The organism is Morganella sp. GD04133 (assembly GCF_029835375.1).
GTDB classification, from domain to species: domain Bacteria; phylum Pseudomonadota; class Gammaproteobacteria; order Enterobacterales; family Enterobacteriaceae; genus Morganella; species Morganella morganii_B.
Genome location: NZ_JAODZS010000026.1, coordinates 1 through 57,671 on the forward strand (window position 1 = coordinate 1; position 57,671 = coordinate 57,671).

Here is a 57,671-nt window from a genome sequence, read left to right on the forward strand (position 1 = left end):
CTCGCTTTCTGTTAGGTAAGTGTTACGAAATAAAATACGTTATGACTAAGGCATGATAATGATCACCTTTTTAGCTGTAAGTTATAGCCGGACAGCATTACTGTGGTTTTCCAGAGTATCAATGTAGTCTGCATACCACTGCATCATTTCCCTGCGTCCGTCCATATACTGAGCATGATTATATGTTCCCCGAATTGAGTTTTTATCGGCGTGAGCAAGCTGCGTCTCAATCCATGCTGAGTTATATCCTTTTTCATGCAGAATTGTACTCATCGTGTGACGGAAGCCATGTCCTGTTGCTTTACCGTCATACCCAAGCCGTTTCAGTACCATATTGATACTGGCCTCACTCATCGGTTGATTTATGTTACAGCGCCCCGGAAAAACCAGTTGATACTGGCCTGTAAAAGCATATAGCTCTTTCAGCATTTCAATCACTTGTTTGGAAAGCGGAACGGAATGCGGACGGCGCATTTTCATTCTTTCTTCAGGGATTAACCAAATTGCATTATTGAAATCAAACTCACTCCAGTGGGCTGCCCGGAGTTCGATTGTTCTGACTCCGGTTAATAACAGGAGTTTGGTGGCTAAGCGGGTAACAGGGCTTCCTGAATACGCTGAAAGCTTCTGTAATAGTTCGGGAAGCTCCTGAGCGGTTAGGTGAGGGAAATGTTTTGTTTTAGGCGCTTTAAGCGTCCCTGTGAGCTCTGCGGCAGGATTTATCGTTGCACGGCCTGTAGCAATGGCATAACGGAAAATCTGATTACAGAACTGCCTGACCTTACGCATTTTTTCTAAAGCACCACGCTTTTCAATCATTCGTAAGATTTCTAACATTTCTAATGGAAGGATCTCGGCGACAGGGCGTCTGGCTAAATAAGGAAAGATATCTTTATCTAACGCATCAAGAACACTTTCAGCATAGCTTTCGGACCATTCAGACGATTTATGGGTATGCCATTCAAGCGCAATCGCTTTAAACGTATTTTCAACAGTTATTTTTTTCGCGAGTTTTTCCAGCTTCTTTTGTTCCGCCGGGTCGTTACCTTCAGCTAACAGTTTTCTCGCGTCATCACGTTTTATCCGTGCATCGGCAAGAGAGATATCGGGATAAACACCAATAGATAATTTTTTCTCTTTACCCGCAAAGCGATATTTCATTCGCCAGTAACGAGCACCATTAGGTTTGATGAGAAGATAAAGTCCACGCTCATCAGAGAGCTTATACTCTTTGTCTTTAGGTTTGGCAGCCTGTATCTGCCGGGCGCTGAGTGCCATAATGGGGGCCCCTAAATTACATTGAACACGATGAGCCCCCAAAAAAGCCCCCAACAGACACTTGATTCAGGTTGAGTCGTGTTGAGTTCGGTGGAGCTCGATGAGTGATAATACAAGGTAATTCAATGAATACAAAGGGGTTTACTTGACTTGAGGAGACCACTGTAGAAGTGAAAGTGGTGCCCGGACTCGGAATCGAACCAAGGACACGGGGATTTTCAATCCCCTGCTCTACCGACTGAGCTATCCGGGCAACGAGGCGTATTAAACCCGATTCCGTTCCGGGCGTCAATCTTATTTCCTTCAAATTTAATCAAGTGACGATTTTTTCTGCAATTTACTGAAATTTTAAGCAGTAACATTCATTTTTACGGCATAACACGTAAAATTACCGGCGGACAATTGCAGATCCTGTCCGCCGGAAAACTTAACGGCGGTAGCCTTTTTGCAGATCGTTGACTTTGCGCAGGTAATTACGGGATTCACCGGACGGGTGTTTCGTCGTCAGGGTTTCATACACTTTACCCGGCTCCATACCGCTGATAATGCGGGCGGCCTGCTTTTTATCATTGTGGAAGACACGCAGCACACTGCCCGCACCGCCGTTGTAGGCGGTGATAACCGCATAGCGCCGTGATGTCGGGTTGCTGATCTCACCGAGGTAGGTATTCTGCAGAATGGCCAGATATGCCGTACCTGTGTCGATATTACTGGCCGGGTCAAACAGATAGCTGCGGCTTGGCACACCGGAGCGGCCCTGTGATTTAAACACATCACGTCCGGCGGTGTTCGGCATAATCTGCATCAGCCCCAGAGCATCAGAGCGGCTGACCGCATACGGGTTAAAGCTGGATTCTGTCTGCATAATCGCAAGGATCAGCGATTCTTCCACGCCGTATTTGGCGGATGCCTGACGAACCAGCGGCAGGTATTTGTGAGCGCGCTGGTCCAGATGGTTCGGTACCAGTTTCAGGGTGATATAGGTGATCATCTGTGAGCCGGACTGACGGCGCTGTAAGCGGTTGGTTACCAGATAATCCGCGAATTTGGTGGCTCGCCACTCCCAGCGGACGGGTTGTCCGGTATGATCCAGCACCTGGCCGAACAGGAACGGCTCTTTACTGATGGTGACATCGTTGGCATCGGAATAGAGGTCAACTGAGCCCGGATCATCCCCCATCAGCAGGGTATTGATAATCGCCTGACGCAGATGGGCTTCCGGCTCAACCCCTGCCAGAGTCTCAATGGTAACGGTACCGGCATCAAAGTTGATATGGGAGCGGGTGTAGTACTGATCGGTGTATTTGACATAATCTTTCGGACCGGCAATCAGTACTTCTTTTATACCCCAGATATTTTCAATGTTATGGGCAAACTGGCCCATCAGAATATCAAATCCGTTGGTATCCTTAACATATTCCGGACGGTAATCCGTCTGTTTCTGTGAACCGGTACAGGACGCCAGCAGCGGCGCAAGAATGATCAGTGCAGCAAGTTTTTTCATGGGTATAAATACGGTGTGATCCGGGTTCAGATACAACATCAGAGCCGGGAAAGGGCTCTGATGACAGGATTATTTTTCAGGCGGTGTATAGCCTTCAATGTGGATATCGTGGCCTTCAAACAGGAATTTGACCATCTCCTGTTCCAGCAGTTTACGATCGTCCGGGTTCATGGTGCTGAGTTTTTTCTCGTTGATCAGCATGGTCTGTTTGGACATCCACTGCTGCCAGGCTTCTTTGGAAATCTCATTAAAAATACGTTTGCCTAATTCGCCCGGATAGAGCTGAAAATCCTGGCCGTCAGCCTCACGCTGAAGAAAGGTGCAAAAAATCGTTCTGCTCATGTAACATCCTCAAAAATGGGGTTCTTTACCGATTTGCTTAAGCAAGGTTTCCACCGGGGCGGCCAGGCCGATTACCGGGGGATTTTGGCTGTTATACCAAATCCCGTCGCTGTCGTCATGGACTGCGGTGCGATCGGTGACGTTTGCGGCAACGGGGACAATATCCAGATGAAAATGGCTGAATGTGTGGCGGAAAGCAATCAGCTGCTGTAACGGTGAGTGGCTGATACGGCGCTGTGCCAGCCAGCCGTACATGTCCTCTTCCGTTGCAAACTGCGGAAAACTGTATAATCCGCCCCAGATCCCTTTCGCCGGACGCTTTTCCAGCCAGATTTCATTATCATGCTGAATGATAAGAAAGTAAGCTGTTTTTTCCGGAATCGATTGTTTCGGTTTTTTGCCGGGATACGCTGCCGGGTTGTGCTCTGCATACGCAATACAGCCGGATTGCAGCGGGCACAGCTCGCACTTAGGTTTGCTGCGTGTGCAGACCATCGCGCCCAGATCCATCATCGCCTGATTAAAATATTGCACGCCGTCAGCCGGGGTGACATCTTCGGCGATCGCCCAGAGGCGGTTTTCCACCTCTTTTTTACCGGGCCAGCCGCTGACGGCATAACAGCGTGCCAGCACCCGTTTGACATTACCGTCCAGAATCGGGAAGTGCTGATTCTGAGAAAGTGACAGAATCGCGCCTGCGGTTGATCGCCCGACGCCGGGCAGGGCAACCACGTCCTCAAACGTGACCGGAAACCTGCCGCCGAATTCTGAGGCAATAGTCTGTGCCGCTTTGTGCAGATTGCGGGCACGGGCGTAATAGCCGAGCCCGGTCCACAAATGCAGCACTTCATCAAGCGGAGCGGCGGCGAGATCAGTAACCGCCGGAAACCGTTCAATAAAACGGTTAAAATAAGGAATAACCGTTGCCACCTGGGTCTGCTGTAACATCACTTCAGAAAGCCAGACGTGGTAAGGGGTCTTTTCCTGCTGCCAGGGCAGATTTTTTCTGCCGCAGCGGTGATACCACGTCAGAACCGACTGCGAAAATTGCTGTGCTTCCATGAGAATTAAATAATCATTGAATAGTTTTAATTGACGGGAATTCCAGCACACTGTTTTGCGACTGTAAACCAACTTTTACCCGAAATTGTGCGAAAGAGGGTGATTAACCGGTGCGAAGTCGGTTGTCTCTTGCTAAACTTGCCGCACTTTGCGTGTGTCAGCGCAGCGCAGCCCGTTGTGCCGGACACATTATGATTTATTTTTGCCGGGATACTGACAGCAAACCTTATGATCAACAATGTAATTTCGCCGGAATTTAATGAAGACGGCAGAGCCCTGCGCCGTGTCCGCAGTTTTGTGCGCCGTCAGGGACGGCTGACCAAACGTCAGGAAGATGCCCTGACTGACCTGTGGCCGTCAGCGGGTGTGGATTTTACCCCGGAACTGCTGGATTTTACCGCGCTGTTCGGGCGTGATGCACCGGTCACGCTGGAGATCGGTTTCGGCATGGGTACTTCTCTGGTGGAGATGGCGAAACAGAATCCGGATAAAAATTATCTGGGGATTGAAGTGCATGCCCCGGGGGTCGGTGCCTGTCTGGCAGATGCTCAGGAGGCCGGGGTAACGAACCTGCGCGTGATGTGCCATGATGCCATCGAAGTGCTGGATAAAATGATCCCGGATAACAGCCTGCATATGGTACAGCTGTTTTTCCCCGATCCGTGGCATAAGGCCCGTCACAATAAGCGGCGTATTGTTCAGTTGCCGTTTGCAGAAAAAGTGCGGACAAAACTGGCACCGGGCGGTATCTTCCATATGGCGACGGACTGGCAGCCGTATGCGGAGCACATGCTTGAGGTAATGACTCAGGCACCGGGTTACCGCAATCTGTCAGCCACACAGGATTATGTACCGCGCCCGGATACCCGGCCGGTCACGAAGTTTGAAAAACGCGGCCATCGCTTAGGCCATGGCGTCTGGGATCTGATGTTTGAGAGGATGAAATAATGGCAACACAACGTAGTCGTCGTTTACGGAAAAAAATGCGTATCGATGAGTTCCGCGAACTCGGTTTTTCCTTCAAATGGGATTTCCCGGAAGGCACTGATGTCGATACTATCGACCGCACGGTTGATCAGCTGGTTGACGAAGTGATCGAGCCGAACGGCCTGGCGCTGGATGCCAGCGGTTACCTGAGCTGGGAAGCCATGGTCTGTTTACAGAAAATCGGCGAGTGTACCGATGAACACCGTAAGCTGGTGGGTGACTGGCTGAAAGCCAAAGGGATGCAGAACATTCAGATGTCTGAACTGTTCGATATCTGGTGGGACTGAGATAAATTTCTTACCACGCTAATTATTAATAAGGGCACCTGAATGGGTGCCCTTATCTGTCTCCGGCCTCCGGATTTGCGGCATACCGTGTTTTGGAGTAACAATTTTGACCACACACTTTAGTAATGAACTGCTGGACGATATTTTGCACCGTGTCCGGCCGCTGATTGGCTCCGGTAAGGTGGCGGATTATATTCCGGCGCTGGCGGAAGTCTCACCAGACAGGCTGGGGATCGCGGTGTGTACCGTGGACGGAGAAATTTTTTCCGCCGGTGATGCTTATCAGCGCTTTTCGGTGCAGTCCATTTCCAAAGTGCTGAGTCTGACACTCGCGATGACGCGTTATAAGGAGTCTGAGATCTGGTCACGGGTTGGTAAAGAGCCGTCCGGTCTGCCGTTTAACTCGCTGGTGCTGCTGGAGATGGAAAAGGGTATTCCGCGCAATCCGTTTATTAATGCCGGGGCGATTATTATTGCGGATATGCTGCAGTCCCGCCTCAGTGCGCCGCGTCAGCGGATGCTGGAGTTTGTCCGCAAACTGACCGGCAGTCAGGATATTACCTATGATTTGCAGGTGGCGCGTTCTGAACTGGAACACGGCAGCCGCAATGCCGCTATCGCTTTTCTGATGAAATCTTTCGGCAATTTTGAAAATAATGTACTGACTGTGCTGGAGAACTATTTTCACTATTGCGCACTCTCAATGAACTGTGCTGAACTGGCAATCTGTTTTGCCTATCTGGCCAACGGCGGCGTACCGCTGGGTGGCAGCGAGCCGGTGATCACACCGTTGCAGTCACGGCAGATAAATGCCCTGATGCTGACCTGCGGGATGTATGACGGCTCGGGGGAGTTTGCTTACCGGATAGGCATGCCCGGTAAATCCGGGGTCGGCGGCGGGATCGTCTGTGTGGTGCCCGGCGAGTTTTCGGTGGTGGTCTGGTCACCGGAACTGGATGATTCCGGGAACTCTTTGGCTGGTTGTGCTGCCTTAGAAATGTTATCTGCAAAAATCGGGCGCTCTATTTTCTGAACCCGCCGGGTTCAGCGTCCGCTGTCTGAGAATCAGGAGTGTTTATGTTACGTAAATGGATTGCCGTTCTGAGTCTGGGTGCCGCGTCGCTGGCATCGGCGGAAGGGTATCAGTGCAGTGTCACCCCGCAGGATGATTTGGTTATCACACCGGCCTATGTACAGGTGATCGGGAAAAGCGGGGAAATGAAGATCACCCCTGACGGGCAGATCACCCGTGACGGCAAATCCCTGACACTCAGCGCCGCACAAAGTGCGGATGCAAAACGCTATCAGTCAGGTGTGCGTCAGGATGTGCCGTGGATAAAACAGCAGGCGGTGAACCGGATCGGTAAATCCCGTCAGGCGGTGGACAAGGTGCTGATCAAAGAGATGGGGCAGGACAGCAAACTGCGCGGCCATCTGACAACCCTGGAAGCGGATCTGAATAAACAGGTTGATCGGATTATTGAAACCCGTCCGGATGGTTATGCTTTCCATCATCAGGCGATTAAGCAGGTAGAGCAGGACGGACGTGCGCAAATTCAGCAGCGTCTCGGCGGTATGCTTCAGGATGCGATCAATGAGATCGGCCGCAAACAGCTGCTTGCCGGGCTGACCGGTGACAAAAACGCCGCCGGTGCGGCACTGAGCGGGCTGGACGGGTTACAGAAATCCTTACAGCAGGCCGTGCGTGAACAGGAAGGTGATTTTAAACAGTTCAGTAAACAGGTGTGTGGTAAAGTCACCACGCTGGAACAGCAGCGTATTCAGCTGATGAATTCCCTTAAGTAATATAAGGTTACCGGTACATTTTGTACCGGTAACTGCTTTTTTAGCTGATCAGGTTCAAATAAATAATAATTGTTATGATAATGATTCTTATTTGATTGACATGTTTCGGCTTCTGCCTAGAATGAACTGCAACGTTAAACGCATTTAATCAGGCAGGAACATGAAAAAGATCATTCCGTTAGTGTTAATTCCGTTTTTAGGCTTTGCCTCCGCTTCCGCGCTGGCTGACTCCGCGCCGAAATACACCCCGAATCATATCGCCGCTGTGGCGGATAAAAGCCCGCTGCTGACCATCGAACATCAGTCCGGCTCTGCAAAAGTGGCACAGAAACCATCCCGCGTGGTGCTGTTTGACTTTGGTGTGTACGACACCATGAATAAGCTGGGGCTGGCTGACAATGTTGTCGCGCTGCCGCTGGGTAATCTGCCGTCATACCTGAAAGGTCAGGTGAACAGCAAAGTCGCGGATGCAGGCGGAATGAAGACGCCGGACCTGGCAAAAATCGCGGAACTGAAGCCGGATCTGATTGTGATCACCGGTCGTCAGGGCAAATCATTCGATGAACTGAATAAAATCGCACCGACAGTGAACCTCGGTACCGGCGGTGATGATTATCTGGCAGCGGCAGAGGCGAATATTGCTCTGATCGGTCAGCTTTATGATATTGAGAAGAAAACCGCAGAAGAACTGACTGCACTGAATAAAACCATTGCTCAGGCTCAGGAAAAAGCCGCCAAATCCGGTAAAAAAGTACTGGTGATGCTGCACAATGACGGCAAATTATTCCCGAATAAACAGCCGGTTGTCTATCAGGTGGTGAAAGCGGCTGCTGTTGATATCCCGGTTGACCCGAAAGCAGAGAAAGATAAGCGTCCGCTGGTGACACCGGACATGGTGGCGGAGCTGAACCCGGATGTGATTCTGGTGATTGACCGCAGCGCGGCGATTGGCGCAGGGCAATGGGATAAAGCGGCCTTTGAAACTGATGGCGTGAAAAAGACCAATGCCTTTAAGAATGATAAAATTATCGTGTTACAGCCGGATCTCTGGTATCTCTCCGGCGGCGGACTGGATAGTCTGAGCCGTCAGGTGCAGGCCGTGGAAAGCGCGCTGTAATCAGCTGGATTGATATAACTAATAAAACCCGGGCGTGAAAGCGACCGGGTTTTTGTTTTATAAAAACCGTTCCAGCAACGTATTGAGGAATAACTTGCCGTGTTCGGTTATCTGCCAGTGAGTTGCGGTTTCGGAAATCTCACCGGCATTCAGTGCCGCCTCAATCTGCGGACGAACCACGGATTCCGGCAGTCCGGTGTAATCGGTGAAATCCCGGCGCGGCATCGCTTCCAGCAGGCGGAACCGGTTCATAAAGAACTCAAACGGCCGGTCTTCTGTTGCCACCTCATTTTGCTGATCAAGATAGCGCCCTTCCATATAACCGCGCGGATGTTTGGTTTTGACTGTCCGCAGAATGCGTCCGTCAGCAAACGAAATTTTGCCGTGCGCACCACAGCCGATCCCGAGGTAATCCCCGAAACGCCAGTAGTTGAGGTTATGCTGACACTGAAATCCCGGTTTTGCATACGCGGAGGTTTCATACTGCACATAACCGGCCTGTGTCAGTAGCTGATGCCCCTGAGAGAAAATATCCCACAAAAGATCGTCATCCGGCAGTACCGGCGGGCGGGAGCCGAAGCTGGTGTTCGGTTCAATCGTCAGCTGATACCAGGACAGGTGCGGCGGGGCAAGCTCAATCGCCTGGCGCAGGTCACTGAGCGCCTCGCCGAGATGCTGCTCCGGCAGCCCGTGCATCAGGTCGAGGTTAAAACTGCGCAGTCCGAGTGTCGCCGCGAGCCGGGCCGCCCGTTTGGCTTCTCCGGCATCGTGAATACGCCCGAGGCGGATCAGTTTGTCATCACCGAAGCTCTGCACACCAATGGAAATGCGGTTGATACCGGCTTTCTGGTAGCCACTGAAACGGTCGGCTTCTACGGTGCCCGGGTTGGCTTCCATGGTCACTTCCGCATCCTCCGCGACAGGGATCCGGGCACGTACGCCGTCCATCAGTGTCTGCATGGCTTCCGCACTCAGCAGGCTGGGGGTGCCGCCGCCGATAAAGATGGTCCGGATTTCGCGACCGGCCACCAGCGGCAGATCGGCATCCAGATCAGCCAGCAGATGTGCCACATAATCATCATGCGGCACTTCACCTTTCAGCGCGTGAGAGTTGAAATCACAGTAAGGGCACTTCTGAACACACCACGGAATATGAATATACAGACTGAGCGGGGGAAGCTTACCCATTACGCAGGGCTTCCGACAGCAGTGCCAGCGCTTTGCCGCGGTGAGACATAGCCTGTTTTTCTTCCGGACGCAGCTGTGCGGCGGTTTTATTCAGTTCAGGTAACCAGAAGACCGGATCATAACCGAAACCGCCTTCGCCCTGCGCCTGCTCTGCGATCACACCGGCCCAGCGGCCATGACAGATGATCGGCGTCGGGTCGTTTTCGTGGCGCATATAGACCAGTACACAGTTGAAGTGCGCCTGACGCTGTTCCGCCGGGACGCCGTCAAGGGCAGCCAGCAGTTTTACAATATTGGCACCGTCGTTGCCATCCGTTCCGGCATAACGGGCGGAGTAGATCCCCGGTGCGCCGCCGAGGTAATCGACAGAAATCCCGGAGTCATCCGCAATAGCCGGTAAACCGGTGACTTTTGCTGCGTGACGCGCTTTGATAATGGCATTTTCAACAAAGGTCAGGCCGGTTTCCTCAACGGAGCCGACACCCAGTTCCGTCTGTGCCACCACATCCATACCGGCATCTGCCAGCAGTGAGGCCATTTCACGGACTTTTCCGGCATTGCCGGTAGCTAAAACAATTTTGCGGGTCATATCAGCGCCTGATTATAAAAATATCCACTGAACAATATCGTTATAGAGATAGCCCAGCGCGTACAGAATAAAAATAACAATCATTGCAGAGAAATCAATGCCGCCCATCGGCGGAATGATACGGCGGAACGGTGACATCAGCGGCTCGGTCAGCTGCATCAGTACATAATCCACCGGGTTGCGGCCCTGACTGAACCAGCTCAGCAGCGCACGGGCGAGGATCACCCAGAATACCGTCATACCTGCAAGATAAAGAAGATTAAAGAAAGCGACTAACAGCATCAGCCCGCCGAGCTGGCCCTGAAAACCGGCCAGAAACCACGGAAAAAGCAGTTTCAGCAGGACGGCAACATAGGCCACCAGCACAGAGGCCGTATCAATCGGGCCGATAGCCGGAATAATACGGCGCAGCGGACGGACAACCGGCTGTGTGGCTTTCACGACAAACTGGGCAAACGGATTATAAAAGTCCGCGCGCGCCCATTGCATCCAGACACGCAGCAGTAAAATCGTGGCATAGGCATGCAGGAGCGTGGTGACAACAAAATTCAGTGTTTGCATCGGTGAAATCCTTAACAGAAAACAAATTAACCGGTTTGTGATAACGCACTAAGGTACAGGAAGGTCATGATACAGAATGATCAGGATACAGAATAGTTACGCGCACCGAAAATTGCGGTACCAATGCGCACCATGGTCGAACCGCAGGTAATCGCGGCATCCATATCATCGGTCATACCCATCGATAACGTATCCGCCTGCGGGTATTTTCCCTGCAGTTCACGGAAAGCGGTTTCCATCTGACGGAAAACCGCACACTGACGTTCCGGGTCTGTTTCCGGTGCCGGGATTGCCATCAGGCCGCGCAGACAGACATTCGGCAGGGCCGCAACCTGTTGTGCCAGTGCCGGTAATTCCGCAAGGGTGATACCGGATTTACTGTTCTCATCGCTGATATTGATCTGGATAAGCACATTCAGCGGTGCTTTGTCTGCCGGGCGCTGATCACTCAGGCGCTGGGCGATTTTCAGCCGGTCGATGGTGTGGCACCAGTCAAAATGCTCCGCAACCAGACGGCTTTTATTAGACTGCAGCGGGCCGATAAAGTGCCATTCCAGGTGTTGATTCGCGGAGAAATACTGAATTTTTTCAACGCCTTCCTGGACGTAGTTTTCACCAAAGCGGGTTTGCCCGGCAGCTATTGCTTCTTCGAGCGCGCTCACAGGTTTGGTTTTACTGACGGCAAGTAAGGTCACTGTGTGTGGATCGCGGCCGCATTTTTGCGCCGCAGCGGTTATACGTTCTCTGATTTCTGTCAGATTGTCTTTTATTGGTTTCATGATGATCCGGGAGATAACCTAATGAATATGGATAATTTAATCGCCCTTAGTGTAAAGCATAATGCATCCGATCTGCACCTTTGTGTTGGTCAGGTGCCGGTATTACGGGTGGATGGAGAGCTTTTTTCGCAGACACACTGTGCGGCGGTAACGGATGACGCACTGCGCGGCTGGGTAAAGACGATCCTCGACCAGGCAAATTACCACAGATTGATGACAAAAGGGCAGGCGGATCTTGCGTTGTTTATCCGCGATCAACCTTTGCGGGTGAATATTTTCATGGCAGGGGGATTGCTGAACGCCGCACTGCGGCTGATAAGCCCGGTGGTTCCCTCTCTGGAGGATATCCTGGCACCGCCGGTGTTTGCCGGGCTGCTGTCAGAAACGCAAAGCGGCCTGATTCTGGTCACCGGGGCGACCGGCAGCGGAAAATCAAGCACGCTGGCGGCGCTGCTCAGTTATATCAATCAGCACTTCCGGCGGCATGTGATTACCCTGGAAGACCCGGTGGAGTTCCGTCACCGCAGCAGGCAGTCGCTGATCCGCCAGCGGGAAATCGGCCGTGATTGTGAGGATTATCAGCAGGGGCTGACAGCCGCACTGCGCCAGGATCCGGACGTCATTATGCTGGGGGAACTGCGGGATGAGGCGGCTATCCGTCTTGCGCTGACGGCGGCGGAAACCGGACATCTGGTGCTGAGTACCCTTCATACCAGAGGCGCGATTGCGGCGATTGAGCGGCTGACGGATGTGTTCAGCGGCGCAGAAAAAAACAGGGTATGCAGCCAGCTGGCAGGCAGTCTGGTGGCGGTGCTGAGTCAGTATCTGGTGGCAAAACAGGGCGGCGGGCGCTGTGCCGTGTTTGATGTGCTGATCAATACCCCGGCGGTGGCGAGCCTTATCCGGGATAACAAAGCATATCAGATTGCCTCTCATCAGCAGTCAGGCGCACAGTCCGGGATGATGACGGAGGAGCAGTGCCTGCAATGGCGGCGCGGCAGAGGAGAGATTGCAGGGGAGGCGGACGCGGTACCGGCATGGTAAACAGTACCGCGCGCCGGGGCAGAATTGTCAGCGGTAAAGCTGTTCAAACCAGCTTTCAAGGATAATCACGGCAGAGGCGGAGTCTACTTTGTCTTTGCCGAGAGCGCGGTAGCCGCCGTCTGCAAACAGATTGGCGCGGGCTTCCACCGTGCTGAGGCGCTCGTCATGGAGTTCAGCGCGGATCCCGAAACGCCCGTGCAGGCGGTTGGCGAATTTTTTCGCCTGATTCGTGACCAGCTGCGGTGTGCCGTCCATATTGAGCGGCAGGCCGACAACCACATAATCCGGCTGCCATTCACGGAACACGGCGGCGATCAGCTCCCAGTCCGGGATTCCTTCACGGGCTTTCAGTGCCGCCAGCGGGCGGGCGGTGCCGGTGATGGTCTGACCGACAGCCACGCCAATGCTTTTGGTGCCGAAATCAAAGGCAATCACAGTATTACTGCTCATTATGCGTGTCCGGCCTGTTGTGCAATGGTGTAAATATTGACGCCGATACCGGCGGCAGCTTCGCGCCAGCGGTCGGGCATCGGGGTACGGAACAGCAGGCGCTCACTGACATCGGCCACCAGCCAGCTGTTCTCCATGATTTCCCGCTCCAGCTGACCGGCTGTCCAGCTTGAGTAGCCGAGCGTCATCAGATAGTGCGCCGGCTGCTCTGCGGTTCCCAGGGTTTCCAGCACATCTTTCGAGGTGGTCAGAAACAGATCATCGGTCAGGCGGGTACTGGCGGCGTACTCTTTATCACCTGAGTGCAGCACGAAGCCGTGCTCTTCAGAAACCGGTCCGCCGAGCAGAACCGGTTTTTCCAGCGACAGGTTTTCATCATGGATATCCGGGGTGATTTTCAGCTTTTGCAGAATTTTACTGACAGACAGCTGTTCGATTGGTTTGTTGATCACCAGTCCCATTGCCCCGTTTTCATTGTGCTCACACAGATACACAACTGAACGCGCAAAATACGGGTCATCCAGTGAGGGCATAGCAATGAGAATATGATGTTGTAAGTTCATAACCTTCTTTTCAGTCTGCCCGCAGACCGGAAAGAACGGCCTGCGGATATGGGTGTGCGGGGGGAGAGCCCCGGCGGTTACCGGGCGAGACGTTTTTCAATGGCATCCATCAGCATGCCGGTGACAGAAACGTCCGGTTGTGCGGCTTCAATTTCGCGGGCACAGGTCGGGCTGGTTACGTTGATTTCCGTCAGGCGGTCGCCGATCACATCGAGGCCGACAAAAATCAGACCTTTTTCTTTGAGGACCGGTGCCACGCTGCGGGCAATGGCCCAATCACCTTCACTCAGCGGACGCACTTCACCGTGCCCACCTGCCGCGAGGTTACCGCGTGTTTCACCTTTGGCCGGGATGCGTGCCAGGCAATAAGGAACCGGTTCGCCGTCCACCACCAGGATACGTTTGTCACCGTCTTTGATGGCAGGCAGGAAGTTTTGCGCCATGCAGAAAGTATGACCGTGATTGGTCAGGGTTTCGATAATCACACCGACGTTCGGGTCATCCTGTTTCAGACGGAAAATAGACGCACCGCCCATGCCGTCGAGCGGTTTAAAAATCACATCACCGTGTTTTTGATGGAATTCACGCAGACGCTGTGCACTGCGGGTGACCAGGGTGTCCGGGGTCAGATCGGCAAACCAGGCGGTGAATAGTTTTTCGTTACAGTCGCGCAGGCTCTGCGGTTTGTTGACGATCAGGGAACCGGCACTTTCCGCACGCTCCAGGATATAGGTGGCGTAAATGAATTCAGTATCAAACGGCGGATCTTTGCGCATCAGAATGACATTCAGGGTGCCCAGCGCGATATCCTGCTCGCTGCCGAACTGATACCAGCCTGCCGGGTCTTCTTTCACCGTCAGGGTGCGGGTACGGGCACGGGCAACGCCCTGATGCAGATAAAGGTCATTCATCTCCATATAATGGATTTCATAACCACGGCGCTGTGCTTCGAGCAGCATCGCGAAACTGGTGTCTTTCCTGATTTTGATGGAATCGATAGGATCCATCACAATACCGAGCTTGATCATTTTTTCTCCTTAACCCAGATCGCCGAAACGCACCTGCAATGCGGTGATTGCAGTGAGCGCGGTGGTTTCTGTGCGTAATACACGCGGCCCTAATAAGATGTCGGTAAACTGATGACCGGCGGTCATCGCGATTTCCTCTGCTGACAGCCCGCCTTCCGGGCCAATCAGCAATCGCACTTTAGCGGTTTCTGCGGGCAGTGTATTGATACTTTGTGATGCGCGCGGATGTAAATTTATCTTCAGGGCATCATCATTTTCCGCACACCATGCTTCCAGGGTCTGCACCGGGCGGATCTCCGGAATCACGTTGCGTCCGCACTGCTCGCAGGCGGCGATGGCAATTTTCTGCCACTGCTGCTGTTTTTTGTCCAGCCGTTCACCATCCAGTTTAACACCACAGCGTTCAGAGATCAGGGGGGTAATAATCTGAACACCCAGTTCAACCGATTTCTGAATGGTGAATTCCATTTTTTCGCCGCGTGACATCACCTGTCCGAGGTGGATAGACAGCGGGGATTCGCGGTTGTCGTCCTGCTCATCAGCGATACGGACAGTCACACTTTTTTTGCTGATATCTGTAATTTCAGCATTAAAAATCCGGTTGGTGCCGTTAAACAGGATCAGGGAATAGCCGGTTTTCATCCGGAGCACACGGGCAACATGGTTGGCACCGTCGTCTGTCAGTTCTGTCACCATGCCGGGGGTTAAAGTGCCGGGGTGATAAATGCGCGGGATCCGCATGAAAATATCCTTTACGTTCTGCCGGCACGCTGCCGGTTGATACACATTGCCCTCATGATAATAGAGGGGGGATCCTCACTGCAAGCATCAGCCGGGATCATTACATGCCGGGGTAACAGCCAATATTGCGTGATGACCCGAAAAAAAATGTAATTCAGCGGTAATCAGGGAAAAAAAGATGTCTTTCCCGGGGCGGTCAGGCAGGCTGCGGATATCGCAACAGGGAAAGACGCGGAGAAAACATGGACTGGCTGATTATGATTATCTGGGGAGTATTTTTGCCGCTGCCGCTAAAAGCCGGGACGGAATATATTCTGCGCCATTACTATCAGTATCCGCAGCGGTTGCCGGGCGGGTGGTTATATCTGCACTGCCTGTTATCCGGCGTGCTGATCGTGTTCTGGTCAGACGGACAGGGCGTGTATGTCCTGTTTCTGACTCTGCTGTTTTTGTGTCTGGTGATGCTGTTTCATATTGATAACGCAGTATTTTATTTGCCGGATAAACTGGTGTTCCCGGTGCTGTGGGCCGGATTGCTGTTTCAGAATGAGGTCCGGCTGGTGACGCTCTCTTCCGCGCTGTACGGGGTGATCGGCGGTTTTTTTCTGCTCTGGTGTGTGGCGGAAGGTTATGCCTGGTGCCGGAAAAAAAGCGGCCTGGGCGGCGGGGATATCAAACTGTTTTCTGCCTCCGGGGCCTGGGTGGGGGCGGAACAACTCGCGCTGTTGCTGATGCTGGCCTGTGTGTCAGCGCTGGTGGTGTCCGGGATGCACTATTTCCGTCATCGCGGTTATCATCACCCGCAGTGCGGCCCGCGTATTATTGCCTTCGGGCCGCATTTAATTGCGGGGATGATTATGGTGATGGGAATGATGTCAGGCAGTCGTTTTCAGTAACGGGATCAGCCTTTCCCAATGAGATTCTGCACCCAGTACCGCCTGGTTCGGGATGTGCTGAAATTGGCCGTCCTCTTCCAGCAGCAGAGTCGGGAAGCCGCCGGTCGGGTTATGCACAAATAACTGACGGCTCTCATTAATATGCTGCTCAGTATTATCAGACTGAATATCGCTGATACCCAGTTTATCCGCCAGCCTGCGCAAAGTATCGCGGTTAAGCGGCAGCCCGTCCTGATAATAGGCTTTCTGGCAGGCTTCCAGCATGTCAATGCCTTTACCTGACTGTGCCTGCGCACTGAGAATGGCGGCAATCGGCGGCACGGAATCCATCACCCACTCCTGATTTTTCAGCAGGGTGTAAAAAGCATCGGTAAACGCTTGTCCGGTCAGCTGAGTGATGCGCTGATTGTGGTTGCGGATCATCTCCCGCATGCTGTCATCTGCCGGGCGGCGCTGTGAGCCGGTAATCATCCCGCCGCCGTGCAGGGCGATCGTCACGCCCTGTTTATGTGCGGCCTGAATAAACGGCGCAATACCATAACACCAGCCGCAGAGCGGATCATAAATATAGTGCAGCGTTTTTACTGACATTCTGTTTTCCTTAAATCAGATTACTGCGGCCAGCGCATTTCACCTTTGAGCACTTTGGCGCTCAGTTCGAGGCTTGATTCATCCGCTAGGGCCGGGTAAGCGGCTTTCAGTGTGCTGATCATCTGTTGTGAGTCCTTACTTTCTTTCAGGGCTGCTTCCGCACGGGTCAGATAATCCGCGGTAAAGGTAATGGCCACCGGTGAGAAATGGCTGTTACCGACATAATGGCCGGGCACCACGGTGGCCGGATGTTTGTCCTGCATACTTTTCAGCGACTGCTGCCAGTACTGACGGGATTCCGGGGTCTGGGTATCCGCCAGCCAGACATGGATATTCTCTGATACCAGCACACCGCCCATTACCGCAGACAGTGACGGCACCCATACATAACTGCGCTCCGGTGCCGGGCTGTCCAGCCCTTCAATCAGAATACTTTCCCCTTCCAGCATAATGCGGTTGCCCTCTAACGGCTCCGGCACAACGATACTCTGCGGGGCATTTTCTTTCAGAACCGGTCCCCAGTAAGCCAGTTTACCGTCTTTACTTTCTTTAATCAGTGCCACGGTCTGCGGAGTGGCGACAATCTTAGCCTGCGGGAAGGCTTTTTTCAGTTCATCCAGTCCGAAATAGAAATCCGGATCCGAATGGCTGATATAAATGGTGGTCAGCGTTTTGCCGGTCGCACGGATTTTATCCGCCAGTACCTGAGCATCATCTTTCTGAAACTGAGCATCAATCAGAACCACCTCATTTTTGCCGCTGATGATTTCCGAGGAAACCGGAAAGATACTTTTTTCGCCGGGGTTATACACTTCCAGCGACAGCGGTGCGGCGGCAGTGACAAAAGAGGCACCCATCAGGGCGCTGAATACCAGTGAGGTACGGATTGCAGAAGTCATGGTGTTATCCTTTTTGCAGGTGAGTCGTTAAGATGACGCTATAATAAGTTGCATAATCCGCCGGAAAAACCCCATAATCCGGTCTTCATTGTTGCATAAACCGGACAAATAAAATGGACAGGATCACCGCCGCTCAGGTTTTTATTGCCATTACCGAACAGCGCAGCATGAGCAAAGCCGCAGATATGCTGGGTATGTCCCGGGCGATGGTCACACGTTATCTGGCTGAAATGGAGAACTGGGCCGGTGTGCGGTTACTGAACCGGACAACCCGCAGCCTGACGCTGACCTCTGCCGGTGAAGCGGTGCTGACGCAAAGCCGGGAATTACTGTCGCTGGCAACGGCGATTGCCCGTCCGGTGGTGACAGAAGATGAGGCCGTCAGCGGCCTGGTGCGGATCACCTGTGCCCAGTCACTGGCGATGGTGGCACTGTCAAAGGCGCTTGTGCAGTTCCGGGCCCGTTATCCGGCTGTTGCTGTTGATGTGCAGGTTACAAATAAAGCGATCAGCCTGGTGGAGGAACGGATTGATCTGGGGATCCGCATCACCAACAACCTTGAGCCGAACCTGATCGCGAAGCCGCTTTCCCGCTGTGATTCTGTGGTTTGTGCGGCACCGGCGTATCTGGAAAAACACGGGTATCCGCTATCGCCTGAGGCACTCAGTGAATTGACCTGTCTGACCTATAATTTCTACGGTCGCAGCCTGTGGTTATTTGAACGGAATGATGAGGTGATTTCTGTCCCGGTAAGCGGGGCGCTCAGTGCCAATGAATCCACGTTTCTGCTGGAAGCAACGCTGAACGGGGAAGGTATTGCATTGCAGCCTTACTGTTCGGTGTATGAGCATCTGAAAACCGGGCGCCTGGTGCGTCTGTTTCCGGAATACCGGCTGCCTGCGCTCGGCATTTACGGCATTTATACCAGCCGCGAACATATGGCGCGGCCGCTGCGTCTGCTGCTGGATTTTCTGGCAGAGTGGTTTGCACATTCGCCGGACTGGCTGCCGTATCTGCTGGATGAAAAAACTAACCGGTAACCCGTTTTAACTGCCGCAAAACAGCCTGCATATGCTGACGGAGATGGGTAATAAAAATATCTGTCAGTACAGAATGCGGCCTGTGCAGCGGGCGGATCAGGCTCACGGTGAACGGAATGTCTTCACTGAACGGACGGACACAAATCCCGCTGCAATCCATGGCGGTCAGTGGGTTAACGACAGATACCCCCAGCCCCTCCCTGACCATGGCACATACCGAGGCCGCACTGTGTGTTTCCATTATCATCCGACGCGGGATCTGCTTTTCACTGAACAATGCATCAATCCTCTGCCGGTAACTGTCCGCAACGGACAGGCTGATAAAATTTTGCTGTGCAAAATCAGCGGGGGTCAGTACTGATTTGCTGCACAGTGGATGCGATGACGGCAGCACACAGACTTCACTGAGCGTGAGCAGGGTTTCCTGCAGGGTGCCGGGCGGCGTCAGCTGATGTTCGGTGATCCCAAGGTCATAACGCTGGGCGGAGAGCCACTCTTCCAGCAGCGGTGACTCCTGCGGGGCGATTTCAAAATTCACATCCGGATACTGCGCATGAAATGTGCGGCAGACAGCAGGCAGCAATGACTGAGCAAAGGCGGGCAGGCAGGTGATTGCCAGCTGGGCATGCTGAAACTGGCGGATGCTCTCCGCCGCCCGGCTGATACGCTCAAGGCCGTAATAGGATCGTTCCACTTCCTCGAATAACCGCAGCCCCTGTTCAGTCGGGTGCAGGCGGCCTTTGATGCGGTCGAACACACGGAACCCGAGGATTTTCTCGAAACGGGCAAGCTCCCGGCTGACCGTCGGCTGAGAGGTATGCAGCAGTTGTGCGGCATCCGTCAGGCTCTTTGTTGTCATAACCGCGTGGAAAATATCAATGTGACGCCAGGAGTAGTGTTCCATTATTCATCGAATCCATATCAGTAATGAATAGACATTAGCAAATCAGATATTTTAAATCGCGCAGAATTTTTGTCACGATGGAAAAAAATGAGATCACGATCAAAAAGAGCACAACATCATGACTATCGCAACCAAAACACTCCGCGCCCCGTTTACCCCGGATGCCCTGCGCAGCCTGGCTCAGCAGTACGGTACCCCGCTATGGCTGTATGACAGTGAGGTGATTATCAGCCGTATTGCCCGTCTGAAGCGCTTTGATGTGATCCGTTTTGCGCAGAAAGCCAATTCCAATATTCATATTCTGCGTCTGATACATGAGCATGGTGTCAAGGTCGATTCCGTCTCTGCCGGGGAAATCGAACGGGCACTGAAAGCCGGTTACCGTCCGGATGAGATTGTTTTCACCGCCGATATGATTACAGAAGAAACGCTGGATCGCGTGCTGGAACTCGGCATTGCGGTAAATACCGGCTCGGTGGATATGCTGCGCCAGATTGGTGCCCGCCGTCCGGGGCATCCGGTGTGGTTGCGCATTAATCCGGGGTTTGGTCACGGGCACAGCCAGAAAACCAATACCGGCGGCGAGAACAGCAAGCACGGGATCTGGTTTGCGGATCTCGGAGAAGCACTGGCAGAAATCAGCCATTATCAGCTGACATTAACCGGCATCCATATGCATATCGGTTCCGGAGTGGATTATGAGCACCTGGCAACGGTCTGTGATGCCATGGCTGAACTGGTGATCACCAATAATCTGGATATCCGCGCGATTTCTGCCGGCGGCGGATTATCGACCCCTTACCGTGAAGGGGATGAAGTTATTGATATCGACAATTATTTTTCACTCTGGGATGCCGCCCGGGATCGTATTGCCCGTCATCTCGGTCGTGAGATCACTCTGGAAATTGAACCGGGTCGTTATCTGGTGGCGGAATCCGGTATTCTGCTGGCACAGGTACGGGCGGTCAAAGGGATGGGGAGCCGCCACTATGTGCTGGTGGACAGTGGTTTTAATGATCTGATGCGTCCGGCCATGTATGGCAGTTATCACCATATTTCAGTGTTACCGGCAGCGGGAGAACCGCAAAACAGTGCTGTGCGGGAAACAATTGTCGCCGGGCCGTTATGTGAATCCGGGGATGTGTTTACCCAGCTGGAAGGCGGGATGGTGGTGCCGCGTGCATTACCGGAAGCCGCTGTGAATGATTTTCTGGTATTTCACGATACCGGGGCATACGGCGCATCGATGTCATCAAATTACAACAGCCGTCCGTTATTACCGGAAATTTTATTTACTGACGGAAAGGCGAAACTGATCCGCCGCCGTCAGACCATTGATGAACTGATGGCGCTGGAAATTACAGAATAATATATGTGTCTGACCAATATTGAAAATACCCGGGAATAACATCCCGGGTATTTTATTATTGATACTCCCCGGGAGTATGTTAATGTTATTTTTACTTACATAAAAATAACAACAGAATGATAACTTTTAACGCAATAATCCCATCCGGAGGCCATATTCCGGCAGAGTGTGACTGGTGTTATAAAACCGATTGCCTGTCATAGAGTCCCCGCACTGTTACCTCTATTATCACTTCAGTCACTTTATTATTTATTATCGGTACAGTTTTTATATAACAGTGCCGGTCAGCTTTTTCCGGGGACGTGTGTATTATGAATTTAATGCAGCCATTTGTATCAGAAAAATTAACACTTAAAAATAAATTAGTTTATCCGCCGGTCAGAATAAAACGTGCCACTGACGGCTACGCGGATTACTTTCATCTGGCGCATTATATGTCTTTTGCTGTCGGTCAGGTCGGGCTGATTATTATGGAAGAGTGCGCGGTTACCGTTGACGGCCGTCTGGGCAGTGGTGCGCTGGGTTTATATGAGGACGGACATGTTGCGATGCTGGCGCAGATTGTGGCAATGCTGCAAAATGAAGGCAGTAAAGTGGCGATCCAGCTTAATCATGCAGGCAGTAAGTCACGGCTGGAATCCGGCAATATTATTCAGGATATTAATGCATTAACAGCGCAGGATATTACTGCATTGTTTGACTGCTATACACGCGCGGCGGCACGGGCAGATAAAGCCGGATTCGATGCCCTGGAAATTATGGCATCCCATGAGTTTTTAATTTCTCAGTTTATTGATCGGCGGACAAATCAGCGCAGCGATAAATATGCTGATCCGGTTATTTTTCTGACAGAATTACTGACCGCAGTCCGCAAATCCTGGCCGGAAGATAAAGCGATTATTTTGCGTATCGGCACCCGTTACTGCGAAGAAGACAGTATTTCATTTACACAAAAAATTCTGCGTAATATTAATCTGCTTATTGATATTGTGCATATATCCAATGGCGGCAGTCAGATGCACGGAACCAATAAAGGGGTGGCATATCAGCTGGAAGATACCAAAGGGGTAAAAAAAGGCTGTGAGAAACCGGTTATTGTTGTCGGGGGTATTCGTGATCACCAACTGGCCGATGATATATTAGAACACCAATATGCGGATTTAATTGCCGTTGGTCGCGGGTTATTGCGCAATCCTAACTGGTATCTGAAATATGATCGTAAATTAATTCCCCGTCCGTATATCCGGGCATTTCGCTGATAACAGTAAATACAATGACAGGAAGATAACATGGCAATATCAGTCTTAAAACGTATTTTCAGTGCCTGTGTATTACTGCTGTTTTTCAATTGTGCCGGGGCAAAAGAAATTACTGATCTCGCCGGAAACCGGGTCACTATTCCGGATACGGTAGAGCGGATTGCGGTTGTACCTATTCCGTGGATGTCGATGATTTATGTGGTGGATGGTTCAGACGCAAAAATTGCGGGGATGCATCCGTCAGCAAAAGAGGCTTACCGTAACAGTATTTTAAATACACTGGCACCCGGTATTGAGAAAGTGAACAGCACCTTTGTGAATAAAGATTTCACGATTAACGGCGAAGAACTGGTCAGGTTAAATCCGGATCTGGTGATTATCTGGGATTACCAGAAAGAAGAAAAAGAGAAACTGGATAAACTCGGTATCCCGGCGGTGGCAATCAGATACGGTGATTTGGATGATGTGAAAAACGGGATCAGGTTGTTGGGCGACATTCTGGGCAAAGAAAAGCGGGCCGCAGATTTACTGGCTTTTTTTGATCATCAGATTCAGTCAGTGAACACGGTGACAAGAGACTCAACCCCGGTGACCATTCGTGAGATGCCGTACGGAAAGCCGGGTATTCTGTATGTCAGAGATAAAAATTTGACGGTGGCCGGTAAGACCTCGGTAAACAGCCTGATGATCAACCGGGCCGGGGGCATTAATCTGACAGATGATATGCGGGTTAAACCAAACTGGATCACGGTGTCGGCAGAGCAGGTGATTAACCTGGATCCGGACATTATTATTCTGAGCCAGTTTGATTCATTCGTGCCGGAAGATGTGTACCGGAATACGGTCGGCTGGCAGGGCGCAGAAACGATTTCTGCTGTGAAGAACAGACGTGTTTATAAAGCCCCTATCGGTATTTACCGCTGGGATGCACCGGGGATCGAAACACCGCTGATGATGAATGGATTGAAGCGCGGGTTAAACGTAAACCGGCAGATGACACGGCAATACAGCAGGATATCCGTCAGTTCTTTAAGCAGTTCTTTGATACCGATCTGACAGACGCACAAATGCGGGAAATCCTCAGCCTGGATGCCAATATGACCGGTAACAGCAGCACAGGACGGTAATACAGAGGTAATACAGAGTGCAGTAATGGCGGAGCAGAGAACGGCTCCGCCATGTTATTTATGCGCCGGGATTTTCACCTTTACGGTAACGGTGAGAATTAGCGTGTGATTTTAAGCCGATAATCTCCGGTGCAAACTCATCCACATTGATTGAACGCAGACGGCTGGCTTCCGCTTTGCGCAGGATATCCGCCTCTTCTGGTGTGACTTTTCCGCTTTCCAGGGCAATATCCGCCAGTTTATCCAGCCGGGTGAAATCAATATGTTTTTCAGCCATACGACTGAGGCGATCTACCAGCGGCTCGGCGGCGAGAATATCACTGAGTGCGGCATTGAGCAGCCCGTGCGGGTTGTTGGGCTCAGGAGCCAGGTATTGCCCGCGTCCGATTCTGTCGCGGGTCTCTGACGGTTCCTGCAGCAGACGGGCGAGTTTGCTGTCCAGTTTATCTGACGGCGGACGGTGATGGCGGCCTGACGGGAAGACGGTCAGACGCAGCAGCGCAGCCACTTTGCGGTCAGGGAAGTTGGTCAGCAGTTCATCCATCGCTTTTTCGGCTTCATACAGACAATCCTGTACTGCCCAGTGTACCAGCGGTAAGTCAGCCTGCGGGCGGCCATCCTCATCAAACCGTTTTAAAGTGGCAGATGCGAGGTAAAGCTGGCTGAGTATATCGCCGAGTCTGGCAGAAATCCGCTCACGGCGCTTCAGACTGCCGCCGAGTGTCGCCATCGCGATGTCTGACAGCAGCGCCAGGTTGGCACTCAGCCGGTTAAGGTGCTGATAATAGCGGCGGGTGGCATCCCGGAACGGTGACGGACTGAAATACCCGCGCGATAACCCGAGCCAGAAACTGCGGGTGGCGGCGGTTAATACATGGCCGATATGGGCAAACAGCGCGTTATCGAAGTCATTCAGCTGATTGTCTGCCGCTGCGGCCATCTCAGTCAATACATACGGATGACAGCGGATAGCGCCCTGACCGAAGATAATCATACTGCGGGTCAGGATATTGGCACCTTCGACGGTGATCGCGATAGGCGCTCCCTGATAGTTACGGGCCAGGAAGTTGGACGGCCCGAGGCAGATACCTTTACCCCCCGCAATATCCATGGCATCAATAATGGCGCGCTGTCCCCGGTGGGTACAGTGATATTTCACAATCGCGGACAGAACCGCCGGTTTCTCACCGAGCATAATACCGGTGGTGATCAGTGTGGCGGCGGCATCCATCAGATAGGCATTTCCGGCAATCCGCGCCAGCGGCTCCTCAATCCCTTCCATTTTGCCGATCGGCATCCGGAATTGACGGCGGATATAAGAATAAGCGCCAATTGCCATGGCCGCACTTTTCAGCCCGCCGGTGGCATTGGACGGCAGGGTGATACCACGCCCGACCGACAGACACTCCACCAGCATGCGCCAGCCCTGTCCGGCCATTGCCGGGCCGCCGATAATATAATCCAGCGGCACAAAGACATCTTTACCGCGTGTCGGGCCGTTCTGGAACGGGACATTAAGCGGGAAATGGCGGGTACCGGTTTCAACCCCCGGGGTATTTACCGGGATCAGTGCGCAGGTGATCCCCAGCGAGGTTTTTTCACCGAGCAGTTTATCCGGATCATACAGTTTAAAGGCGAGACCCAGCACGGTGGCGACCGGTGCCAGGGTGATATAGCGTTTATTCCAGTTCAGGCGCATGCCGAGCACCTGTTCACCCTGCCATTCGCCGGTGCAGATAACCCCGGTATCCGGAATGGCACCGGCATCAGAACCGGCTTCCGGGCTGGTCAGGGCAAAGCAGGGGATTTCTTCCCCGGAGGCCAGTCCCGGCAGCCAGCGTTTTTTCTGCTCATCTGTGCCGTAGTGCTGTAACAGCTCTCCCGGCCCCAGTGAATTGGGAACGCCGACGGTAATCGCCAGAATACCGGAAACCCCGGCGAGTTTTTGCAGCACCCGCGCCTGGGCATAGGGAGAGAATGCCAGTCCGCCGTATTCTTTGCGGATGATCATGGCGAAGAATTTATGTTCGCGCAGGAACTGCCATAATGCCGGCGGCAGATCCGCCAGTTCGTGGGTAATTTCAAAATCGTTGGCCATCCGGCAGGCTTCTTCTGCCGGGCCGTCGAGGAAAGCCTGCTCTTCTGCGGTCAGCTGCGGGGCAGGGTAGCTGTGCAGCTTCTGCCAGTCGGGCTGACCACGGAACAGATCGCCCTCCCACCAGGTGGTGCCTGCATCAATCGCTTCTTTTTCTGTCTGTGACATCGGCGGCATCACTTTGCGGAACAGCAGCATCAGACGGCTGCTGAACAGGGCTTTACGCACGGACGTGATCACAAACGGCAGGAAAATCAGTGCCAGAAGAACGGTGACAGCAAACGGCCATAAACGGAAGACATTCATGATGAGACTGAACAGTATCAGTGCTGTTGCACTGAACTTCAGACTGACCCGGTGAAAAGCGAGCAGCCCGGTGACGGCGATAAACAAGATAATACTGAGTAGTAACATGATGAACCTCCGTAAGGGGTATCCGTGTCAGCACATGTGACGTGTCAGTACACTGTGACATCAGAGGTCTGACCTGTTGTGTTCAGATTTAGCGCAACGGCGGAATAATTTCAACGATTTCACATTTTATTTACAACTCAGCTCACAAAATTAGCAGAATAAAATGTGTCTTATTTGCAGATGCCACGGATTGTGACTTCTTTCACCGGGGCAGATCCGTTACACTCAGGACAGACAAATCCGATTCATTTTCAGGAGCCTATCTCTATGTACCAGGAACTTATCCGCGGTGAACTGACCGAAGCAGCGGCAACCCTCGATAACTTTTTGAAAGATGAGAATAATATTGATGCTATCCGCCGGGCTGCTGTCATGCTGGCTGATTCTTTTAAAGCGGGCGGCAAAGTGATGTCATGCGGCAACGGCGGTTCACACTGTGATGCGATGCATTTTGCGGAAGAACTGACCGGACGCTACCGTGAAAACCGTCCGGGTTATCCGGCGATTGCCATTTCAGATGTCAGCCACTTATCCTGCGTCAGCAATGATTTCGGTTATGAATATGTTTTCTCGCGTTTTGTGGAATCTGTCGGTCGTGAAGGGGATGTGTTACTCGGTATCTCCACATCCGGTAATTCAGGTAACATTATTAAAGCCATTGAAGCGGCGCGTGCCAAAGGCATGAAAGTGATCACGCTGACCGGCAAAGACGGTGGCAAGATGGCAGGCAGCGCGGATATTGAAATCCGTGTCCCGCATTTTGGTTACGCGGATCGCATTCAGGAAATTCATATTAAGGTTATTCATATTCTGATCATGCTGATCGAAAAAGAAATGGTCAAATAACCGGATATAAGCCGGATCTCCTGAAAAAGCACTCTGCCGCCGGTTGAGTGCTTTTCTATGGCACAATGCCTGTCTTATTCACCATAAGCATAAATCACCTTATATATAACCAAATCATCTAAAAGAATGATATTTTCGCGATTGTGAAACTATCGGATTGCGGGTAACAATAGTCCTCAGTCATCACAAAAACGGGTAAGGGAGAAAGGCGATGTGTGAATTGCTGGGGATGAGTGCAAATGTCCCGACTGATATTCATTTCAGTCTCAGTGGCCTGATCCCGCGCGGCGGCGAAACCGGGCCGCACAAAGACGGGTGGGGAATTACGTTTTATGAAGGAATGGGCTGCCGGACATTCAAAGACGCCCGTGCCTGCTGCAACTCTCCTGTTGCCCGTTTTGTCCGTGACTATCCCGTCAAATCCGAAGCGGTGATTGCCCATATCCGTCAGGCAAACAGAGGGGTGGTATCACTGGAAAATACCCATCCCTTTACCCGCGAACTGTGGGGACGGAACTGGACATATGCCCACAACGGACAGCTCAGCGGCTATGAACATCTGCCGACCGGTTTTTTTACCCCAGTCGGCCAGACGGACAGCGAGCATGCATTCTGCTGGCTGCTGAATCAGCTGAAAGAAAAATACCCGCAGCCGCCGCAGGATCTGCAAACAGTGTTCCGTGAAATTAAACGGCTGGCGGATGTGCTGCGGCAGTTTGGTGTCTTTAATATGTTGTTGTCAGACGGCAGCTATGTGCTGGCGTACTGTTCGACGAATCTGCACTGGATCACCCGCCGCGCGCCTTTCGGTAAAGCGCGGCTGGTGGACAGTGATGTGGAGATTGATTTTTCGCAGCATACCCGGCAGGACGATGTGGTGTCTGTGATTGCCACACAGCCGCTGACCGGTAATGAGCAGTGGCAGAAAATCGGGCCCGGCGAAGCCGTTCTCTTTTATTACGGCGAACGGGATCAATCCGTGTTCTGAGTCAGTAAACCGGTGTCCGCTGCCGGTGCCGGTACCGCTGTGTGTGCGGCGGTCACATAACGGCCGTTAACAACCGCAACTACTGCAGGTATCTGATTATCCGCGAAATACTGATAAGCAGGCTGTAACTGCTGCCAGAACGCCAGATGTGAGGAGTTCCGGTGGCGGTTCAGGTTTTCCGGCGTCATCCGGAAAGGATAAATCGCGATATTCAGATCCGTCTGTCCGCTCAGCAGGGCGCTTTCCACGTAGCGGTAAATCTCATCAATATAAGCATCCGTCATGGCGTAACAGCCGACGGATTTGCAGTCTCCGTGAACCATCAGATAATCCCCGCTATAGCCATGCGCCCGGTCGAATTCATTGGGAAAACCAAGGTTAATAGCTCGGTAAAACCGACTGCTTGGATTGAGCTGTGACAGACTGATACGGTAAAATCCCTCCGGGCTTTTTAAATCGCCGGTCAGTTGCTTTGGCCCGAGCCCGCCGGAAAACTGACAAACCGGGTAGCGTTTCACCAGTTTAAAACGTCCGTTATTTTCCCGCTGATAAAGCTCCAGTTCTTTTTCTTCTTTAAATATCTGTATAAATACCCGGCTGTTACGGGCATCACTCACCGGCGTTGTAAGCCATAATGACGCGGATTTTTCTGTGGTTGCTGATGATTGCCCTGCAAAAAACAGCAGGCCGATCATCATAAAAATGATATGTCGCATTCTCAGTATTCAGGGTAACAATAGATTGGTGAAAAAAGTAACAACAGATTGCCATGATGCAGATAATTTGTGAATGGTTTCCTGTGAGAATAAAATCATTTGTTACGAATATTATTGTGGTTAAAAAAGAGACAGGAGTCGGTAAAGGTGACTTAATTACTCGGTAAAGGCGAGTTATTGAGCTTTTTCTGATCACAATAATCCTATTTGCTTGAGCCAGGTCACTCGTTTCGCCGGACAGAATTGTTGTGAAGTGGTAAAATAATGCGGATCGGGTTTACGCAAAACCGTGACATATGTCGGAAAAAACAGCCCGGGGCGATAATAACGGCCCGGAGTGTTTTTATTGTTGAGTTGTCATACGCTGCTGCGGCAGTGATGACGTGGGTTTAACAAAAACTTGTGCAAATTTTATGATTAAAATTAAAAAAGGACTCGACCTGCCGATCGCAGGAGCACCTGCTCAAGTCACAGAAGATGGCCCTTCAGTCCGCCACGCAGCGCTGCTGGGTGAGGAATACATCGGGATGCGTCCGTCGATGCTGGTTCAGGAAGGTGAATCAGTAAAGAAAGGACAGGCTCTTTTTGAAGATAAAAAGAACCCCGGTGTGATTTTTACCAGCCCCGCCTGCGGAGTGGTAAAAGCCATCAATCGTGGTGAGCGTCGTGTATTACAATCTGTGGTGATTGAGATACAGGGAGACGAGCAATTAACGTTTGACAGTTATGACCGCCGGGATCTGTCGTCACTGACCCGTGAACAGGCAGAGAAAAACCTGGTGGCCTCCGGATTGTGGACCGCGCTGCGGACACGTCCGTTCAGTCATACCCCGAAATTAGGTTCCGTGCCTGCCGCTATTTTTGTCACTGCTATGGACACCAATCCGCTGTCCGCTGATCCGCAGGTGATTATCCGTCAGGAACAGGCGTCGTTTGATGACGGCTTACAGGTATTGAGCTGCCTGACGGAAGGGAAGATTCATGTCTGCCACGGCACAGATGACTTCGCAAAAGTTACCGATAACAATCGTGTCAGTTACACACAATTTACCGGGCCGCATCCGGCAGGCCTTGCCGGTACGCACATCCATTTCCTGGAACCGGTCAGTGCAACGAAAACCGTCTGGTCACTGAATTACCAGGATGTCATCGCCATCGGTAAACTGTTCACGACCGGCTTTTTATATACCGACCGTATTGTGGCGCTCGGTGGTCCGCAGGTGGAGAACCCGCGCCTGCTGAAAACCCGCCTCGGCGCAGATCTGTATGAACTGACCGAAGGGCAGCTGAAGGCCGGTGAAAACCGTATTATTTCCGGTTCTGTCCTGTGGGGCGTGGCCAGTGATGATGCTCATCACTATCTGGGCCGTTTTACCAATCAGGTCTCCGTTCTGGAAGAAGGCCGTGAGAAAGAGCTGTTCGGCTGGATTATGCCGGGCACAGACAAATACACGGTTACCCGCACCACACTGGGTCATTTCTTTAAGAAGAAACTGTTTTCATTTACTACATCAATGAATGGCGGCGAACGTTCCATGGTGCCGATCGGCAGTTATGAACGTGTGATGCCGCTCGACATTATGGCGACACATTTCCTGCGCGATCTGCTGGCGGGTGATACTGACAGTGCCCAGGCACTGGGTGCGCTGGAGCTGGATGAGGAAGATCTGGGGCTGTGTACCTATGTCTGTCAGAGTAAATATGAGTACGGCCCGGTGCTGCGTGACGTACTGACCAGGATTGAGCAGGAAGGATAATCATGGGTCTGAAAAAATTTCTCGAAAAAATTGAGCCGCATTTTGAACCGGGCGGCAAATTACAGAAATGGTATGCACTGTATGAAGCAGCCGCCACCATCTTCTATACCCCGGGGACAGTTACCCGCGGGCGTTCGCATGTCCGTGACTCCATCGACCTTAAACGTCTGATGATCCTGGTCTGGTTATCCGTTTTCCCGGCCATGTTCTGGGGGATGTATAACGTTGGTAACCAGGCAATACCGGTACTGCTGGATATGTACAGCGGTGCGGAGCTTCAGCAGGTGATTGCCGGTGACTGGCATTATCGTCTGGCGGAGCTTATCGGGGTCTCCTTCACACAGGATGCGGGCTGGGTCAGTAAAATGCTGTTCGGTGCCGTCTATTTCCTGCCGATTTATGCGGTGATTTTTATCGTCGGCGGCTTCTGGGAAGTCCTGTTTGCGATGATCCGCGGGCATGAAATCAACGAAGGCTTCTTTATTACCTCCATTCTGCTGGCACTGATTGTGCCGCCGACGCTGCCGTTATGGCAGGCTGCGCTGGCTGTCACCTTCGGTGTGGTGGTCGCGAAGGAAATCTTCGGCGGTACAGGACGCAACTTCCTGAACCCGGCGCTGGCCGGTCGTGCTTTCCTGTTCTTTGCTTATCCGGCTCAGATTTCCGGTGACACGGTCTGGACTGCCGCTGACGGCTTCTCCGGCGCAACGCCGCTGTCGCAGTGGGCGGTCGGTGGTGAGCATCAGCTGGTTAATACCATAACCAATCAGCCGATCTCCTGGATGGATGCCTTTATCGGTAACATCCCTGGCTCGATTGGTGAAGTCTCCACGCTGATGATTCTGATCGGCGGTGCCGTCATTCTGTTTGCCCGTATCGCCTCTCTGCGTATTGTGGCCGGTGTGATGGTCGGGATGATCGCGATGTCCGCCGTCTTTAATATGATTGGTTCTGACACCAATCCGCTGTTTGCTATGCCGTGGTACTGGCATCTGGTCCTGGGCGGTTTTGCCTTCGGTATGATTTTCATGGCAACGGACCCGGTATCAGCTTCATTTACCGATAAAGGGAAATGGGCTTACGGGATCCTGATCGGGGTGATGTGTGTCCTGATCCGTGTGGCAAACCCGGCATATCCGGAAGGGATGATGCTGGCTATCCTGTTCGCCAACTTATTCGCCCCGTTATTTGATTATCTGGTGGTTCAGGCAAACATTAAACGGAGAAAAGCACGTGGCTAATGAAAAAACGAAAAACAAGGACAGTGTCGCAAGAACGTTTATCGTTGTCTTCGTCCTTTGCCTTGTGTGTTCGATAGTCGTGGCTGGTTCTGCTGTGGGGCTGAAGTCCACGCAGCAGGCACAGATTCTGCTGGATAAGCAGCGTAACATTCTGGATGTGGCCGGGTTACTGACGCCATCCATGACGGCGGACGAAATCGATGCAGTCTATAAAAAATTCATCAGAGCAAAAATGGTGGATTTAAAAACCGGTCAGATGACGGACAGCACCGGCAAATACGATCTCAATGATGAACTGCGCAGTGATGAGACCAGTATTGCCCTGTCACCGGAAGAAGATCTGGCGAAAATCCGCCGCCGTGCCAACAGCGCGGAAATCTATCTGGTACAGAATGAGCAGGGTGAAACCAGTAAAATTGTTCTGCCGGTTTACGGCTCCGGTCTGTGGTCGGTGATGTATGCCTTTGTCGCGATTGATGTTGACGGTATCACTTCCGAAGGGATCTCTTACTATCAGCACGGTGAAACCCCGGGGCTGGGTGGTGAGGTGGATAACCCGCAATGGCGTAAACAGTGGATTGGTAAAAAGCTGTTTAATGAAGACGGTATGCCGGCCATCAAAATTGTCCGCAGCGGCACCACTGACAGTCCGTACGGCATTGATGGTTTGTCCGGTGCGACACTGACCTCAAACGGCATCCAGCATATGTTTGATTTCTGGCTGGGTGACAACGGTTTTGGCCCGTTCCTGAAAACAGTACGCGAAGGAGCGTTGAATCATGGCTGATAGTAAAGAAATTAAACGCGTTCTTCTCGGACCGTTATTAGATAACAACCCGATTGCCCTCCAGGTACTGGGTGTGTGTTCGGCGCTGGCGGTGACCACCAAACTGGAAACTGCTCTGGTTATGACCATCGCGGTAACGCTGGTGACGGCATTCTCCAGCATGTTTATCTCGATGATCCGTAATTTTATTCCGGGTAGTGTGCGGATTATCGTTCAGATGGCAATTATCGCCTCGCTGGTTATTCTTGTTGACCAGATTTTGCGGGCCTATGCCTACGGAATCTCCAAACAGCTTTCTGTATTCGTCGGTCTGATCATTACCAACTGTATTGTGATGGGACGTGCGGAAGCGTATGCCATGAAAGCGCCGCCGCTTGAAAGCTTTATGGACGGTATCGGTAACGGCCTGGGTTACGGGGTGATCCTGCTGCTGGTGGGCTTTTTCCGTGAACTGATTGGTTCCGGCAAACTCTTTGGCGTGACCGTGCTGGAAACAGCGCAGAACGGCGGCTGGTATCTGCCGAACGGCCTGTTCCTGCTGGCACCAAGTGCATTCTTTATTATCGGCATGCTCATCTGGGGGATCCGTACCCTGAAACCGTCACAAGTCGAGGAGGATTAAGATATGGAACATTATATCAGTCTCTTTGTGCGGGCAGTGTTTATTGAAAATATGGCGCTGGCCTTTTTCCTCGGGATGTGTACGTTCCTCGCGGTGTCGAAAAACGTCAAAACGGCGTTTGGTCTCGGCGTGGCGGTTACCGTGGTGCTGGGGATTTCGGTTCCGGCAAACAACCTGGTGTACAACCTGCTGCTGCGCGACGGCGCACTGATGGAAGGGGTGGATTTAAGCTTCCTCAACTTCATTACCTTTATCGGGGTCATTGCGGCGCTGGTACAGATTCTGGAGATGATTCTGGATCGCTATTTTCCGGCACTGTATAACGCGTTGGGGATCTTCCTGCCGTTAATCACCGTAAACTGTGCAATTTTCGGTGGTGTGTCCTTTATGGCGCAGCGTGACTACAACTTTACGGAGTCTGTGGTTTACGGGTTTGCTTCCGGTATCGGCTGGCTGCTGGCGATTGTGCTGATGGCCGCTATCCGCGAGAAGATGAAATACTCTGACGTACCGGCCGGCCTGAAAGGGCTGGGGATCACATTCGTGACCACCGGACTGATGGCTCTGGGCTTTATGTCCTTCTCCGGCGTACAGTTATAAGGGTGAAACGCAATTATGGATATCGTTATTTTAGGCGTGGCAATGTTTACCCTGATTGTTCTGGCGCTGACCGCATTGATTTTGTTCGCAAAATCAAAACTGGTGAACACAGGGGACGTTAAGATTGAAATCAACGGCGATGCGGAGAAAAGCTTCGACGCACCGGCCGGTGACAAATTACTGAATGTACTGTCCGGTCAGGGGATTTTTGTCTCCTCAGCCTGCGGTGGTGGCGGAACCTGCGGCCAGTGCCGTGTGAAGATCAAAGAAGGCGGCGGTGATATTCTGCCGACAGAAGTGTCGCACATTAACAAACGCGAAGCGCGTGAAGGCTGCCGTCTGGCATGCCAGGTGAATGTGAAACAGGATCTGAAAATTGAGTTGCCGGAAGAGATCTTCGGGGTGAAAAAATGGGAGTGCGAAGTTATCTCCAATGATAACAAAGCGACGTTCATTAAAGAGCTGAAACTCAGAATCCCTGACGGTGAAAGTGTGCCGTTCCGTGCCGGTGGTTATATTCAGATTGAATGTCCGCCGCATGTGGTCCGCTATGATGAGTTTGATGTGCCGCAGGAATACCGTGAGGACTGGGACAAGTTTAACCTGTTCCGCTATGTGTCTGATGTGAAAGAGCCGACAGTGCGTGCTTACTCCATGGCGAACTATCCGGAAGAGCACGGCATTATCATGCTGAACGTGCGTATCGCCACACCGCCTCCGCGAGTGCCGGATGCCCCTCCGGGGATTATGTCCTCTTACATCTGGTCACTGAAACCGGGTGATAAAGTGACAATTTCCGGGCCGTTCGGGGAATTCTTTGCGAAAGATACCGATGCGGAAATGATCTTTATCGGTGGTGGTGCCGGTATGGCACCGATGCGTTCGCATATCTTCGATCAGCTTAAGCGTCTGCATTCCAAACGCAAGATGTCTTTCTGGTATGGTGCGCGTTCAAAACGTGAAATGTTCTATGAGGAAGATTTTGACCAGCTTCAGGCTGAAAATGAAAACTTCACCTGGAACGTGGCGTTGTCTGATGCCCTGCCGGAAGATAACTGGGACGGATACACCGGGTTTATTCATAATGTTCTCTATGAGCATTACCTGAAAAATCACCCGGCACCGGAAGATTGTGAGTTCTATATGTGCGGGCCGCCGATGATGAACGCCGCCGTGATCAAGATGCTCAAAGATCTGGGTGTGGAAGACGAAAATATTATGCTGGATGACTTCGGCGGCTGATTTCCGCCCCCTGTCATAACGAAACTGCGCCCACACCTGTGGGCGCAGATGATCTGAAATCAGACTGGATTGTGTATGGTAAAAATAAAACGGGCTTTTCTGCCGCTGGCACTGTTGACCTTGTTACTGAGCGCGTGCGGTGATAACACACCGGAAGCACAGCAGGTCACCCTGAACGGCAAAACGATGGGTACCTATTACGCGATAAAATATGTTGCTGATCAGAAAGATCCTCCGGCGGAATCACTGCAGAAAGGCATTGATGTGGTGCTGGAAGAGGTCAATGACCAGATGTCCACCTACCGGCCGGATTCTGAACTCAGCCGTTTTAATCAGAGTCGTGAGGTGAATACACCGTTTCCGGTCTCTGCCGCGACGGCAAAAGTAGTTCGTGAGGCTATCCGTATTAATCAGCTGACAGATGGCGCACTGGATGTCACGGTCGGCCCGCTGGTGAATTTATGGGGATTTGGTCCGGAAGGACGGGTGACCCATGTACCGACAGAGCAGGATATTGAAACCCGCCGTCAGTGGACCGGGATTGATAAACTGAAGGTTGAAGGCAATAATCTGATTAAGACTGTGCCGGAACTGTATGTCGATCTGTCCTCGATTGCCAAAGGCTACGGGGTGGATGCGGTGGCGGACTATCTGGAATCGCAGAATATCCGCAACTATATGGTGGATGTGGGCGGTGAAGTCCGGACTCAGGGCATTAACGGCAAAGGCAAACCGTGGCGCATTGCGATTGAAAAACCATCATCGCAGGGGCTGAGCCAGTCTGCACAGGAAATTATTGAGCCGGGTAATGCCTCTGTGGCGACATCCGGGGATTACCGGAATTATTTTGAAGAAAATAATGTCCGCTACTCACATACCATTGATCCGAAAACAGCACGTCCGATTAACCACAATCTGGTATCGATTACCGTTATTGCAGATAATTGCATGAGTGCGGATGGCTTTTCTACCGGGCTGAATGTGCTTGGGCCGGAGCGTGGTCTTGAAGTGGCGAATGCACAAAATATCCCTGTCTTTATGATTGTCAAAACAGAGAAGGGATTTGAAGAGCGCTACAGTGAGGCATTTAAGCCCTATTTGCAGCAAAAATAAAAGGAGGTGGCTGATATGGTGATAAAAGTATTTATCGCAACCTTTATCCTGTTCCTGGTCGCGTTTCTGGGAATGTCTCTCGGCTATATCATTAAGCGCAAGAGCATTCAGGGAAGTTGCGGCGGGCTGAGCAGCATTGGTGTCGAGAAAGTCTGCGACTGTCCTGAACCGTGTGATGCCCGGAAAAAACGGATGGCACGTGAAGCTGCCCGCGAAGAGAAACTGAATAAAAACCGGATTGTATAGATTCGGAAGATATAACAAAGGCGCATTAACGCGCCTTTGTTTATTATTGGCAGGATAACAATACGGAATCAGTAATAACGATAGTCTGATGTCACAATAGCGGTATTTATCACAATAATATTATTGGCCTGATTCCCTTCAGTGATACTCTGCCAGAGTGCTTTTTCACAATTACCGTAAGTATCTGTCTGCTGACAGGTATAAATTGTTTTTACCCGGCCCAGCGGCGTATGTTGTGTCTGTGTCTGCCGGATAACCTGACGGTCATCATTATACGCAAATTCATAGTTCAGCTGAGGAAGCCCGTTACTCCGCGATATAATTGCATTTATCTGCCGATCCTGACGCCAGTCGTAACGGATTTCGCCGCCGGTGTCTGCGGAATCACCTTTTGATACGGCGTGTGTAATCAAACCATTCTCATAAAAAAAATCGGTTTCCATATGCGATTTTTGGGTATTGCCGCCACTGTTGCTTTCGGATTCGGCACGGACGATTTGTTTTTGATGATTATAGAAAAGGCGACTGCGGGCATGAATCAGAGTGACAGGGGCTTTTCCGCTGCCATGCAGTTGTGACGTGAATAATAAGCTATAACCCTGCTCCGTCATCTTACCTTCGGAATACATCCGGTTCTGTAACCCCGGGTAGTGCTCAGTGATTTCCAGCGAAAAGTAACTGAGTTCACCACACGGCGTCAGGTCATATTGCCCGTTAATTATAATATTGCTGTTCTTGTTGTCCGGGGAATGCGCTGTTGTGATGACAGATTTTACCGGGCCGTTAATCATACCGGCACCCAGAATAATAAAGTTGCTGCTGCGTGTTTCATCTGAATACACATCGCAGTCTGCATAAGAATAAACGCTGAATAACAGAAAAAAGAATCCTGTAAAAACAATGAAGGATTTTGGGGGTGAATGTAAATCGAAAAACAGGTTGCTTATCACCGCATGGTCTCCAGGATGTTTCTTATAGTTATAACAAAAGTGACCTGATAAATAAATTACTATAATTAATGAGATTTGTTGAAGTTATAAAATATTATGCAGGCTGGCAGGGAAAGGCGGAAGGCAGTAAATAAGAGTGAAATTGACAATATATCCGGTTTCACTCTTATTTTTCAGCACGGCAAATTTACCCGTAATAACACGCGGATTAATTATTTAATTTTCATATTGAGCAGGGAATCGACCATTACACCATCTGCCCCCAGCTCTGTTGCCAGCTGTAAATCAGCGGGTGTTTTAATGCCGAACAGAATAACCCGGTCTTTATTATTTTTGCGGAAACAATCCATGGCGGTTTTATCCCAGGTCAGCACAACCGGAGAGCGGGCTTCACCCAGTGTGAAGGTTTCAACCACATCCACGTTGCGGTGCAGTTCAAAGCCATACCAGCGCGGCTGCGGATTATCTGCCAGGTCACAGGTGTGTCTGAGCAGGCTGTCGGCCAGGGCATTACGGGTGGTATTACGGCTTTCAAATACGGGGATTGATGACGGCAGAGTAGCCAGATAATCCTGCCCGGTTGAATAGACGCGGACACGGTTTTTGGCTTTATGACGGGTCAGAACTGCATCCAGCTGTTGTGCGAAAACTGCCGGTGAGGCATCCGGCGATTTGATATCGAGATAGAAAAAGGTATCCGGATAACGCCTCAGGACGGTATCCAGTGCCGGAACAGAGGCTTTGATGTGGGTTTTATGTTTCTGATTATAATCCCGGGCTGCATCGGTCTGTGCCAGCTCCGCAGCGCTGTAACCGGAAACCGGGCCCGATTTGTCAGTCAGGGATTTCAGATCAGACGGGCGGTATAACACGACCTGGTTATCTTTTGATAGCTGAAGGGTGATCCAGATGGCATCTGCTTTGTTATCCAGCGCCTTATCGATGGCGTACAGGGTGTTTTCAGGGGCATCCGCCGTGGCGGCGCGGTGGGCAATAATTTGCGGGGCTGCATGGGCTGTCATAACAATGCCACTCAGGAAAAGGGCTGAAAGTATTTTTTTCATAATCCGTCCGTCAAAAAGAAAGAGAGCAGGTGTGATATCATGCTGTTGTAGCGGAGTAACATGACAACCGGATGTAATCACAGAAAAAAAAGACAAACTTGCAAATTTCAGCCCACTGATTGACGTGGTGAATAATAAGCAGATTAACCAATTTGAATTACAGTGATTTTAACTGTATATTTAAACAGTGTTGTTGGTGAGCAGGAGAGGCGGATGCGTAAAATCATTCATATTGATATGGATTGCTTTTATGCGGCGATTGAAATGCGTGACGATCCCCGTCTGCGCGATATTCCGCTGGCAATCGGCGGCAGTTCCGACCGGCGCGGCGTGATTGCGACCGCTAACTATCCGGCGCGGCGCTTCGGGGTACACAGTGCGATGTCAACGGCAAAAGCACTGCAGCTGTGTCCGCATCTGAAAGTGATCCCGGGGCGGATGGAGCTGTATAAAACCACCTCCCGCCATCTGCATGCGATTTTTGCCCGTTATACCTCACTGATTGAACCGCTGTCTCTGGATGAGGCGTATCTTGATGTGACGGACAGTCCGCAGTGCCGGGGCTCTGCCACACTGATAGCGGAAGCGATCCGCAAAACCATTTTTTCCGAACTGGGGCTGACCGCCTCTGCCGGCGTGGCTCCGGTAAAATTCCTTGCCAAAATCGCGTCTGATCTGAATAAACCCGACGGACAGTACATTATCACGCCGGAGCAGGTGGCGGATTTTGTGCTGTCACTGCCGCTGCGCAAAATTCCCGGTGTGGGAAAGGTGACGGCAAAACGTCTGGCCGATCTCGGGCTGGAGACCTGCCGGGATGTGCAGCATTATGATCAGATCTCGCTGCTGAAACAGTTCGGAAAGTTCGGGCAGATCATCTGGCAGCGCAGTCACGGTACCGATGAACGACCGGTTTGCCCGGACAGGGAACGAAAATCTGTCGGCGTCGAACGGACGCTGGCGGAAGATATTGCCTCGTGGGATGAGTGTCAGACGATTATTGATGAGTTGTTTCCGGAGCTGGAGCGCCGTCTGGCAAAAGTGTCACCGGATCTGCGGATCGCCCGTCAGGGCATTAAACTGAAGTTTGCGGATTTTCAGCAGACCACACAGGAACATGTCCATCAGGTGCTGGATAAAGCGGATTTACTGAAAACGGCGGAACTGGCCTGGGAGAGCCGCCGGGAAGGGCGCGGCGTGCGGCTGGTGGGGCTGCATGTGACACTGCGCGATCCGCAGCTTGAGCGGCAGTTGCTGCTCGGGTTCTGAGGCGGAAGCAAAAACGGCGGGACAATGTTATCCCGCCGCTGGACTGAATGGCGTTGTTATGCTTTCTCAGGGATCGCTTTTAAGATAGCGGTCAGTAACTGCCAGTACTGCCCGACACTCTTGATATGCACTTGTTCATCCGGCGAGTGAGCACCGGTGATGGTCGGCCCGATGGAGACCATGTCCATCTCCGGATACGGTTTTTTGAATAAACCGCATTCGAGACCGGCGTGGATAACCATGATGTTCGGGGTTTTATCAAACAGCTGCTGATAGGTTTCGCTGACCAGATGCATGACCGGAGAGTCTGCATCCGGCTGCCAGCCCGGATAGCCGCCTTCGGCAACAATCTCTGCGCCGGACAGTGCCGCCAGCGAGGTCAGCATGCTGACCACAGAGGATTTGCCGGATTCAATCAGGGAACGTACCAGGCAGATAACCTGCACACGGTCATCGCTCATTTTCACCACACCCACGTTCAGTGAGGTTTCGACCACGCCCGGAACCACGTCACTCATGCGGACCACACCGTTCGGCATGACATTGAGCATATTGATAAAACGGGACTGCACATCGGCGGTCAGGACGCCCTGAGCGGCGGTTACGGCTTCCAGGGTGACGACCAGGTTTTTCTCTTTCTGCGCCAGTTCTTCTCTGAGCAGCGCTTCAAAGGTTTGCGCCAGTGATGTCAGCTGAGTGGCTTTATCTGCCGGTACTGCCAGGGTGATGTGGCCTTCGCGCGGAATCGCGTTGCGCAGTGTACCGCCCTGAAAATCAACCAGACGCGCACCGAGTTCTGCGGCGTGACCGGCCAGGAAACGGGCCAGTAATTTGTTGGCATTGCCGAGGCCCAGATGAATATCGCCACCGGAATGGCCGCCTTTGAGACCTTTAAGCGTCAGGGTAAAGGTGCTGTAACCGGCCGGAACGGCTTCGCGGCTTAGTGCCAGGGTGGTGGTGACGTCAATACCGCCCGCACAACCCATATAGATTTCGCCTTCTTCTTCGGAGTCGGTGTTGATCAGGATATCAGCCTGTAACCAGCCCGGCTGAAGACCGAATGCGCCGTCCATCCCGGCTTCTTCTGTCATGGTCAGCAGGACTTCCAACGGCCCGTGTTTGACTGAGTCATCAGCCAGCACCGCCAGCGCGGAGGCCATACCGATGCCGTTATCCGCCCCTAATGTGGTGCCTTTCGCGGTTACCCAGTCGCCGTCGATATATGGCTGAATCGGATCTTTTTCGAAATCGTGTGCGGTATCATTATTTTTCTGTGGCACCATATCCAGGTGAGCCTGCAGAACGACCGCTTTGCGGTTTTCCAGGCCCTTGCTGGCCGGTTTGCGGATCAGGATATTACCGACGCTGTCACGTTCAACGTGGAATTCCTTTTCTTTTGCCCATTCAATAATATGTGCAGCCAGTTGCTCTTCGTGGTAGGACGGATGAGGAATAGAGCAGATTTTGGCAAAAATATCCCACAGCGGCTGCGGAAATAATTGTGATAGTTCAGACACGTTCGATCTCCTGTTACTGCATTTTTCATTATTAGGGGGAGGATACCCGAAGGCGGCCGGTAACGCTGTTTAAAATGAGCGGTCGCGAATATCCGATGTCCGGAGAATAGCAAATTCTCACACAAAGTGCGTGTGTCATAACAGGGAATTATGATGAATTTGTCAGATGCTCTGGTCTTTGGCGGTTCAAGTCACTATAATCTCGCGCAACCTTTTTTCCGCAAAAAAGACTCTTTTCTGTAAATCATCAAGCCGGGATCAATCTGATATGAGCGAAAAATACGTCGTAACGTGGGATATGTTGCAAATGCATGCCCGTAAACTGGCACAGCGTTTAATGCCAACCGAACAATGGAAAGGCATTATTGCCGTAAGCCGCGGTGGTCTGGTACCGGGTGCTTTACTCGCTCGTGAACTGGGTATCCGTCATGTGGATACTGTCTGCATTTCCAGCTATGATCACGACCATCAGCGCGATATGAAAGTCCTGAAAAAAGCCGACGGTGACGGTGAAGGATTTATCATTGTTGATGATCTGGTGGATACCGGCGGTACCGCTCAGATGATCCGCGATATGTATCCGAAAGCGCATTTCGTCACAATTTTTGCCAAACCGGCCGGTCGTCCGCTGGTTGACGATTATGTGGTTGATATCCCGCAGGATACCTGGATCGAACAGCCGTGGGATATGACTGTCAGCTTTGTTAAACCCATCTGCGATCAGTAAGCGAATGCCATGACACAACAGAACCTGTCAGAAAAACTGTTTAAGCCGAAAATCAAACACCCTGAGACATCAGCACTGGTGAACTTTACCCGTTCCGGGATGAAGGAAGTCAAGGGCAGCGTCCTGAGCGGATGTACACATCCGGGCTGGTATCGCATGATTAACCGCTTAATGTGGGCCTGGCGGGGGATCCCGCCGCTGGAAACCGAAGAGGTTCTCAGCCGTATCGCGGCATCTGATGCCCCCCGCAGTGATGATGCACTGCTGGATACGGTGATCGGCTACCGCCGCGGTAACTGGGCTTATGAATGGTCTCAGCAGGCGATGTTGTGGCAGCGCAAAGCGCTGGAATTTGAATCCGGCGAAAAAGCCTGTGAAGCCTGGCTGCTTGCCGCAAATCTGTACAGTATTGCGGGATATCCTCATTTAAAAGGGGATGAGCTGGCGGATCAGGCTACCGTTCTGGCAAATCAGGCGTATGAAAACTCCGCCCGGTTTGCCGCATATGAACTGAAAAAAATTGAATTCAAAATGGAGAGCGGCGGAAACATCTGCGCTTTCCTGCACCTCCCGCCGGGGAAAGACAGTGCGTTTCCGGTGGTGATGATGTGCGGCAGTCTGGATAATCTGCAAAGTGATTACTGCCGCTACTTCCGTGACTATCTGGCACCGCAGGGAATTGCACTGCTGACGCTGGATATGCCGTCAATCGGTTACTCCTCAAAACAGACTTTAGGCCAGGAAAGCAGCCTGATGCACCAGCAGGTGCTGGATCAGCTGCGCAATGTGCCGTGGATTGACCACACCCGTGTGGCGGTGATGGGGCTGCGTTTCGGTGCCAATGTGGCAATGCGCATGGCATACCTGTCCGCACATCAGCTGCGGGGAGCCGTGCTGTTCGGGCCGGTGGTGCATGATCTGTTTGTCAGCCCGCAGCGGCAGGATAAAATTCCCGGTATGTATATGGATGTGCTGGCCAGCCGTGCGGCGGCCCGCTGTACTGACCTTGATACTGCCCGTACCCGGCTCGGCTGCCTGTCTCTGAAAAATCAGGGGCTGCTCGGCCGCCGCTGTTCACTGCCGGTGCTGAGTATGTGCTGGAAAGAGGATGTGTTCAGTCCGAAAAGTGAATCGGAGCTGATAGTCCGTTCCAGCGCTGACGGTAAGCTGCTGGAATTCGGTCATACCCCGGTTTTTGACACTTTCCATAAATCGCTGGATGAGGCCACCCGCTGGCTCACCGGAATTTTATCCTGAACAGCATAAAAATCATTGATAATTCCTGTCTGTTTGCTACAACTAAGCCTTCGCTGAAAGGAGGCTTAATGATGGCACTGGTTTCAGATTACACACGCGGCAGGTTGCTGCGATGTTTCACTGCATTGGGTCCGTATATCCGTGAGCCGCAATGTCAGGAGGGTCACTATTTTTTTGACTGCCTGGCGGTGTGTGTCAATGCGGGTGTCGCGCCGGAAAAACGAGAGTTTTTTGGCTGGTGGCTGACACTGATCCCGCAGGAAACCGGGTTTGTCTCTGAATACCATACCGGGGTATTTGATAAAAAAGGGCTCTGGCAGGAAAAATCCCTGTCTGACAATGAGAGCCGTGATGCGGTCAGCAAAACCCTGACTGATTTTTATCCCCGCTTACAGGCCGTTCTTCAGGAACTGGATCTGTCCCTGACCCCGTCACCGGTATCACCGCCCCCCGGAAAGCAGCCGGATTAATGTCCGGTTTCGCGTTGTGCCGGTTGGCATGACGCACATCACCTGTTAAAACAGGTCATCTTTTCTTATCCCGCAAAATGAATGGTAGAACGCAATGAATAGCAGCCAAACGCTGGTTGTCAAACTGGGCACAAGTGTGCTGACCGGCGGATCACGACATTTAAATCAGGCCAGGATTGTTGAACTGGTCCGGCAGTGTGCGCAGCAGTATGAAAAAGGACACCGTATTATTATTGTGACCTCCGGGGCGATTGCCGCCGGGCGTGAGCACCTCGGTTATCCTGAACTCCCCGCCACCATTGCGTCCAAACAGTTACTGGCTGCGGTCGGTCAGAGCCGCCTGATCCAGTTATGGGAGCGCCTGTTTTCTATTTACGGTATCCATATCGGTCAGATGCTGCTGACCCGTGCGGATATGGAAGATCGCGAGCGTTTCCTGAATGCCCGTGACACCCTGACCGCACTGCTGGATAACGGCATTGTGCCGGTCATTAATGAAAATGATGCGGTCGCCACAGCAGAAATCAAAGTCGGGGATAATGATAACCTCTCCGCGCTGGCAGCTATCCTCGGCGGAGCGGATAAGCTCCTGCTGCTGACCGATATTGAAGGGTTGTATACTGCTGATCCGCGCAGCAACCCGGATGCCACTCTGATTTCTGAAGTGCATGATATCAGTGACGAACTGCGCAGTGTTGCGGGGGACAGTGTCTCCGGACTGGGTACCGGCGGAATGGCCACTAAGCTCCAGGCCGCAACTGTCGCAGGCCGTGCGGGGATTGATGTCATTATTGCTGCCGGTGATCGCGCCGGGGTGATTTGTGATGTGATTGATGATATTCCGGTCGGCACCCGTTTCTTCGGGAAAAAAGCGCCGATGGAAGCGCGTAAGCAGTGGATCTTCGGGGCGCCGCCTGCCGGCGAGATCATTGTGGATGACGGTGCGGAGAAGGCCCTGAAAGAGAAGGGCAGTTCCCTGCTGCCGAGCGGGATCCGTACTGTTAACGGCAATTTCTCCCGTGGTGAGGTTGTCCGTATCCGCACCCTGAGCGGGCGCGATCTGGCACACGGCGTCTGCCGGTATAACAGTGATGCGCTGCGCCTGATTGCCGGACAGCAATCACAGGAAATCAGCACGATTTTAGGTTACGAATACGGCGCAGTGGCCGTTCACCGCGACGATATGATTGTCAGTTAAGGATATCAGCATATGTTAGAACAAACAGGTAAAGCGGCGAAAGCTGCCTCCCGGGCACTGGCTCAGCTGTCCGGAAAACAGAAAAATCAGGCACTGACCCGTATTGCCGATCTGCTGGAACAGAACAGTGCGCCGATCCTTGCTGCCAATGAACTCGATATTGCCAAAGCCCGGGAGCAGGGATCGTCAGAGGCACTGCTTGATCGCCTGCTGCTGACGCAGGCGCGTCTGGAAAGTATTGCGGCTGATGTACGCAAAGTGTGTCAGCTGGCAGATCCGGTCGGGGAAGTGATCGACGGCGGTGTGCTGGAAAGTGGTCTGCGTCTTGAGCGCCGCCGTGTCCCGCTCGGTGTGGTCGGTGTGATTTATGAAGCCCGCCCGAATGTGACGGTGGATGTTGCCTCGCTGTGCCTGAAAACCGGTAACGCGGTGATCCTGCGCGGCGGCAAAGAGACACACAATACCAATGTGGCGATGGTCAGTGTGATTCAGCAGGCACTCAGCGAATGCGGTCTGCCGCAGGCGGCGATCCAGGCGATTGATAACCCGGATCGTGCGCTGGTCAATGAACTGCTGAAGATGGATCGTTATGTGGATATTCTGATCCCGCGCGGCGGTGCCGGTCTGCACCGCTTATGCCGGGAGCAGTCGACGATTCCGGTGATCACCGGCGGTATCGGCGTGTGTCATATTTTTGTCGATGAAACGGCGGATCTGCATAACGCGCTGCCGGTCATCCGCAATGCGAAGGTACAGCGTCCGGGCGTTTGTAATGCGGTGGAAACGCTGCTGGTGCATGAAAAAGTGGCTGCGGAATTTCTGCCGCTGCTGAGTGATCACATGGCGGCGGATAATGTCACCCTGCATGCGGATCCTGCCGCGCTGATGCTGCTGAAAAACGGCCCGGCGAAGACGGAAGCCGTAACAGAGGCACAACTGTCAGATGAATGGTTGTCACTTGATCTGAATGTGGTGATCGTGAAGGACATTGACGGCGCGATTGAGCATATCCGTCATTACGGCACTGAGCACTCAGAATCGATTCTGACACAATCTATGTCTCAGGCTGATTATTTCGTATCAAATATTGATTCATCAGCGGTATATGTGAATGCCAGCACCCGTTTTACTGACGGCGGCCAGTTCGGACTGGGGGCGGAAGTTGCCGTCAGCACTCAGAAACTGCATGCCCGCGGCCCGATGGGACTGGTGGCGCTGACTACCTATAAGTGGATCGGGATCGGTGATCACACGATCCGTTCATAAGCAGGCCGTTATTCATCCGCAGGGCGCTTTTTGTCAGATGACAGTCGCGTTCTGCGGATCGTGCTTTAGCTTTTTATCTGAGTACGCTATGATAGGCCATCTTAATTTACACCTATGTAAAATATTATGAACACCTGCGGAGAAAGCGGATAGTATGAATCATCAGGATGAGAAACCGATTATTTATCTTATCGGCGCCCGCGGGGCTGGCAAAACCACGCTTGGTAAACCGCTGGCACAGGCATTGTTGTACGATTTTATTGACACCGATGCCTGTGTGACAGAACAGTGCCGGATGTCGATTTCCCGGCTGGTGGAACAATCAGGCTGGCTTCGCTTCCGCGAACTGGAAAGTGATGTGCTGCGTCAGGTCAGTCAGCCACAGCGTCTGGTCTCCACCGGCGGCGGCATTGTGATGGCACCGGAAAACCGGGCGTTTATGCAGTCCTCCGGCAAAGTGGTGTATCTGCGCGCCAGTGCCGAAACCCTGGCGGAACGGCTGTCACACACCCCTCAGGCACATCAGCGTCCGAGCCTGACCGGCAAGTGCATTGTGGAGGAAATGGCAGAAGTGCTGAGCAAGCGCGAGCCGCTCTATCTGGAATGTGCGGATATTGTGGTGGATGCCACCTGTCCGGTACCGGAACTTATCAGTCAGATCTGCACCCGCATTCACGCTGCGGTATAGTACCTGCTGCCGGATTACCGGGAACGACGGCACAAACCGGATAAAAATAATTCCGTACAATTCTGTCAGGTGGTTAATCAATCCTCTGTGTTATTATTAAAACGTCTGCCCGCCGAATTGATTGGCGGAATAATAAATACACAGGGAATTCAGTATGTTGATGAATGTATTACGTGCGCTGCTCCGCGGATTATTCCGTATTCGTGTTACTGGTGACCTGAGTAATCTTAATCAACCACGAAGTGTTATCACCCCGAACCATGCCTCTTTTATTGATGGTGTTCTGCTGGGATTATTTCTGCCGACCCGGCCGGTATTCGCGATGTACACCAACTATGCCACGCCATTTTTCATCCGCTGCTTAAAACCGATTGCCGATATTATTCCGGTGGACCCGCGTAATCCGCTGGCATTGCGGCATCTGATCCGCGAAGTGGAAAAAGGGCGTCAGATAGTGATCTTCCCGGAAGGACGGGTAACGATCACTGATTCTCTGATGAAGATCTACGACGGCGCTGCCTTTATTGCCGCCAAAACCGGGGCGAAAGTGATCCCGGTGCGGATAGACGGCGCGGAACTGACGTATTTCAGCCGGATGCGGAAAGTGATCAAAAGTCACTTTTTCCCGGCGATCACTATCCATGTTCTGCCGCCGGAAAGCATTCCGATGCCGGAAGCACCGCGTGCCGCAGAGCGCCGCCGTCTGGCGGGAGAACATCTGCGCGACATTATGATGGACGCCCGTATGGCGTGCCGCCCGTCACTGACACTGCCGCAGGCGTTTCTCGGCGCGGTAAAACGCTACGGGCGTTTTCAGCGGATCATTGATGATGTCAATTTCAGTGAGGACAGTTATCAGGGGCTGCTGAAAAAATCCCTCGGACTGAGCTGTATTATCAGCCACCACACCAAAGAGGGGGAGCGCACCGGCTTCCTGCTGCCGAATGCCACCGTGATGGGCGCGGCGATCCTCGGTGCTTCCATGCGCCGCCGTATTCCGGCATTGCTGAACTACACAGCGGGTGTCGCCGGGCTGCGCAATGCCATGAAAGCGGCGGGGATTAATACCATCATCACCTCACGCCAGTTTCTGGAAAAGGGCAAACTGACCCACTTACCGGAACAGCTGACAGAAGCCAACTGGGTCTATCTGGAAGAGGCAAAAACCGCCGTTACCCTGAAAGATAAACTGTGGGTGCTGCGTCATCTGGTCACGCCACAGGCGGCACTGCTGCCGCAAAAGCCGGAAGATGATGCGGTTATTCTCTTTACTTCCGGCTCGGAAGGCACACCGAAAGGTGTGGTACACAGCCACGACTCTCTGCTGGCGAACGTCGAACAGATTAAAACGGTTGCGGATTTCACGCCAAAAGACCGTTTTATGTCCGCACTGCCGCTGTTCCATGCTTTCGGCCTGACGGCCGGTCTTATCACGCCGCTGTTGTGCGGCAGCCGGATTTTCCTCTATCCGAGCCCGCTGCATTACCGCATGGTGCCGGAACTGACCTATGATCAGAACTGTACTGTCATTTTCGGGACATCCACTTTCCTCGCCAACTATGCCCGTTTTGCGCATCCGTATGATTTTGCCCGTATCCGCTATGCAGTCGCCGGGGCGGAGAAGCTGGCGGAAGGCACCAGACAGGTCTGGCAGGATAAATTTGGTCTGCGCATCCTGGAAGGTTACGGGGTGACAGAGTGTGCGCCGGTGATCTCCATTAACGTGCCGATGGCTGCCCGCACTGGTACGGTCGGACGGCTGGTGCCGGGGATGGCAGCGCGGCTGCTGCCGGTTGCCGGGATTGAAAACGGCGGGTTGCTGCAGGTGCGCGGCCCGAATGTGATGAAAGGGTATCTGCGAGTGGAAAAACCGGGTCAGATTGAACCACCGTCAGCGGAAAATGCACAGGGCGAGGTTCAGGCCGGCTGGTATGATACCGGTGATATCGTCACGATCGATAAAGACGGATTTATTACTATCCGCGGACGGGTGAAGCGTTTTGCCAAACTGGCCGGTGAAATGATCTCGCTGGAAAGTGTGGAGCAACTGGCACTGAGTGTCTCGCCGGAGAAACTGCACGCAGTGGTGACAAAACCGGATGCAAAACGCGGCGAAGCACTGGTGATGTTTACCACTGACAGTGAACTGGATCGTACGCAACTGATGGCACAGGCAAAAGCGAAAGGATTGCCGGAACTGGCGGTTCCGCGTGATATCCGTTATATCAGACAACTGCCGGTGCTCGGCAGCGGTAAACCGGATTTTGTCACACTGAAACAACAGGCATTACAGGAGCCGCAGGTATGACTGCCCCCGCCCCGTTACTGAACAAAGGCATGAAAGCGGTACTGGTTTCACAGTTTATTACGGCATTTGCGGATAACGCGATTCTGTTCGCTATTCTTGCACAGCTCAGCGCCCGGCACTATCCGGAGTGGAGTCAGCCGATGCTGCAGATGGTCTTTGTGCTGAGCTTTATTGTACTGGCACCGTTTGTCGGGCAAATTGCCGACAGCTTCCCGAAAGGACGGGTGATGCTGTTGTCGAACGGCTGTAAGCTCATCGGCGCGATGGTGATCTGTGTTGGTACCGATCCGTTTCTGGGATACGGGCTGATCGGCGTGGGGGCTGCGGCCTATTCCCCGGCAAAATACGGGATACTGGGGGAGCTGACCACCGGTGAACAGCTGGTGAAAGCCAACGGGCTGATTGAAGCCTCGACCATTGTGGCGATCCTGCTGGGATCGGTAACCGGTGGTTTCCTGTCTGATTACCATATTACAATGACACTGATATTATGTACGGTGATGTACGCACTGGCGGCGCTGACCAACATCTATATTCCGCGTCTGCCGCCGGCGAAAACCGGTCTGAGCCGCAATCCGCGTACGATGGTGGTCACGTTTCTCCGTGCTGCGGTATCCCTGTGGAAAAACCAGGAAAGCCGCTTTTCCCTGACCGGTACCAGTCTGTTCTGGGGCGCGGGGGTGACACTGCGGCTGATGCTGGTATTGTGGGTTCCGGCGGCGCTGGGCATTACCAGCCAGACCATGCCGCCACTCCTTAACGCGATGGTTGCTATCGGGATTGTGGCAGGAGCGGGTCTGGCTGCCCGTTTTATTACCCTGGAAACCGTGCGCCGCTGTATGCCGGCCGGGATCCTGATCGGGGGGATGGTCATTATATTCGCCGTTCAGACGTCGGTGGTGCCGGCCGGTATCACACTGATCCTGGTCGGTGTATTCGGCGGACTTTTTTTGGTACCGCTCAATGCGATGCTGCAAAAGCGCGGTAAAGAGACGGTCGGGGCGGGTAACGCTATCGCGGTACAGAATCTGGGGGAAAACAGTGCGATGCTGCTGATGCTGGGGCTTTATTCCCTGGCGGTCAAAGCCGGTGTGCCGGTAGTGGTGATTGGTGCGGCGTTCGGCAGCCTGTTTGCCCTCGCGATCGGCGGGTTATGGCTCTGGGATATCCGCCGCAAAAAACAGATTTCATAACAGGAGTGACCGATGCATGATGAACAGGCCCTGATCCGGCGCAGTACAGAACTGGGGCATTATCTCCTTGAGGCCGGCCTGAGTGTTACTGCGGCAGAATCCTGCACCGGCGGGTGGATTGCCAAGGTGATCACGGATATCGCCGGGAGTTCGGCGTATTTTCAGCGCGGGTTTGTCACCTACAGCAATGATGCCAAACACAGTATGATCGGGGTATCAGAACAGTCGCTGTCCGCCTTCGGTGCGGTCAGTGAGGCGGTGGTGCGGGAAATGGCCGCCGGGGCGCTGGATACCGCTGGTGCGGACTTAGCCGTCTCTGTCAGCGGTATTGCCGGGCCGGACGGCGGCAGTGATGAAAAGCCGGTCGGTACAGTCTGGTTCGGTTGGGCGTGGCGGGACGAAACAGGCATAAAAACCGCGGCCCGCTGCTGGTGCTTTGCGGGCGATCGCAATGCAGTACGCTGTCAGGCGGTGCTGAAAGGGCTGGACGGATTAATTGCCATTCTGACGAAAAAACCACTTGATACTGTATGACTATACAGTATAATCAGTCCTACAGATTCAGTTGAAACCATTTTAATAACCCGGGCGGTGTCTCAGGGGTTGAGAAGGGAGTTTACATGGCTATTGATGAGAACAAACAGAAAGCACTGGCAGCAGCCTTAGGTCAGATCGAGAAACAGTTCGGTAAAGGTTCGATCATGCGTCTGGGTGAAGACCGTTCCATGGACGTGGAAACTATCTCTACCGGCTCTCTGGCACTGGACGTTGCACTGGGTGCAGGCGGTCTGCCGCTGGGGCGTATTGTTGAAATCTACGGGCCTGAATCTTCCGGTAAAACCACACTGACATTACAGGTTATTGCCGCTGCACAGCGTCAGGGTCGTGTATGTGCATTTATCGATGCGGAACACGCACTGGACCCGGTCTACGCCAAGAAACTGGGTGTGGATATTGATAACCTGCTGTGCTCCCAGCCGGACACCGGTGAGCAGGCACTGGAAATTTGTGATGCCTTAACCCGCTCCGGTGCGGTTGATGTCATCATTGTTGACTCCGTGGCTGCACTGACACCAAAAGCGGAAATCGAAGGTGAAATCGGTGATTCTCATATGGGTCTGGCGGCCCGTATGATGAGCCAGGCGATGCGTAAGCTGGCCGGTAACCTGAAAAACTCCAACACCCTGCTGATTTTCATCAACCAGATCCGTATGAAGATCGGTGTGATGTTCGGTAACCCGGAAACCACTACCGGGGGTAATGCACTGAAATTTTATGCCTCTGTCCGTCTGGATATCCGCCGTATCGGCGCGGTGAAAAACGGTGATGAGGTGGTCGGCAGCGAAACCCGCGTAAAAGTGGTGAAAAACAAAGTGGCTGCGCCGTTCAAACAGGCTGAATTCCAGATCATGTACGGTGAAGGTATCAACACCATGGGCGAACTAATCGACCTGGGTGTGAAACATAAACTGGTTGAGAAAGCCGGTGCCTGGTACAGCTACAACGGTGAAAAAATCGGTCAGGGTAAGGCAAACGCCACGATTTACCTGAAAGAACATCCGGAAATGGCGGCTGAGCTGGATAAAAAATTACGTGAGTTATTACTGAATCACAGCGGTGAATTCAGTACCGCAGCAGAAAGTTTCAATGAAGAAAGTGAAACTGAAGATGCGGGAAACGAAGAGTTTTAATTCGTAAAGCCAACTGAATTTAATATTTATAGTAATAAAATCATTGAGTTATTATGAAAGCTGTGTCCGTGACGGGCACGGCTTTCTTTTTATCTGCGGACAACAGCCTGTCACTGCCCCTCATACCGTGTTCTTTATACAGAAACCCCTCTGCCGGCCGGATGAACGCCGTTTGTACGAACAGACTTTCAGAAAAAGTTTATTCGCTTTACAATGGGTACAGCGAATGGATTTATCTGGGAATTAATGTTCAAGGGAAACCCTTAAATTTCTCTCCGCCTTGATTGATCCGAAGGTTGAATCGGAGCGGCTTCACAGTCTGTTTCGCAATTCATAAATCTTATTATTTCAGCTTGATTTCGGGATAAATATGAGCAAAAGCACCGCTGAGATCCGTCAAGCGTTTCTCGACTTTTTCCATACAAAAGGACATCAGATTGTCCAGAGCAGTTCGCTGGTTCCGAACAACGACCCAACGCTGCTTTTTACTAACGCAGGGATGAACCAATTCAAAGATGTTTTCCTCGGTCTGGATAAACGTCCTTACACCCGCGCCACGACAGCACAGCGCTGTGTCCGCGCAGGTGGTAAGCACAACGACCTGGAAAACGTCGGCTACACTGCACGTCACCACACTTTCTTCGAAATGCTGGGTAACTTCAGCTTCGGCGATTACTTCAAGCACGATGCTATCAATTTCGCCTGGGAACTGCTGACCGGCAAAGAATGGTTTAACCTGCCGAAAGAGAAGCTGTGGGTAACCGTCTATGCAACGGATGATGAAGCGTACAACATCTGGAAAGATGAGGTCGGTGTGCCGGCTGAACGCATTATCCGCATCGGTGATAACAAAGGCGCACAATACGCCTCTGACAACTTCTGGCAGATGGGCGATACCGGTCCCTGCGGTCCGTGTACTGAGATTTTCTTTGATCACGGCGACCACATCTGGGGCGGCCCTCCGGGATCACCGGAAGAAGACGGCGACCGTTACATCGAGATCTGGAACATCGTCTTTATGCAGTTCAACCGTCAGTCTGACGGCACATTAGAGCCGCTGCCGAAACCATCTGTTGATACCGGTATGGGTCTGGAGCGTATTACGGCTGTTCTGCAGCACGTAAATTCTAACTATGATATCGATCTGTTCCGTAAACTGATTGCCGATGTGGCGAAAGTGACCGGTGCTGACGATCTGACCAGCAAATCACTGCGCGTGATCGCCGACCACATCCGCTCCTGTGCCTTCCTGATTTGTGACGGCGTTATTCCGTCCAATGAAGGCCGCGGTTATGTACTGCGCCGTATCATCCGCCGCGCTGTCCGCCATGGTTACATGCTGGGTGCGAAAGATACCTTCTTCTACAAACTGGTTGCGCCGCTGATCGACGTGATGGGCTCTGCCGGTGAAGAACTGGCACGTCAGCGCGTAATGGTTGAGAAAGTGCTGAAGTCAGAAGAAGAGCAGTTTGCCCGTACGCTGGAACGCGGCCTGCAACTGCTGGATGATGAATTAGCCTCACTGACCGGGGATACCCTGAGTGGTGAAGCGGCATTCCGTCTTTATGACACCTATGGTTTCCCGCTGGATCTGACCGCTGACGTCTGCCGCGAGCGTAACCTGAAAGTGGACGAAGCCGGTTTTGAAGCGGCAATGGAAGAACAGCGCCGCCGTGCCCGTGAAAACAGCGGCTTTGGTGCGGACTACAACAGTCTCATCAAAGTGGACAAGCGCAGTGACTTCTCCGGTTATGATCACAATGAACAGGCGGCAACCATTGTTGCACTGTACAAAGAAGGTCAGCCGGTGACTGAGCTGAATGCCGGTGATGAAGGTCTGGTGATCCTGGATAAAACCGCGTTTTATGCAGAATCCGGCGGCCAGGTCGGTGATACCGGTGTACTGTCGAGCAACGATGCACAGTTCAGCGTTCTGGACACACAGAAATACGGCCAGGCTATCGGCCATGCCGGTCGTGTGGACAGCGGTAAACTGACCGTGAACCACAAAATCACCGCGAAAATCGACGAAGAGCGCCGTAACGCCATCCGCCTGAATCACTCGGCAACGCACCTGATGCATGCCGCGCTGCGTCAGGTTCTGGGTGAGCATGTGTCACAGAAAGGCTCACTGGTAAACGATAAATACCTGCGTTTTGACTTCTCTCACTTTGAAGCCATGACACCGGCACAAATCCGTGAAGTGGAAGCCCTGGTCAACGCCGAAATCCGTAAAAATGAGCCGGTCGTGACTGAGCTGATGGATCTGGAAGAGGCGAAAGCCAAAGGTGCGATGGCACTGTTCGGTGAAAAATACGATGAACGTGTCCGTGTACTGAGCATGGGCGATTTCTCAACCGAGCTGTGCGGCGGTACTCACGCAGCACGTACCGGTGATATCGGTTTGTTCTGTATTATCAGTGAATCCGCCACAGCGGCGGGTATCCGCCGTATTGAAGCGGTTACCGGTATTGGCGCACTGGAAAGCGTGAATCAGCAGTCTGACGCACTCTCTGCGGTGGCACAGCTGGTGAAAAGTGATGAAGCCGGTGTGAGCGAAAAAGTCAAAGCTGCGCTGGATAAAATCCGCACCCTGGAAAAAGAGTTACAGCAACTCAAAGAACAGCAGGCTGCGCAGGAAAGTTCCTCCATGACCAAAGATGCCGTTTCAGTGAACGGTGTTAAACTCCTGGTGAAACAACTGGCTAACGCCGAACCTAAAATGTTACGGACGATGGTTGATGATCTAAAAAATCAATTAAGCTCTGGAATTATTGTGCTTTCAACTATCAGTGATGATAAAGTTAGTCTCATTGCAGGTGTAACAAAAGATCTGACCGGTAAGGTCAAAGCCGGCGAACTGGTGGCCTTTATTGCTGAACAAATCGGTGGTAAAGGGGGCGGTCGCCCGGATATGGCTCAAGCCGGCGGGACAGATACCGCTGCTTTACCTGCTGCTATGGCAAGCGTTGAAAGCTGGGTGGCATCTCACCTGTAGTCTGAGTAAATCTGAACAGGAGCGCGCTCCGGCGTGCTCCTGATATTGGTGATTAGGTCTTTGTATCACTAACGTTAGGTCGCAATTTTTAACTACACTAAATATTGCAATGTGTCTAAAACTACATATAGTTTACAAATAATCATTGCTATACGCTTTCACGGTGTTGGATGGATAATGGCGGGTAAACTCAGAGGCCCGACTCTTTTAATATTTCAAGGAGCAAAGAATGCTTATTCTGACTCGTCGAGTTGGTGAAACACTCATGATAGGCGATGAGGTAACAGTGACTGTACTGGGTGTTAAAGGAAACCAGGTTCGAATTGGTGTCAACGCCCCCAAAGAGGTTTCTGTTCACCGTGAAGAAATTTACCAGCGGATCCAGGCTGAAAAATCTCAACCCAATAACAATAACTATTAAGTTGCGAGGCGCGCTCGTTACCGCAACGGGCGCCTTCTTCATTTTCTTTCTGCCGCTATTATCCCGGTTCTGTTTTTTCTTTCCTGCAAAAATCGCCCGCTATTCTGTCACTTTCTCTGCACACGACCGTATTTATTCCTCACCGCCGTATTAAGCGGAGGTGGATTTCGTTGTCGTAAAAACACGCGTATCGTTGTGAAAATCAACATAGTGCGCGGTAATTGTGCAAACGATCGTGAGATCTTAAAAAGTTGGGAAAAATTGTTTGACTTCTCAGTGGGGGAAAGTAATATGTGCGCCACACGACGACGAGATGACGGAAACGGAAATCATCGTTGTGTGGTCTGAAACAATGGTGAGATGGCCGAGAGGCTGAAGGCGCTCCCCTGCTAAGGGAGTATGCGGTCAAAAGCTGCATCGAGGGTTCGAATCCCTCTCTCACCGCCATTCAGATTGCACCCGTAGCTCAGCTGGATAGAGTACCCGGCTACGAACCGGGCGGTCAGAGGTTCGAATCCTCTCGGGTGCACCATTTAAACCCCACGATACTGTCATGGGGTTTTTATTTTGGCAAAAGAAAATGCTAAGATAAAAAAATCAGTTCTGAAAAGATGTTTTAAGGTACGCACCCGTAGCTCAGCTGGATAGAGTACCCGGCTACGAACCGGGCGGTCAGAGGTTCGAATCCTCTCGGGTGCACCATCTTATCACCTTATTTCAAAACTGATTTCCGGTAACAGAATTAGTATGCGATGCACCCGTAGCTCAGCTGGATAGAGTACCCGGCTACGAACCGGGCGGTCAGAGGTTCGAATCCTCTCGGGTGCACCATCTTCCTCTCTTATCCCATATTCAGCACCCGTAGCTCAGCTGGATAGAGTACCCGGCTACGAACCGGGCGGTCAGAGGTTCGAATCCTCTCGGGTGCACCATATAAAAACCCCGCTCTTTGAGCGGGGTTTTTCTTTTTCCGTTTTTCCCGTCACTGAATCGAATCCGTTTTTACGTCATACTCGTTATCTGAAGTACAGATGCTTCTGAAACTGATCGTATAACAATGACATGTAAGAGGGATAATGCATTGTCACAGCAGTGGTTTCTGCTGTTCCGTTTGTGTGGGGCCGGGTTGAATCACAGCGACAATAGCCCGGCTTTGCGATAAAGTATCCCCCTTATGAATACTATCCATTATCAGGACGGGAGGTCGATTTGATCCCGGATGTATCCAAAGCGCTCTCATGGTTAGAGGCGCACCCCCGGATTTTAAAAGGCATCAACCGCGGCATTGAGCGCGAAACACTGCGTATCACGCCGGATGGTGCTCTGGCACGTACCGGTCACCCGGAAGGGCTGGGAAAATCATTAACCCATAAGTGGATCACCACGGACTTTGCCGAGTCATTGCTGGAGTTTATAACCCCGGTGGACTCGCGTATTGATTACACCGTGAAATTTCTGCGTGATGTGCACCGCTACACTGCGCGTCATCTGAACAATGAACGGATGTGGCCGCTGAGTATGCCATGCTTCATTGATTCTGAAGAGCATATCGAACTGGCGCAGTTCGGCACATCCAATGCAGGGCGTTTTAAAACGCTGTACCGTGAAGGGCTTAAAAACCGCTATGGCGCACTGATGCAGACCATTTCCGGTGTCCACTATAACTTCTCTCTGCCGATGGAATTCTGGCAGGCGTGGAGCGGTATCAGTGATGCGGAAAGCGGTAAGGATAAAATCTCCGACGGCTATTTCCGCCTGATCCGCAACTATTACCGCTTCGGCTGGGTGATCCCGTATCTGTTCGGTGCATCGCCGGCGATTTGCGGCTCATTCCTGCGCGGCCGTAAAACCAATCTGCCGTTTGAAACACTGCCGACAGGGGCGTTATACCTGCCGTATGCCACGTCACTGCGTTTAAGCGACCTCGGCTATACCAACAAGTCACAAAGTGATCTGAACATCACCTTCAACCATCTGGACACCTATGTCGCCGGGCTGAAGAATGCCATTCAGATCCCGTCTGAAGAATTTGCCTCACTGGGATTAACCAAAGACGGGAAACACCTTCAGATTAATACTAACGTCCTGCAGATTGAAAACGAGTTCTATGCGCCTATCCGGCCGAAGCGTGTGCAGAAAGGCGACGAGTCGCCGTCAGATGCCTTACAGCGCGGCGGGGTGGAGTATATCGAAGTCCGCGCCCTGGATATCAACCCGTTCTCTGCCACCGGTGTCGATGAAACACAAATCCGTTTCCTCGACCTGTTCCTTATCTGGTGTGTGCTGGCCGATGCGCCGGAAATGAGCGCGGATGAGCTGGCGTGTGCCCGCCATAACTGGAACCGGGTGATTCTGGAAGGGCGTAAACCGGGACAGGAAATCGGTATCGGCTGCGGTCGTGAAAAACAACCCTTGCAAAAAGTGGGTCACGCACTGTTTAATGATCTCCTGCGTGTTGCCGATGTGTTAGATACCTGCTCAGGCACACAGTATCGCGAAGTGTGCGAAGCACTGAAAATGCAGTTTGATGATCCGGAACTGACGTTCTCGGGCCGGATGCTGGCACTGATAAAAGA

55 protein-coding genes and 6 tRNA genes (1 of these 61 running past the window's edge) are annotated in these 57,671 nt (G+C 52.2%); 40 read left to right on the top strand and 21 right to left on the bottom strand.

Going from position 1 to position 57,671, the window contains the following annotated elements; genetic code table 11:
• Positions 1-81: 81 nt before the first annotated feature.
• The 5 genes from N7387_RS13720 to mutY form a co-directional block, all read right to left on the bottom strand.
• Positions 82-1,278 (bottom strand): tyrosine-type recombinase/integrase, encoded by a 1,197-nt coding sequence (locus tag N7387_RS13720; protein ID WP_279799666.1) that lies wholly within the window; start codon positions 1,276-1,278, stop codon positions 82-84.
• Positions 1,279-1,455: 177 nt separating this feature from the next.
• Positions 1,456-1,531, bottom strand: a tRNA-Phe gene (locus tag N7387_RS13725).
• Between the two features lie 174 nt (positions 1,532-1,705).
• Complete coding sequence (mltC, locus tag N7387_RS13730) at positions 1,706-2,782, bottom strand: membrane-bound lytic murein transglycosylase MltC (RefSeq protein WP_262859279.1); 1,077 nt, start codon at positions 2,780-2,782, stop codon at positions 1,706-1,708.
• Positions 2,783-2,851: 69 nt separating this feature from the next.
• Positions 2,852-3,124, bottom strand: a complete 273-nt coding sequence (locus N7387_RS13735) for an oxidative damage protection protein (RefSeq protein WP_004237812.1) — start codon at positions 3,122-3,124, stop codon at positions 2,852-2,854.
• A gap of 9 nt (positions 3,125-3,133) precedes the next feature.
• Positions 3,134-4,186, bottom strand: a complete 1,053-nt coding sequence (gene mutY / locus N7387_RS13740; protein ID WP_279799669.1) for an A/G-specific adenine glycosylase — start codon at positions 4,184-4,186, stop codon at positions 3,134-3,136.
• 228 nt (positions 4,187-4,414) lie between these two features.
• On the opposite strand from mutY, the gene trmB reads away from it, so the two are divergent.
• From trmB to N7387_RS13765, 5 genes are all read left to right on the top strand, one after another.
• On the top strand, positions 4,415-5,134 hold the full coding sequence (gene trmB / locus N7387_RS13745; protein ID WP_262862566.1) for a tRNA (guanosine(46)-N7)-methyltransferase TrmB: 720 nt from the start codon (positions 4,415-4,417) through the stop codon (positions 5,132-5,134).
• The gene (locus N7387_RS13750) at positions 5,134-5,460 is read left to right on the top strand and encodes a YggL family protein (protein ID WP_025154052.1); all 327 of its coding nucleotides are present in this window, start codon (positions 5,134-5,136) and stop codon (positions 5,458-5,460) included. Before trmB ends, N7387_RS13750 begins: the two co-directional genes overlap by 1 nt.
• Positions 5,461-5,566: 106 nt before the next feature.
• Positions 5,567-6,493, top strand: a complete 927-nt coding sequence (gene glsB, locus N7387_RS13755; RefSeq protein WP_279799672.1) for a glutaminase B — start codon at positions 5,567-5,569, stop codon at positions 6,491-6,493.
• Between the two features lie 44 nt (positions 6,494-6,537).
• Positions 6,538-7,266, top strand: coding sequence for a DUF2884 family protein (locus N7387_RS13760; protein WP_262859275.1), 729 nt, complete (start codon positions 6,538-6,540; stop codon positions 7,264-7,266).
• A 160-nt stretch (positions 7,267-7,426) separates the two neighbouring features.
• Complete coding sequence (locus tag N7387_RS13765) at positions 7,427-8,383, top strand: ABC transporter substrate-binding protein (protein WP_279799676.1); 957 nt, start codon at positions 7,427-7,429, stop codon at positions 8,381-8,383.
• Positions 8,384-8,440: 57 nt separating this feature from the next.
• Here N7387_RS13765 and hemW read toward each other — a convergent pair whose 3' ends face one another.
• The 4 genes from hemW to N7387_RS13785 form a co-directional block, all read right to left on the bottom strand.
• A complete protein-coding gene (gene hemW, locus N7387_RS13770; RefSeq protein ID WP_279799678.1) occupies positions 8,441-9,571 on the bottom strand; it encodes a radical SAM family heme chaperone HemW in 1,131 nt (376 codons plus the stop codon).
• Positions 9,564-10,160: an RdgB/HAM1 family non-canonical purine NTP pyrophosphatase gene (gene rdgB / locus N7387_RS13775; protein WP_072871876.1), complete on the bottom strand. Its 597-nt coding sequence runs from the start codon at positions 10,158-10,160 to the stop codon at positions 9,564-9,566. The genes hemW and rdgB overlap by 8 nt, the downstream gene beginning before the upstream one ends.
• A 12-nt stretch (positions 10,161-10,172) precedes the next feature.
• Positions 10,173-10,721 carry a YggT family protein gene (locus tag N7387_RS13780; RefSeq protein ID WP_046895179.1) on the bottom strand — a complete coding sequence of 183 codons (549 nt, stop codon included), beginning with the start codon at positions 10,719-10,721 and terminating at the stop codon, positions 10,173-10,175.
• 80 nt (positions 10,722-10,801) lie between these two features.
• The gene (locus tag N7387_RS13785) at positions 10,802-11,500 is read right to left on the bottom strand and encodes a YggS family pyridoxal phosphate-dependent enzyme (RefSeq protein ID WP_262859271.1); all 699 of its coding nucleotides are present in this window, start codon (positions 11,498-11,500) and stop codon (positions 10,802-10,804) included.
• 21 nt (positions 11,501-11,521) lie between these two features.
• Here N7387_RS13785 and N7387_RS13790 point away from each other — a divergent pair, with 21 nt between their 5' ends.
• Entirely contained in the window at positions 11,522-12,544 is a 1,023-nt protein-coding gene (locus N7387_RS13790) for a PilT/PilU family type 4a pilus ATPase (protein WP_279799681.1), read from the top strand.
• 27 nt (positions 12,545-12,571) lie between these two features.
• Here the strand turns inward: N7387_RS13790 and ruvX are convergent, their stop codons facing one another.
• From ruvX to rsmE, 4 genes are all read right to left on the bottom strand, one after another.
• Positions 12,572-12,994 (bottom strand): Holliday junction resolvase RuvX, encoded by a 423-nt coding sequence (gene ruvX / locus N7387_RS13795; RefSeq protein ID WP_262859269.1) that lies wholly within the window; start codon positions 12,992-12,994, stop codon positions 12,572-12,574.
• A complete protein-coding gene (locus N7387_RS13800) occupies positions 12,994-13,557 on the bottom strand; it encodes a YqgE/AlgH family protein (RefSeq protein WP_262859268.1) in 564 nt (187 codons plus the stop codon). The genes ruvX and N7387_RS13800 overlap by 1 nt, the downstream gene beginning before the upstream one ends.
• Before the next feature lie 77 nt (positions 13,558-13,634).
• On the bottom strand, positions 13,635-14,585 hold the full coding sequence (gshB, locus tag N7387_RS13805) for a glutathione synthase (protein ID WP_279799684.1): 951 nt from the start codon (positions 14,583-14,585) through the stop codon (positions 13,635-13,637).
• 9 nt (positions 14,586-14,594) lie between these two features.
• On the bottom strand, positions 14,595-15,326 hold the full coding sequence (gene rsmE, locus N7387_RS13810; protein ID WP_279799686.1) for a 16S rRNA (uracil(1498)-N(3))-methyltransferase: 732 nt from the start codon (positions 15,324-15,326) through the stop codon (positions 14,595-14,597).
• A gap of 242 nt (positions 15,327-15,568) precedes the next feature.
• On the opposite strand from rsmE, the gene N7387_RS13815 reads away from it, so the two are divergent.
• Entirely contained in the window at positions 15,569-16,222 is a 654-nt protein-coding gene (locus tag N7387_RS13815) for an A24 family peptidase (RefSeq protein ID WP_025154065.1), read from the top strand.
• Here the strand turns inward: N7387_RS13815 and N7387_RS13820 are convergent.
• Together N7387_RS13820 and N7387_RS13825 are read right to left on the bottom strand one after the other, a co-directional pair.
• Positions 16,202-16,813: a DsbA family protein gene (locus tag N7387_RS13820; RefSeq protein ID WP_279799689.1), complete on the bottom strand. Its 612-nt coding sequence runs from the start codon at positions 16,811-16,813 to the stop codon at positions 16,202-16,204. The genes N7387_RS13815 and N7387_RS13820 overlap by 21 nt on opposite strands.
• Before the next feature lie 20 nt (positions 16,814-16,833).
• On the bottom strand, positions 16,834-17,670 hold the full coding sequence (locus tag N7387_RS13825; RefSeq protein ID WP_279799753.1) for an MBL fold metallo-hydrolase: 837 nt from the start codon (positions 17,668-17,670) through the stop codon (positions 16,834-16,836).
• Positions 17,671-17,825: 155 nt separating this feature from the next.
• On the opposite strand from N7387_RS13825, the gene N7387_RS13830 reads away from it, so the two are divergent.
• Positions 17,826-18,752: a LysR family transcriptional regulator gene (locus N7387_RS13830; protein WP_279799691.1), complete on the top strand. Its 927-nt coding sequence runs from the start codon at positions 17,826-17,828 to the stop codon at positions 18,750-18,752.
• Here the strand turns inward: N7387_RS13830 and N7387_RS13835 are convergent.
• The gene (locus tag N7387_RS13835; protein WP_279799693.1) at positions 18,742-19,656 is read right to left on the bottom strand and encodes a LysR family transcriptional regulator; all 915 of its coding nucleotides are present in this window, start codon (positions 19,654-19,656) and stop codon (positions 18,742-18,744) included. The genes N7387_RS13830 and N7387_RS13835 overlap by 11 nt on opposite strands.
• 118 nt (positions 19,657-19,774) lie before the next feature.
• Here N7387_RS13835 and lysA point away from each other — a divergent pair, with 118 nt between their 5' ends.
• The 3 genes from lysA to N7387_RS13850 all read left to right on the top strand — a co-directional run bounded on the left by lysA (position 19,775) and on the right by N7387_RS13850 (position 23,340).
• Complete coding sequence (gene lysA / locus N7387_RS13840; RefSeq protein WP_279799695.1) at positions 19,775-21,025, top strand: diaminopimelate decarboxylase; 1,251 nt, start codon at positions 19,775-19,777, stop codon at positions 21,023-21,025.
• A gap of 311 nt (positions 21,026-21,336) precedes the next feature.
• A complete protein-coding gene (locus N7387_RS13845; protein WP_279799697.1) occupies positions 21,337-22,284 on the top strand; it encodes a tRNA-dihydrouridine synthase in 948 nt (315 codons plus the stop codon).
• A gap of 30 nt (positions 22,285-22,314) precedes the next feature.
• Complete coding sequence (locus tag N7387_RS13850; RefSeq protein ID WP_279799698.1) at positions 22,315-23,340, top strand: ABC transporter substrate-binding protein; 1,026 nt, start codon at positions 22,315-22,317, stop codon at positions 23,338-23,340.
• Between the two features lie 129 nt (positions 23,341-23,469).
• Here the strand turns inward: N7387_RS13850 and fadE are convergent, their stop codons facing one another.
• Complete coding sequence (fadE, locus tag N7387_RS13855) at positions 23,470-25,920, bottom strand: acyl-CoA dehydrogenase FadE (protein WP_279799700.1); 2,451 nt, start codon at positions 25,918-25,920, stop codon at positions 23,470-23,472.
• Between the two features lie 267 nt (positions 25,921-26,187).
• Here fadE and lpcA point away from each other — a divergent pair, with 267 nt between their 5' ends.
• Together lpcA and N7387_RS13865 are read left to right on the top strand one after the other, a co-directional pair.
• Positions 26,188-26,766, top strand: a complete 579-nt coding sequence (gene lpcA, locus N7387_RS13860) for a D-sedoheptulose 7-phosphate isomerase (RefSeq protein WP_024472650.1) — start codon at positions 26,188-26,190, stop codon at positions 26,764-26,766.
• Between the two features lie 211 nt (positions 26,767-26,977).
• On the top strand, positions 26,978-27,754 hold the full coding sequence (locus N7387_RS13865) for a class II glutamine amidotransferase (protein ID WP_279799702.1): 777 nt from the start codon (positions 26,978-26,980) through the stop codon (positions 27,752-27,754).
• Here N7387_RS13865 and N7387_RS13870 read toward each other — a convergent pair.
• A complete protein-coding gene (locus N7387_RS13870) occupies positions 27,739-28,470 on the bottom strand; it encodes a murein L,D-transpeptidase (protein WP_279799704.1) in 732 nt (243 codons plus the stop codon). The genes N7387_RS13865 and N7387_RS13870 overlap by 16 nt on opposite strands.
• 413 nt (positions 28,471-28,883) lie before the next feature.
• On the opposite strand from N7387_RS13870, the gene N7387_RS13875 reads away from it, so the two are divergent.
• From N7387_RS13875 to nqrM, 8 genes are all read left to right on the top strand, one after another.
• On the top strand, positions 28,884-30,227 hold the full coding sequence (locus N7387_RS13875; protein WP_262859259.1) for a Na(+)-translocating NADH-quinone reductase subunit A: 1,344 nt from the start codon (positions 28,884-28,886) through the stop codon (positions 30,225-30,227).
• Positions 30,228-30,229: 2 nt separating this feature from the next.
• Positions 30,230-31,468 (top strand): NADH:ubiquinone reductase (Na(+)-transporting) subunit B, encoded by a 1,239-nt coding sequence (locus N7387_RS13880; RefSeq protein ID WP_262859258.1) that lies wholly within the window; start codon positions 30,230-30,232, stop codon positions 31,466-31,468.
• Complete coding sequence (locus N7387_RS13885; RefSeq protein WP_279799708.1) at positions 31,461-32,255, top strand: Na(+)-translocating NADH-quinone reductase subunit C; 795 nt, start codon at positions 31,461-31,463, stop codon at positions 32,253-32,255. The genes N7387_RS13880 and N7387_RS13885 overlap by 8 nt, the downstream gene beginning before the upstream one ends.
• Positions 32,248-32,877: an NADH:ubiquinone reductase (Na(+)-transporting) subunit D gene (locus tag N7387_RS13890; protein WP_025154079.1), complete on the top strand. Its 630-nt coding sequence runs from the start codon at positions 32,248-32,250 to the stop codon at positions 32,875-32,877. The genes N7387_RS13885 and N7387_RS13890 overlap by 8 nt, the downstream gene beginning before the upstream one ends.
• Before the next feature lie 3 nt (positions 32,878-32,880).
• Positions 32,881-33,477, top strand: coding sequence for an NADH:ubiquinone reductase (Na(+)-transporting) subunit E (gene nqrE, locus N7387_RS13895; protein ID WP_004237852.1), 597 nt, complete (start codon positions 32,881-32,883; stop codon positions 33,475-33,477).
• Between the two features lie 15 nt (positions 33,478-33,492).
• A complete protein-coding gene (nqrF, locus tag N7387_RS13900; RefSeq protein WP_279799712.1) occupies positions 33,493-34,719 on the top strand; it encodes an NADH:ubiquinone reductase (Na(+)-transporting) subunit F in 1,227 nt (408 codons plus the stop codon).
• A gap of 75 nt (positions 34,720-34,794) precedes the next feature.
• Entirely contained in the window at positions 34,795-35,832 is a 1,038-nt protein-coding gene (locus N7387_RS13905) for an FAD:protein FMN transferase (RefSeq protein ID WP_279799714.1), read from the top strand.
• Between the two features lie 18 nt (positions 35,833-35,850).
• Positions 35,851-36,078 (top strand): (Na+)-NQR maturation NqrM, encoded by a 228-nt coding sequence (gene nqrM, locus N7387_RS13910; RefSeq protein ID WP_024472643.1) that lies wholly within the window; start codon positions 35,851-35,853, stop codon positions 36,076-36,078.
• 68 nt (positions 36,079-36,146) lie between these two features.
• On the opposite strand, the gene N7387_RS13915 is transcribed toward nqrM, so the two are convergent.
• On the bottom strand, positions 36,147-36,920 hold the full coding sequence (locus N7387_RS13915) for a hypothetical protein (protein ID WP_262883103.1): 774 nt from the start codon (positions 36,918-36,920) through the stop codon (positions 36,147-36,149).
• Between the two features lie 320 nt (positions 36,921-37,240).
• Positions 37,241-38,050 carry a glycerophosphodiester phosphodiesterase family protein gene (locus tag N7387_RS13920; protein WP_279799755.1) on the bottom strand — a complete coding sequence of 270 codons (810 nt, stop codon included), beginning with the start codon at positions 38,048-38,050 and terminating at the stop codon, positions 37,241-37,243.
• Positions 38,051-38,305: 255 nt separating this feature from the next.
• On the opposite strand from N7387_RS13920, the gene dinB reads away from it, so the two are divergent.
• Positions 38,306-39,361, top strand: coding sequence for a DNA polymerase IV (gene dinB / locus N7387_RS13925; RefSeq protein WP_279799716.1), 1,056 nt, complete (start codon positions 38,306-38,308; stop codon positions 39,359-39,361).
• 56 nt (positions 39,362-39,417) lie between these two features.
• On the opposite strand, the gene pepD is transcribed toward dinB, so the two are convergent.
• Complete coding sequence (pepD, locus tag N7387_RS13930; protein WP_262883105.1) at positions 39,418-40,878, bottom strand: beta-Ala-His dipeptidase; 1,461 nt, start codon at positions 40,876-40,878, stop codon at positions 39,418-39,420.
• 268 nt (positions 40,879-41,146) lie between these two features.
• Here pepD and gpt point away from each other — a divergent pair, with 268 nt between their 5' ends.
• From gpt to gshA, 18 genes are all read left to right on the top strand, one after another.
• Positions 41,147-41,605, top strand: coding sequence for a xanthine phosphoribosyltransferase (gene gpt, locus N7387_RS13935; RefSeq protein ID WP_024472638.1), 459 nt, complete (start codon positions 41,147-41,149; stop codon positions 41,603-41,605).
• A 9-nt stretch (positions 41,606-41,614) separates the two neighbouring features.
• Positions 41,615-42,862 carry an esterase FrsA gene (gene frsA / locus N7387_RS13940; protein WP_262883106.1) on the top strand — a complete coding sequence of 416 codons (1,248 nt, stop codon included), beginning with the start codon at positions 41,615-41,617 and terminating at the stop codon, positions 42,860-42,862.
• Positions 42,863-42,930: 68 nt separating this feature from the next.
• Positions 42,931-43,332, top strand: a complete 402-nt coding sequence (gene crl, locus N7387_RS13945; RefSeq protein ID WP_262859250.1) for a sigma factor-binding protein Crl — start codon at positions 42,931-42,933, stop codon at positions 43,330-43,332.
• Between the two features lie 94 nt (positions 43,333-43,426).
• Positions 43,427-44,530 (top strand): glutamate 5-kinase, encoded by a 1,104-nt coding sequence (gene proB / locus N7387_RS13950; protein WP_279799721.1) that lies wholly within the window; start codon positions 43,427-43,429, stop codon positions 44,528-44,530.
• 12 nt (positions 44,531-44,542) lie between these two features.
• Positions 44,543-45,796, top strand: a complete 1,254-nt coding sequence (gene proA / locus N7387_RS13955; protein WP_279799723.1) for a glutamate-5-semialdehyde dehydrogenase — start codon at positions 44,543-44,545, stop codon at positions 45,794-45,796.
• Positions 45,797-45,950: 154 nt separating this feature from the next.
• Entirely contained in the window at positions 45,951-46,484 is a 534-nt protein-coding gene (gene aroL, locus N7387_RS13960; protein WP_279799725.1) for a shikimate kinase AroL, read from the top strand.
• A gap of 154 nt (positions 46,485-46,638) precedes the next feature.
• The gene (gene aas / locus N7387_RS13965; protein ID WP_279799726.1) at positions 46,639-48,792 is read left to right on the top strand and encodes a bifunctional acyl-ACP--phospholipid O-acyltransferase/long-chain-fatty-acid--ACP ligase; all 2,154 of its coding nucleotides are present in this window, start codon (positions 46,639-46,641) and stop codon (positions 48,790-48,792) included.
• Entirely contained in the window at positions 48,789-49,985 is a 1,197-nt protein-coding gene (lplT, locus tag N7387_RS13970; RefSeq protein ID WP_262859246.1) for a lysophospholipid transporter LplT, read from the top strand. The genes aas and lplT overlap by 4 nt, the downstream gene beginning before the upstream one ends.
• A gap of 12 nt (positions 49,986-49,997) precedes the next feature.
• Positions 49,998-50,519, top strand: a complete 522-nt coding sequence (gene pncC, locus N7387_RS13975) for a nicotinamide-nucleotide amidase (protein ID WP_262859245.1) — start codon at positions 49,998-50,000, stop codon at positions 50,517-50,519.
• A gap of 86 nt (positions 50,520-50,605) precedes the next feature.
• Positions 50,606-51,676 carry a recombinase RecA gene (gene recA, locus N7387_RS13980; RefSeq protein ID WP_025154094.1) on the top strand — a complete coding sequence of 357 codons (1,071 nt, stop codon included), beginning with the start codon at positions 50,606-50,608 and terminating at the stop codon, positions 51,674-51,676.
• 370 nt (positions 51,677-52,046) lie between these two features.
• A complete protein-coding gene (alaS, locus tag N7387_RS13985; protein WP_279799730.1) occupies positions 52,047-54,674 on the top strand; it encodes an alanine--tRNA ligase in 2,628 nt (875 codons plus the stop codon).
• Positions 54,675-54,903: 229 nt separating this feature from the next.
• Entirely contained in the window at positions 54,904-55,095 is a 192-nt protein-coding gene (gene csrA, locus N7387_RS13990; RefSeq protein ID WP_004237871.1) for a carbon storage regulator CsrA, read from the top strand.
• 354 nt (positions 55,096-55,449) lie between these two features.
• Positions 55,450-55,542 (top strand) — tRNA-Ser (locus N7387_RS13995).
• Between the two features lie 8 nt (positions 55,543-55,550).
• A tRNA-Arg gene (locus N7387_RS14000) sits at positions 55,551-55,627 on the top strand.
• A 93-nt stretch (positions 55,628-55,720) separates the two neighbouring features.
• Positions 55,721-55,797, top strand: a tRNA-Arg gene (locus N7387_RS14005).
• 52 nt (positions 55,798-55,849) lie between these two features.
• A tRNA-Arg gene (locus N7387_RS14010) sits at positions 55,850-55,926 on the top strand.
• Between the two features lie 24 nt (positions 55,927-55,950).
• Positions 55,951-56,027, top strand: a tRNA-Arg gene (locus N7387_RS14015).
• A gap of 277 nt (positions 56,028-56,304) precedes the next feature.
• Positions 56,305-57,671: the 5' portion of a glutamate--cysteine ligase gene (gene gshA / locus N7387_RS14020; RefSeq protein WP_279799732.1), read on the top strand. It continues 193 nt past the right edge of the window; the window shows 1,367 of its 1,560 coding nt (coding positions 1-1,367); the start codon lies at positions 56,305-56,307; the stop codon falls past the right edge of the window.

What these genes read in the sequence shown, in the direction of transcription:
- N7387_RS13890 (WP_025154079.1), top strand. Translation starts at nt 32,248, where the DNA reads ATGGCTGATAGTAAAGAAATTAAACGCGTTCTTCTCGGACCGTTATTA.
- N7387_RS13765 (WP_279799676.1), top strand. Translation starts at nt 7,427, where the DNA reads ATGAAAAAGATCATTCCGTTAGTGTTAATTCCGTTTTTAGGCTTTGCC.
- N7387_RS13850 (WP_279799698.1), top strand. Translation starts at nt 22,315, where the DNA reads ATGGCAATATCAGTCTTAAAACGTATTTTCAGTGCCTGTGTATTACTG.
- ruvX (WP_262859269.1), bottom strand. Translation starts at nt 12,994, where the DNA reads ATGAGCAGTAATACTGTGATTGCCTTTGATTTCGGCACCAAAAGCATT.
- dinB (WP_279799716.1), top strand. Translation starts at nt 38,306, where the DNA reads ATGCGTAAAATCATTCATATTGATATGGATTGCTTTTATGCGGCGATT.
- N7387_RS13720 (WP_279799666.1), bottom strand. Translation starts at nt 1,278, where the DNA reads ATGGCACTCAGCGCCCGGCAGATACAGGCTGCCAAACCTAAAGACAAA.
- N7387_RS13815 (WP_025154065.1), top strand. Translation starts at nt 15,569, where the DNA reads ATGGACTGGCTGATTATGATTATCTGGGGAGTATTTTTGCCGCTGCCG.
- N7387_RS13785 (WP_262859271.1), bottom strand. Translation starts at nt 11,500, where the DNA reads ATGAAACCAATAAAAGACAATCTGACAGAAATCAGAGAACGTATAACC.
- N7387_RS13865 (WP_279799702.1), top strand. Translation starts at nt 26,978, where the DNA reads ATGTGTGAATTGCTGGGGATGAGTGCAAATGTCCCGACTGATATTCAT.
- N7387_RS13790 (WP_279799681.1), top strand. Translation starts at nt 11,522, where the DNA reads ATGAATATGGATAATTTAATCGCCCTTAGTGTAAAGCATAATGCATCC.
- rsmE (WP_279799686.1), bottom strand. Translation starts at nt 15,326, where the DNA reads ATGCGGATCCCGCGCATTTATCACCCCGGCACTTTAACCCCCGGCATG.
- N7387_RS13735 (WP_004237812.1), bottom strand. Translation starts at nt 3,124, where the DNA reads ATGAGCAGAACGATTTTTTGCACCTTTCTTCAGCGTGAGGCTGACGGC.
- mutY (WP_279799669.1), bottom strand. Translation starts at nt 4,186, where the DNA reads ATGGAAGCACAGCAATTTTCGCAGTCGGTTCTGACGTGGTATCACCGC.
- recA (WP_025154094.1), top strand. Translation starts at nt 50,606, where the DNA reads ATGGCTATTGATGAGAACAAACAGAAAGCACTGGCAGCAGCCTTAGGT.
- N7387_RS13835 (WP_279799693.1), bottom strand. Translation starts at nt 19,656, where the DNA reads ATGGAACACTACTCCTGGCGTCACATTGATATTTTCCACGCGGTTATG.
- lpcA (WP_024472650.1), top strand. Translation starts at nt 26,188, where the DNA reads ATGTACCAGGAACTTATCCGCGGTGAACTGACCGAAGCAGCGGCAACC.
- N7387_RS13760 (WP_262859275.1), top strand. Translation starts at nt 6,538, where the DNA reads ATGTTACGTAAATGGATTGCCGTTCTGAGTCTGGGTGCCGCGTCGCTG.
- N7387_RS13830 (WP_279799691.1), top strand. Translation starts at nt 17,826, where the DNA reads ATGGACAGGATCACCGCCGCTCAGGTTTTTATTGCCATTACCGAACAG.
- lplT (WP_262859246.1), top strand. Translation starts at nt 48,789, where the DNA reads ATGACTGCCCCCGCCCCGTTACTGAACAAAGGCATGAAAGCGGTACTG.
- aroL (WP_279799725.1), top strand. Translation starts at nt 45,951, where the DNA reads ATGAATCATCAGGATGAGAAACCGATTATTTATCTTATCGGCGCCCGC.
- csrA (WP_004237871.1), top strand. Translation starts at nt 54,904, where the DNA reads ATGCTTATTCTGACTCGTCGAGTTGGTGAAACACTCATGATAGGCGAT.
- lysA (WP_279799695.1), top strand. Translation starts at nt 19,775, where the DNA reads ATGACTATCGCAACCAAAACACTCCGCGCCCCGTTTACCCCGGATGCC.
- pncC (WP_262859245.1), top strand. Translation starts at nt 49,998, where the DNA reads ATGCATGATGAACAGGCCCTGATCCGGCGCAGTACAGAACTGGGGCAT.
- frsA (WP_262883106.1), top strand. Translation starts at nt 41,615, where the DNA reads ATGACACAACAGAACCTGTCAGAAAAACTGTTTAAGCCGAAAATCAAA.
- N7387_RS13875 (WP_262859259.1), top strand. Translation starts at nt 28,884, where the DNA reads ATGATTAAAATTAAAAAAGGACTCGACCTGCCGATCGCAGGAGCACCT.
- proA (WP_279799723.1), top strand. Translation starts at nt 44,543, where the DNA reads ATGTTAGAACAAACAGGTAAAGCGGCGAAAGCTGCCTCCCGGGCACTG.
- N7387_RS13905 (WP_279799714.1), top strand. Translation starts at nt 34,795, where the DNA reads ATGGTAAAAATAAAACGGGCTTTTCTGCCGCTGGCACTGTTGACCTTG.
- N7387_RS13750 (WP_025154052.1), top strand. Translation starts at nt 5,134, where the DNA reads ATGGCAACACAACGTAGTCGTCGTTTACGGAAAAAAATGCGTATCGAT.
- N7387_RS13870 (WP_279799704.1), bottom strand. Translation starts at nt 28,470, where the DNA reads ATGCGACATATCATTTTTATGATGATCGGCCTGCTGTTTTTTGCAGGG.
- gshB (WP_279799684.1), bottom strand. Translation starts at nt 14,585, where the DNA reads ATGATCAAGCTCGGTATTGTGATGGATCCTATCGATTCCATCAAAATC.
- N7387_RS13825 (WP_279799753.1), bottom strand. Translation starts at nt 17,670, where the DNA reads ATGGGTGCCTCTTTTGTCACTGCCGCCGCACCGCTGTCGCTGGAAGTG.
- hemW (WP_279799678.1), bottom strand. Translation starts at nt 9,571, where the DNA reads ATGGGTAAGCTTCCCCCGCTCAGTCTGTATATTCATATTCCGTGGTGT.
- trmB (WP_262862566.1), top strand. Translation starts at nt 4,415, where the DNA reads ATGATCAACAATGTAATTTCGCCGGAATTTAATGAAGACGGCAGAGCC.
- mltC (WP_262859279.1), bottom strand. Translation starts at nt 2,782, where the DNA reads ATGAAAAAACTTGCTGCACTGATCATTCTTGCGCCGCTGCTGGCGTCC.
- N7387_RS13780 (WP_046895179.1), bottom strand. Translation starts at nt 10,721, where the DNA reads ATGCAAACACTGAATTTTGTTGTCACCACGCTCCTGCATGCCTATGCC.
- aas (WP_279799726.1), top strand. Translation starts at nt 46,639, where the DNA reads ATGTTGATGAATGTATTACGTGCGCTGCTCCGCGGATTATTCCGTATT.
- gpt (WP_024472638.1), top strand. Translation starts at nt 41,147, where the DNA reads ATGAGCGAAAAATACGTCGTAACGTGGGATATGTTGCAAATGCATGCC.
- N7387_RS13920 (WP_279799755.1), bottom strand. Translation starts at nt 38,050, where the DNA reads ATGACAGCCCATGCAGCCCCGCAAATTATTGCCCACCGCGCCGCCACG.
- crl (WP_262859250.1), top strand. Translation starts at nt 42,931, where the DNA reads ATGATGGCACTGGTTTCAGATTACACACGCGGCAGGTTGCTGCGATGT.
- N7387_RS13800 (WP_262859268.1), bottom strand. Translation starts at nt 13,557, where the DNA reads ATGAACTTACAACATCATATTCTCATTGCTATGCCCTCACTGGATGAC.
- nqrE (WP_004237852.1), top strand. Translation starts at nt 32,881, where the DNA reads ATGGAACATTATATCAGTCTCTTTGTGCGGGCAGTGTTTATTGAAAAT.
- fadE (WP_279799700.1), bottom strand. Translation starts at nt 25,920, where the DNA reads ATGTTACTACTCAGTATTATCTTGTTTATCGCCGTCACCGGGCTGCTC.
- proB (WP_279799721.1), top strand. Translation starts at nt 43,427, where the DNA reads ATGAATAGCAGCCAAACGCTGGTTGTCAAACTGGGCACAAGTGTGCTG.
- alaS (WP_279799730.1), top strand. Translation starts at nt 52,047, where the DNA reads ATGAGCAAAAGCACCGCTGAGATCCGTCAAGCGTTTCTCGACTTTTTC.
- nqrF (WP_279799712.1), top strand. Translation starts at nt 33,493, where the DNA reads ATGGATATCGTTATTTTAGGCGTGGCAATGTTTACCCTGATTGTTCTG.
- N7387_RS13845 (WP_279799697.1), top strand. Translation starts at nt 21,337, where the DNA reads ATGAATTTAATGCAGCCATTTGTATCAGAAAAATTAACACTTAAAAAT.
- N7387_RS13880 (WP_262859258.1), top strand. Translation starts at nt 30,230, where the DNA reads ATGGGTCTGAAAAAATTTCTCGAAAAAATTGAGCCGCATTTTGAACCG.
- N7387_RS13820 (WP_279799689.1), bottom strand. Translation starts at nt 16,813, where the DNA reads ATGTCAGTAAAAACGCTGCACTATATTTATGATCCGCTCTGCGGCTGG.
- rdgB (WP_072871876.1), bottom strand. Translation starts at nt 10,160, where the DNA reads ATGACCCGCAAAATTGTTTTAGCTACCGGCAATGCCGGAAAAGTCCGT.